Consider the following 57,671-nt stretch of genomic DNA (forward strand, 5'->3'; position numbering starts at 1 on the left):
AGGCGACGGCGTTCGGCTGCGACTGGCTGATCCGGCATTGGCGGCGGCTGGATAGTCAGATTCGCCTGGGCTCGCGCTGGGACGGGCGCGATCGGGCGTGGGCGATGGCGATGTTCGGGCTGCCCGGGGGGCCTCCGGGACCAGACGCGGCAGAGGACGCGAAGACGCTCTGGACCCTGGCCGTCTCGGTCGGTTCCGCGGAACCCAGCGCGTTCGGTGCCTCCGCCCTGCGAGTGGGCCCCTCGGAGGCGGAGAACGCTCCCGCCCAGACCGATCCGGACGCCATCCGAGCGGCCTTGCGCGCGGTCATCGCTCGGCAGATCGAGCGCTTGCGAGCGCTCCGAGACGCCTCGTGGCGCGAGGTGGAGGGGCCGGAGCGCGCCGCGGTCGCCCGCCGCGCCGCGGCGGCGGATACGTCGCAGGAGGGGCAGCTGCGGCATCGGTACGAGTCGGCGGCCGACCGGGCCTGCCTGGCGGCGATTCGGCTCTTCCTGAACCTGCGGGATCGCCGCCGTCGGGAGTTGCTGGCGATTGCCAGGGAAGCGGCGGAGATCGGGGAGACGCCCCGGGCCCCGGTTGGGGGAGGGTGGTGGCGGGAGGTTGATTCCGACCCCGCGCCGCCGGGGTTCGTCCGCGATCCGGCCCCGGCGACCCTCGCCGAGACCGTTCCGACAACGGAGCGAAGCCAACCAGACCATGCGGAGGAGAGCGATTCGTCGTCGGAAGCCACGACGAATCAGGAGGTTGAGTCGAAGGGTCGGGGGCCGGTCCCTCCGCTTCGGCGCGCGCACCGGTTCGATCCGAGACGGGGGATCACGGCCCGAGGAAACGGCGCGATCGGCGTTGAGCGCGGCGACGAAGCGTCCAGGAGCAGGACCGCCCCCGACCCAGGAGGCTCCGTTCCCCCCTGCCAACGTCTTCTCGAGTCCAGGTGATCCCGATTCCGAGCGACGCAACAGGTTGCGGCCCCAGAGAGTGGGGTCGTGTCGTCCCCGGTCCCGGCAGGGGTTTGATCGGGAGGCCGCCCCGAGCCCGGCCTGGCCAACCATCGAGCCGTCACCGATGGGAGAACCCGGGCAAGAACCCCTCGCTCGTCCCGGCTCGGGCCCTCCCGAGTTCGAGGACGATCGGCGCCCCGGGCCCGGAACGCGGGAAGGCTCGCGTCTTGAACCGTCCGAAGGGCCGAACCGATCGTCCGGCTCAACCGTCCCCGTCGGACTCCCGTTCGTCATCGATCTGTACAAAGAGTCACAGTGTATAATGGCGGGAGACGAACGGGAGAGGAGGGGTGTCGATGGGAGTGATCCGGGAACTGCCGACGTCGGTCGTCAACCAGATCGCCGCGGGCGAGGTGGTGGAGCGGCCGGCGAGCGTGGTCAAGGAGTTGCTGGAGAACGCCATCGACGCGGGAGCGACGCGGGTGGAGCTGGCCGTGGAGCGCGGGGGGAAGGATCTCATCCGGGTGGCCGACGATGGCTGCGGCATCGCCCGGGAGGATCTGCCGCTGGCCTTCCGCCCGCATGCGACGAGCAAGCTCCGAGAGGCCGAGCAGCTGCACCACGTCCGCACCCTGGGTTTTCGAGGGGAGGCGCTGGCCGCGATCGCCGAGGTGTCCCGAGTCCGGTGTCAGTCCCGCACCGCCGCCACCGAGGTCGGCGCCGAGCTGCTGATCGAGGGGGGCGTTCCGGCCGAGATCCGGGACTGCGGAGGCCCGGTCGGCACCGTGTTCGAGGTCCGCAACCTCTTCTTCAACACCCCCGTCCGCCGCTCCTTCCTCAAGAGCGACACGACCGAGGCCGGCCACGTCGCCGAGATGTTCACCCGGATCGCCCTGGCGCATCCCACCCTCCACCTGACCTTCCGGTCCGGCTCCAAGACGCTTTACGACCTGCCTCCCGTCACCGGCCTGAAGGACCGCGTCGCCGTCTTCTTCGGCCGGGAGCTGGCCGAGTCGCTGCTGTGGGTCGAGAGCGAGGTCGACGGCATCCACCTCTGGGGATACGTCGCCCACCCGTCGCAGAGCCGGTCCAGCGCCAAGGGCCAGTACCTCTTCGTCGGCGGCCGATACGTCCGAGACCGCTCGCTTGGCCACGCGCTCTCCGAGGCGTACCGCGGCCTGCTCATGGTCGGCCGGGTCCCGGTCGCCTTCCTCCACCTGGAGCTTCCCCCCGAGGAGGTGGACGTGAACGTCCACCCCACCAAGGTCGAGGTCCGGTTTCGGGACTCCCAGCGCATCTACGGTCAGCTCCTGCGGACGGTCCGCCAGACCTTCCTCACCAGCGACCTGCACGGCCGACTCCAGGCCCCCTCCTCCCGCCCCGATCCCTCTCCTCCCGGCCCCCTCGAGGGGAACGCTCTGGCTCGGGGAGGGTCGGAGGACTTCGCCCTCCGCCCCGGCCCGACCGACCGCCAGATGGTCGCCTCCTGGTTCCCCCCCCCCTCGACGACCGGATCGCCCCCCTCATCCTCCCCGATCGCCGACCTCCCCCGCCGGGAGGAGCCCGAGTGGGCCAAGGCTCTTCCCCCCCGCCCCGATCCCTCGACCGGCCCGTCTCTCCGGTTCGACGAGTTCGGCGACCCGGTCTCCGAGGCCGAGCCCTCCCCCGGCTCCCCGACGCCGACCGAGCCCTCGACCGCCGAGCAGACCGCACCCGGGACCATCGAGGCCACTGCCTCCCGGGGCATCGAGGAGGGGGACCTCTCCCGCCTCCCCCCGCGGGCGATCCAGGTCCACGACAGCTACCTGATCGCCGAGACCGAGGACGGCATGGTCGTGATCGACCAGCACGCCCTGCACGAGCGGATCCTCTTCGAGGAGTTCAAGGACCGCGTCCGGCTCGGCGGAGTCGAGTCCCAGCGCCTGCTGGTCCCCGAGCCGGTCGAGCTGGGGGCCGACGAGGCGGCGGAGGTCCTCGATCGGCGAGAGGTCCTGGCCCGGCTCGGGCTGGAGGTCGAGCCCTTCGGCGGCGGCACGGTACTGGTCGGCAGCGTGCCGGCCATGCTCGGGGCCGTCTCCCCGTCCCGGTTGCTCCGGGACCTGGCCGAACAGCTTGTCGGCCGCCCCGTCCCCCCCTCGGCCGACGCCGTGCTCAACGACGTCCTCAGCCTGATGGCCTGCAAGGCGGCCGTGAAGGCCGGCCAGCGCCTCTCCCCCGACGAGATCGCCGCCCTGCTCTCCCGACGCCACCTGGTCACCGACGCCCACCACTGCCCCCACGGCCGCCCCACCGCTCTGGTCTTCACCAAGCAGGAACTGGAGAAGCAATTCGGCCGCGTCTGATCCCCCGGACCCCGCGGGCCCGCAGCCGATCCGAGCGTTCCTCGCTCCGGGCATTGCCATCAGCCATCAGTTATCCGCCATGTTCATTCCCCTCCCCCCGCTTCCTCGCCCGCTCGCTCGCTCGTATCCTGGAGGAATCTTCATCACCGTCGGCATCCGGGCGCGACCATCCCCGCCGCCCAGGCCGATCCTCGTGTTGAGCGACCGATCGTCCCGATTGCCCTGGAGCCTCTCCCGATGATCTGCGTCACCCTCGGCCGAGGCCGACACCGCACGCTCCTGGAGGAGTGGAAGCAGGCCGCCGAGGCCGGCGCCGAGCTGGTCGAGCTGCGCGTCGATTGCCTCCGCAGCGAAATCAACCTCAAGCGCCTCCTGAGCGACCGCCCCACCCCACTGGTCTTCACCATCCGGCGCGGAGCCGACGGCGGCCTCTGGCGCGGCAACGAGGAGAAACGCCTGCTCCTGATTCGGGAGGCGATCGTCGCCGGTGTCGACTACGTCGACCTGGAGGTCGACATCGCCCGGTCGATCCCCCGCTTCGGCAAGACCAAGCGGATCGTCAGCTACCACAATTTTCGGGAAACTCCCGAGGATCTCGACGCGATCGTCGCGCAGGCCCGCGAGGCCAACGCCGACATTGTGAAGATCGCGACCATGGCCAAGACCGTTTCCGACGCCTCCCGGGTGCTGGAGACCGCCGCCCGGTCCTCCGAGTCAGTGCCGACGATCGGGCTGGCGATGGGCCCGCTCGGCGTCTTCACCCGGATCCTCGGCCGCAAGTACGGCGCCCCCTTCACCTACGCCGGCTTCAACCCCGAGCGCACCTTCGCCCCGGGGATGCTCAGCTTCGACGAGCTCCGCCGCGACTACGCCTACAACCGCATCACCAAAGATTCGCTCGTCTATGCCGTCATCGGCGACCCCATCGCCCACAGCCTCAGCCCGGCGGTCCACAACGCCGCCTTCCAGAAACTCGGCCTGCACGCGGTCTACGTCCCGCTGCTGATTCCTAGCGGCAAGCTCCGGCCGTCGCTGGAGACGCTCTCCTGGCTCGACCTCCGAGGCCTGAGCGTCACCATCCCGCACAAAGAGGCGATCCTTCCGATGCTCAAGCAGGTCGACGGCGCCGTCGAGCGGCTGAAGGCCTGCAACACCGTCGTCATCAAGGACGGGGTCTGGACCGGCCACAACACCGACTACCACGCCGCGCTGGGGGTGCTGGAAGAGGCCGTTGGCGGCTCCCCCGGTGATGAGAACAGCGTATTGGTGGACAAGCAAGTGCTCATTCTTGGAGCTGGCGGCGTCGCCCGAACGATCGCTTACGGCCTGGTTCGTCGGGGCGCCGGTGTCGCCCTGACCAACCGCGACGACGAGCGCGCCGCCCGAGTCGCGTCCGAGATCGGCTGCCGGCACGTCTCCTGGGCCGCCCGGGCGAGCACCCCCTGCGACATCCTGATCAACGGAACCCCCGTCGGCATGTACCCCAACCTGGACGAAACCCCCGTCCCCCCCGCCGCCTTCCGCGCCGGGATGGTCGCCTTCGACACGATCTACCACCCCGAGAACACGATGTTCCTGAAGCTCGCCCGCGAACGGGAGTGCAAGACAGTGTCTGGTGTGGATATGTTCGTGCGTCAGGCCGCGCTTCAGTTCACGCTGTTCACCGGGCGGGAGGCCCCGGTGGAGGTCATGCGCGAGGCGGTCGCGCGCAAGCTTGGCGTGACGAGGGACTGAGCCGTCTGGTCGGGGCCTTGCCGGCTCGGCTCGCTCATCGAGGGCCGGCGATCGGCTCCCGCTGCATCGCCTCCAGGCCCGCCCCCCAGGTGAAGCCGTGGAGGCCCTCCGACCACCTCGGATGCACCCCGACTCCCCCCGGCCCGACGGAGACCGCTGACCCCGCGACGATCCCCCCCGCCACCAGCAGCATCCCCCAGGGCCACCAGCCTGGCCATCCCAGGAGGCCGTGCCCCGGCCCCGGCGAGGCCACCCGACGGCGGGCGAGGAGCATCCCCAACGCCACGAGGGCGCCCACGATCGAGACCGCCAGCCCCAGCCGGAACCCGGCCGGGCGGTACTGAAACTCGACCACATGCTCCCCCTTCTCCAGAAAGACCGCTCGGAAGTTCACGAACGCCGGCCGGATCGCCGCCGGCTCCCCGTCCACGGTCGCCGACCAGCCCGGATCGAAGGTGTCGGCCACCACCAGGTAGGCGTCCCCGTCCGATCGGGTCCGGATCACCAGCCGCTCCGGCCGCTCCTCGACCAGCTCCGCGACTCCCGACGCCTCGGCGTCGGGGGCCAGCGGCCGATCGGGGTCCTCGACCACCACCCGATCCCGGATCTCCTCCCCGAGCCGGACCAGCGCCGCCACCGCCTCGTCCTCGTCCGAGGAGTACTCCGGCCGTCCCATCAGCCGGACCCTAGGCAGAGGCTCGGGATTGGTGAATACATATGCCGTCCCGATCATCTCCGCCGGGGGCCAGTCGGCGATCCGGCCGGGATAGCCGCTCAGGATGTGCGAGGCCCCCGCCACCGCCGCCTGCTGCGGATTGCCGTTGGTCGCATCCATGAACCGCTTCCAGCGGGTGGGGATCATCGGCGTCTCCCCCATCACCGACCTCATCCCGAACACCGGCGGCAGGCTCCAGGCCAGCGTGTCGCGCACGGCCATGAAGTCGATCTCCGTCGAGGCGTACCCGGGCTCCCCGGCCGAGAACCGGGCGAACCCGATCACCCGCTGGTGCTCCGGATCCGCCTGGATGGCCTCGGCACTGGCCGGCGGTTTGGTCCAGTAGGCCGGGTCGATTGTGGCGACATCGTGCCAGTGCGACCCCAGCAGGTCGGCGATCACCACCAGGGGCAAGCCCGCCGCGACAGCTGCCCGGAGCCGTCCGGAGGTCCTCGCCGCCGTCGCCGCCAGGGCCAGGCCAATCGCCGTCAGGGTTGCCGTCCGGAGCCCCGCCTCGATCAGCTCCTCGCCCAGCCACCGATAGCGGTCCTGGTGGTACGGCTTCGGCCAGGGATCGGGCACCTGGAACGCCGGGGCGTAGACGACCAGCATGATCGGGACCGAGGCGGCCACCAGCGCCGCCAGGGTCAGCACCGCCCACCGCAGCCGAACCGCCCCCGGCCTGGCCAGGCGATCGGTTCCGATGGCCGCCAGCGCCGCCACGGCCAGCGACACCCACAGGTGGAACCGCACCGGGATCCGGGAACTCCCCAGCACCGGGATCTCGTGGGCATGGTCGAGCAGGATCGTGAACCGGCCCAGCATCAGCAGGAATCCCACCGTCGCCAGAATCGGCCAGAAGGCCCCCCACCGGTCTCGGCGGCCCGCCAGCCCGAGGACCGCCAGGCCCAGGCCAAGGACGCTCATGTATGTGTTCATCTCATGGTACGGGTAGAACCCGTCCATCCAGTCCGTGTCCCGGGCTCTCGTGCCGTAAGCCTCCCTGAGGACGAGCGTCGGCAGCAGCTCCGGGCTCCACGAGCCGTAAGTCAGGCCCTCCCACGTCAGGCCCTCGGCCCGGGGGGAGCGATCGAGCAGCTCCTTGGACGGGATCCACTGCACGGCCGACAGGCCCGCCCCCAGCACGGGGATCGCCGCCGCCGCCCCCAGGGCGAACAGCCGGTTCCGGGCGCCCCGCTCGATCCCCGCCCGATACGCCCCATACGCTCCGATCAGCAGGCTTGTCAGAAGGAAGTCCTGCAAGTGCCCGGCGAAGATCTGGCAGGCCAGGGCCAGCGCCCCCAGCGCCACGCCTCGGAGCCGGCCGCCATCGCAGGCGCACTCCAGCCCCCAGACCGCCAGCGGGACGCTCACCATCGCGTTGACCATGCTCGTGTGGATCAGGTGCGCCCAGAGGAACCCGCTCAGGCCGAAGATCGCCGCCCCGGTCAGCGCGCCGGCCGGCCCGACATGCCTCCTCAGCCAGCCGAAGGCCCCCAGGCCCGTCAGCCAGACCGACAGCACCGTGTCCAGGCCGAAGGCCTGCCAGGTCTCCAGCCAGGGGTAGAGCAGGTACTTCAATGGATGCAGATATCCCGCCTGGCTTTCACTGTACAGCGGCATGCCGCAATACAGGCCTGGGTGCCATCGCGAGAACCGCCCCGCCTTCAGCTCGTCGGCGAAGAAGTCGCGGTACGGCAGGTTGATTTCCGTCACATCGAAATAAAAGAGCGCGGCCTGAAGGGATACGAGGTCCCAGAAGAAGGCGGCGATCACCGCCGTCCAGGCGAACAGGGCCAGCGCATCTTTTTTTCCCCAGGGCGGGGGGGCCGGGAACCAGTTCAGGAAGGGGTTCCGATCGGCTTCGGTTGGTGCGGTCGCCACGGTCGGGAGTGCTCGGCGTCAGGGGAAGAGAATCGAGAGCTGGTGCAACTCGCCGGGGTCGCGCCCCTCTCGGCGCCACGACTCGGCGAGCATCGCCCGCCAGTCCCCGGTCGGGTCGAGGACCAGCAGCGCCCCTCGGCCCGGGCCGAGGCCGCTCGACCAGCCCTCGAACCGGTTCGGGTAGGTGGGGAACGGCACGCCGACCACCCTCCCCCCGGAGAGGAAGGCGGCGCGGTAGACGTCCCAGTAGTCGCCATACAGGTGCGACGCGCCGGGGGGCAGCGGGATCTCAACCCGTCGAGCGGACGAGGAGCCGGGAACCTGGGCGATCGCGGTCACGGTCGCCGTTCCGTTGGGTTGATCTTCCGGGCCGACCCCCAGCCAGCCGAGCCCGTCGTACCAGGCGAGGACGCTGCCGGTCGACGCCACCGCCAGGCCGATCGCCAGCCCCGCCGCCAGGAGCCGCCCGGCGATCCCCCGCCGGGACAGCGACTCGGCCAGCAGCCCGAATCCCAGGGACCAGGGGACGAGGAGGTAGATCAGATAGCGATAATTGTCCGAATTGAAGATGTTCCGATTGATCAGGAATGCCGAGACGATCAGCCCCGCCGAGGCCAGGCTCGCGATCGCGGCCAGCCGCCCACCTCCCCCTCCCCGCCTCACCTCGACCTGGAGGCGAGCCAGCGACGCGGCGAACAGGCCGAGCGTCAGCGCCGAGACGATCCCGGCGAGGGGAGCCGGGAGCCCGGACCGCTCCAGGAGGCGGGCGGGCCGGCCGTTGGGCGTGAGGGCCTCCGGCGTCGCTCTCAGCTCGGGCAACTCGTACCCCGAAATCTGCCGGGGCAGGCACTCCAGGCCGAGGATGCGGGCGTGCTCGGCGATCACGTCGGGACGGAAGATCGGGGCGAACTGCTCGCCGTACGGGTCATACGGGTCGACCCGACGGCCGATCTCCCCCGGGGCCGCCCCGACCGCCAGCCCGACGGCGAACGCCATCGCCGTCGCGAGCCCGGCCTGCGACCACCCTCCCGATCGCCACGAGACGACCGCCGCCGGCGCCATCCCGAGCAACGTGAACAGGAACATCGCATCCAGATACAACCCGAGTCCGCACCAGAGGCCCAGCAGCATCGCCCGGACCGCCCCTCCCCGCGCCGCGATCGACACCAGGCCGAGCAGGGCGGCGGTGTGCCAGGCGAGCGTGAGCAGGTGGCCGCCGGTGATCCGGCCCGAGAGCCAGACGGTGCCGACGCTCGAGAAGACCAGGGGAGCGAGCGACCAGGCCGCCACTCCCGGACCGAACGCCCGACGGGCAAGGGCGAAGGTCGCCGCCACGACGAGCAGCCAGGCCACCGTTCCGCCGGCGACCAGCGCGATCGGTCCCGGTCCCCAGATCATCGCCTGGGGATACGAGAGCAGCACCGGGGGGATGCCGATGTGCGGCGTCCCCGGGTAGTGCCAGCGCCATCGGCCCTCGACCGCGTCGATGAGAGTAATCCCGTCAACGGCGAGGTCGCTGTCGATATGATCCCGGGCATGGAGGATCAGGGGAGCCCGCAGCGCCGCCGTCCAGGCCAGCCCGATCGCCAGCAGCAGCCAGGCCAGGCGGTCTCGTCTCGAGGAGGTCCGGGGCGGCGGGTCGGTCATGCGATCGGTGGTCGGGAACGAGGAGGCTGGGGGGAGAACGTCGGGATCGGGGCCCGGGCGGGCCGGGGAGATCGGACCGATCGCACCGGGATGGGGAGCAGGCGGCGGGAATCGAGCCCGAGGAGGGGATCCCGACCGCCGGGGTCAGGGGGGAGCGTGCCCGGGGCCGGTCCCTTCTCCGCGGTCGAGGCGGTGATCCAGGCGGTCGGGGCCGATCTCGGGCTCGGTGATCGTCTCGCCGAGGCGGAGGGTGGCCAGCACGGTTTCCCAGACCTCCCGGCATCGTCGGGCGTCGCTTTCCCAGTAGTCGAAGGTGATCAGCGGCTGGATCTCCCGGCATCGGGCGATGCAGGTGCGCGAGTAGGCCGGCCGGGCCTCGCTCGGGTCCATGAAGCGGATCTCGGACCAGGCGACCTCAAGCCGTCCTCGGCGGAAGGAGACGACCTCTCCCCGGTCGAGGACGAACCGGGCGTCGTCCTCCAGCAGCTTCTCGATGAGCGGCCTCAGGGGAAGGCTGCTCCAGTCCACCTCGGGGTTGAGGTGGAAGACGGTCATCTGGAGCGTGCAGTCGTCGTCGGGGGGCAGGCGGTCGTGGAGCCGGATCGACCCCGTCTCGGCCGGCACGATGACCCAGTCCTCGGGGTAGTCGAACCGGACGGCGCCGCGGTCAGCGACGAGGACGTTGTACCCTGGCCGGGCGAGCCCGCCGTGGCCCTCCTCGAGCTGGAGCGTCTTCTTCTCCCATTCGGCCATCGCGGGCGTGCTCCGAGGGGGGGAGGGGCGGTCGCCGCCCCGGGCGAAGGACTCGGCGGCGGGGGTGCGGGAGCCGGGCGGTTGGGGGGGGGCCTCGATGGCCTGGCCGCCGAGGGGGGCGGCCGGGGAGAGGGCCCCGGGCCGGTCGATCCCAGGCGATCGCTCCTCCGGGCCGAGGCCCCAGCCCCTCGGCGTCCCGGCGCCGGGGCGATCGGCGGCCGTTCTTCCCATCTTGCCGGGCCGGTCGCTCGGGGAATCGACCTCGACGTCGAGATCCCTCTCGATCGGCGGCGATGGCCCGCCGACCTGGTTTCCTTGCCGCCGGGCGTTTCGGAAACGGAACGCGGCGCCGCCTCGAACCGGACCGGGAGCCCGATCGGTCATGACGGCAGGGGAGCGGCTTCGGCCGGAGGAGGGGCCGGTCCCGGGCTCGATGGCGCCCGGGGAGCGCGTCCCGTTCCCGGGGACGAGGCCGATGACGGCGTCGGGAGGCGTCGACGCGAGGATCTCCCTCCGGCAGGGGCTGAGCCTCCCCTTGCCGGGGGCCTTCTCCGAGGACTCCTCGGGAGAGCGGGGCTCGGGCTCCGTCGGGGGCGTCGCCTCGGTGGCCATCGATCGTCTCCTGAGGAGCGGGGAGGAGGACGGGGGAGCTCAGACGGCTCCGGCCATGGCCTCAAGCTGGACGACGGAGCGCCCCTGTTCCTTGGCCAGGTAGTCTCGGCCCTTCTTGATGCGGATGAGGTCCCAGGGGAGCACCTCGTCGACTCCCCGGGTGCGGTGGACATAGAAGTCGAGGTCGACGCCGAGGTCCTCGAAGGTCTGCCACCAGAGCTGCGGGTTGAAGTGCTCTCGCCAGGCGTCGAGCCGGGCTCCCCGTCGCCAGGCTTCCTCCAGGGCGGGGGCCAGCCGGCGGTCTCCCCGGGTGAGGACGCCTTCGAGCAGGCTGGTCTCGATGTCGTGGCACTTGATGCGGACCGATCGCAGCGACACCTTCGCCTTGAGATAGCGGTGGGCCCACTCGAAGTACTCTCGGCGCCTCATGCCGTTCCACTGGTACGGCGTGGCCGACTTGGGCACGAAGTTGGAGACGCTGGCCGTCACGTCGGCGAAGCGGCCGGTCTCCTCCTTGCCGATCCGGGAGATGGTCTCGGCCATCTCGACGATGCCGTCGAGGTCGACCGGGCGCTCGCCGGGAAGGCCGCACATGAAGTAGAGCTTGACCTTGCGCCAGCCTCGGCGGAAGGCCTCTCGGCAGCCGTCGTAGAGGTCCTGGTTCTTGACGGGTTTGCGGATCTGCTCGCGCATGTCGTCCCGGGCGACCTCGGGGGCGAGGGTCAGGCCCGATCGCCGGCCTTCCTGAAGCAGGGCCGGGATTTTCTTGAGCATCTCGGTGATCCGAAGGCTGGGCAGGGAGATCTTCACGCCCAGCGGGGTGAAGACCTCGCTCATCCGGGTGACCAGCTCCTCGAACCGGGGGTAGTCGCTGGTCGAGAGGGAGAGCAGGCTGATCTCGTCGTAGCCGGTGTTCTTGTACGTTTCCAGGGCCGCCGAGACGATGGTTTCAACGGTGCGGTATCGCAGCGGCCGCTTGATGGTCGTGCTCTGGCAGAAGCGGCACTGCCAGGGACAGCCGCGCATGATCTCGATGGCGATGCGGTCGTGCGCCGTCTGGACGAAGGGGACGACCGGACGGGTCGGCAGCGGGGAGGCGTCGAGGTCGGTCTCGACGCACTGCCGGATCGACTCGGGGACGTCGTCCCGGGTGCGGACGGTGTCGATCTGGATTCCTTGATCGTTGTAGATCGGCTCGTAGAAGCGGGGGACGTAGGCCCAGTCGACCTGGGAGGCGATCGCCGCGAGCTTGTCCTCCCGGCTTTTCCCGGACCCTTGCATCGCCTTCCACTGCTCGCAGAGGAAGGGGAGGCTGGGCTCGCCGTCGCCGAGGACGAACAGATCGATGAACGGGGCGATGACCTCGGGGTTCTGGCCGCCGGGGCCGCCGGCGACGACCAGGGTGTCGTCGGGGCCTCGGTCCTCGGCGTGCAGGGGGATGCCGCCGAGGTCGAGCATGGTGAGGATGTTCGAGTAGCTGATCTCGTACTGGAGGGTGAAGCCGAGCACGTCGAAGCGGTGCAGCGGCGTGAAGGTCTCCAGGCCGTAGAGGGGGAGGCCGTGATTTCGGAGGGCGGCCTCGAAGTCGGGCAAGGGAGCGAAGACACGCTCGCAGGCCCAGCCGGAGGCGTTCATGATGCTGTACAGGACCTGGAGCCCGTGGTGGCTCATACCCATCGCGTAGGTGTCGGGGAAGGCGATGCAGACCGATCCCCGGGCCTCGCGGTGGTCCTTGCGAACGCTGTGCAGCTCGCCGCCGAGATACTGGGCGGGCATCTGCACGTTGGGCAGGATCCGGGCGGTGACGAGGTCTTTCAGGGCCGAGTTCAGCATGGTGGTCCGGCTTCGCAACGGTCCGGGCCTCGAGGTCTTGCCCTCGGGCGGGGGTCAAACCGGGAACGGAGGTGCGGCGCTCGGGATGGGGCGGGGCCCGGTCGGCCGTGGTGCTCCCGATCATCATACCCGAATGGGCCGGGAATGGGACAGCTCCGGAGCCCGGAGTCGTTCCGTCCGGGGTCGAGTTCACCCGGCTCGTCGGGAGGATCGGGGGCGTGGATCGACGGTTCGAGCGAAGAGCGCGGAGGCGATGCTCGGCGTTCCGTCTTTTCGGGAGACGAGAACGCCGGAGCCTCGGACGATGATCTCCGAGGCCGATCCCGAGCTTCCCGGCCTGGCCGGAGGCGGTCCCGAAGGGCCCGGGGCCCCTGCCCTGCCCCGGGAGAAGCCGTCGCCGGGGACGGGGAGGGCCTCTATGATGGGAGCGGGGGCCGATCGGGAGGATCGGCCGGGAGGGATCGAGGCGATTCGAGGGCACTGGGGGAGGGTCGGCATCATGATCCGACTGACCGTGATCGGGGTCGCGCTGCTGGTCGCGGCCGGCTGCGAGGACCAGGCCGATCGGACCCCGACGGCCGAGCCGGTCGAGTACGCCGACCCGGTCGAGGCGGCCGGGGACGAGGGGCCGATCCCGACCGGCCCCGAGCCTCGCCGGATCGAGACGCACTGAACACCCTGAGGGGAGCGGACGCCCGTGGCGGACGATCGGCCGACGGTGGCCCTGACGATGGGGGACGTGGCGGGGATTGGCCCGGCGGTGATCGCCAGGGCTTGGGCCGGCTCCAGGCTGCTGGAACTGGCCCGGCCCTTCGTCGTCGGCGATGCCGGGGTCCTGCGCCGGGAGGTGTCGAGGAGCGGGGCCAAACAGGAGGTCCGGCCGATCCGGGAGCCCGAGGAGGCGGCGCCGGGAGCAGGGATCATCCCCTGCCTGGAGGTGCCGGGGGTCGACGTGCTTGGGGTGCCGGAGGGGGAGGTCGATCCGAGGGCGGGCCGGGCGTCGTTCGCGTTCCTGGTCCGGGCGATCGACCTGGCGATGGCCGGTCGGGTGGATGCGATCACCACGCTGCCGATCAACAAGTTCTCGCTGCACGAGGCGGGTGTGCCCTTTCCGGGACACACGGAGATCCTGGCCGATCGCTGCGGGGCGACCAGGCACGCGATGATGCTCTACCTGCCCCCGGGGCCGGAGGCTCCCCTCGGGCTGGGGGTCGTCCACGCCACCCTGCACGTGGCGCTTCGGGAGGTCTTCCCCCTGCTGACGGTCGACTCGGTGTTGGAGAAGATCCTGCTGACGGACGAGGCGATGCGACCGCTCGTCGAGGGCGGTTCGCCCCGGATCGGCGTCGCCGGGCTGAACCCTCACGCCGGAGAAGGCGGGCTCTTCGGCGACGAGGAGCGGACGATCATCGGCCCGGCGATCGCCCGGGCGAGGGCCGAGGGGGTGCGGGTCGAGGGGCCGATCTCCGCCGATACCCTGTTCTCCCGGGCGCTGGAGGGGGCCTTCGAGGCGGTGGTGGTCATGTACCACGACCAGGGGCACGTGGCGCTGAAGACGATCGGCTTCTCCCGGGCGGTGAACGTGACGCTCGGGCTGCCGATCATCCGGACGAGCGTGGCGCACGGGACGGCCTTCGACCTGGTCGGCCGAGGGGAGCCGAGCACGTCGAGCCTGATCTCCGCGGTCTCGGTGGCGGCCCGGCTGGCGATCGGGAAGCGGGCCAGGCTGAGGGAAGGCCGGGGGGAGGGCTAGCGGCGAATCACCCGGATCTCCAGCCAGTCGGTGACGATCGGCCGGGGCCAGAGGGATCGGACGTCGGGATGCGCCCAGGCGGCTTCCGGGTCCGGCTCCAGGACGAATCGGGCCCGGTAGGAGCCGGCCCGATCCGGGCCTCGGGCCCCGTCGGGGGAGAGGACGCCGATCTCGTGCTGGTGGGGCTCCCCGGGAGAGGGCCCGGAGGAAGAGGCGAGGACGAGGGGAGCGGAGCCCTCCCAGCGGCCGGCGACCCCCTCGATCTCGAGGAAGACCCGGTGCGCCAGGTCGCAGGGGAGCGGGCCGTCGACCCAGATGCTCGGGGGCCGGTGGATCGCCAGGTCTGGGCCGAGGGGCAGAATGCCCCCGTCCGGGAGGCCCCGGGGAGGAGTGCCGTCGGGGGCGGTCGTCGGATCGGCGATCCGGGCTCGCACGAGGGAGGAGATCGCGGCGGCTCGATCCTCGTCGGGGGGCCCGAGGATCGAGTCGACGCGGAGGAGGGGGTCGAACTCGAAGCCGAACGGGACGTGGGGCAGGTCGACCTCCCAGGAGCTGGTCAGGCCGACGGTCCGGGCCCTCGCCTGGAAGACGAGCCGATGGGGGCCGTTCTCCGGAAAGTCGGCCGGCTCGATCGGCACTTGGGCGAGGATCGGGCCGGCCTTCCAGTCGCTGGGAACCTCCAGCGAGGCCCGACGAGAGCCGGCGACCCGGTACGACCATTCGATCTGCCCGGGGGAGATCCCCCCGATCGGGTGCTCCAGGAAGGGCAGCGCGCAGCGGACCTGAAGGGAGAACGGGCGAGCCAGGCCTCGGGGGTAGCGGCGGCGGCCCAGCCACCGGACCTCGACCCCTCGTGTCACGACAGCCTTCTCCTCCTCCGGGATCAGGTCGTCGGCCCCCCAGACGACGGCCAGCGCCCGGGCGGCGGCGGCCCGGATCTCGGGCGACTTGCCCTCTTCAAGCAGGCGGAAGAAGTCGATCAGCCCGGCCCTCCCGTGCTGGGAGGCGTCGATGATCTCCCCGGGGGAGACATCCGGGTCGGCCAGCCGATGCACCGCCCGGCGGGCCTTCAGGCCCAGCAACAGGCGGCGTCCTCCCCCGATGAGGACCGTGGCGCCGAGCACGACGAGGACCGCGGTGCTCGGATCCGACAGCCAGGCCCGTCGGCCCGCGTCGGGTTGCTTCCTGACTGTCGCCGCCGCCTGAGCGAGCAGTCCGAGGGCGTCCGTGAGGGCGTCGAGGAACCAGTCAGGCATGGGTTGCCATCTCCGACGGAGGGCCTCGGCGTTGCCGGGAAGGGGATCGAGTCGGGGAGAGCGTATTGTAGCGCGACCGGCAGGGGGCTCGTCAGGCCGCAGGGTGGCGGGAATCGCGGAGACTCGGCTGGGCAGGTCGGAGACGATCTGGTAGAACCCCGATTCGCACGTCCGCGCACCGGCCCACCTCGAGCGCCCTCCTCTCATCGAGCCGACGACCGAGGGAGCCCCGGAACAGCCCGGGAACCCTCGCCGCGCGACGATCGATGGCCGAACCCAGCGAACCCGTCAGGATGGGGGATCGCCGATGAAGACGGTGTTGTTCTCGACGAGCATGGCCCTGGCCCTGGCCGCGGTCGCCCCGGGGCCGGTGGTCGCCCAGGCCCCGGGGGGGACCCCCCGACGAGCCTCCCCAACCCCGGTGCCTGGCCCGCTGACCCGCCCGTTCGCCCCGGTGCCTTCGCAGCAGCCGACGCCGCCGGCCCCGGCACCGGCACCGATCACCTCGCAGGCCACCGGGGGCGGGGATGCGACCGAAGACGGCCAGGTGTTCCAGAATGGCGCGGTGCTGCCGGCCCCGGTCGACCCGGGCGAGGAGGGACCGCCGCCGAATCTGCCGAACGAGCCGCTGGAGCCGTACCTGCTGACCACCGACGCCGGCCCGTTCATGGTGGTCGTGCACACCTTCCGCGGGGACTTCGCCGTGCGGAAGGCCCAGGCGTTGGCGATCGAGCTGCGCCGGGAGTATCGCCTGCCGGCTTACGTCTGGTTCCTGAAGCTGAAGCCGGGCAACAGCAACATCCGGGGCATCCCGCCGACGGCCGAGCGAGGCGTGAACGCGGCGTACGTCGGCCCTCCGGAGTCGGATCGGGTGATCGACGAGGCGGTCGTGCTCGTGGGGAACTGCCCGACGATCGAGGACGCCGACGAGCTGAGGTCGGACGTCAAGAAGCTCAAGCCCCGGGCGACGGCCGACCATCACTCGATCTTCCCCTGGCGCAACGGCAAGGGGCTGGAGCGGGCCTTCATCACGACCAACCCGCTGCTGGCGGCGCAGGACCTGTATCCGGGCCGAGGCACCCACTCCGCCGCTCCGGCGCTGCCGGCGGGGGCGGTGGTCGACCCGGAGGTCCTGCGCTCGAAGTTCGTGCCGAAGGTCGACCCGCTGGTCGTCCGGCTGAACAAGGGGACGCCGCACAGCATCTACAAGTGCCCGGCGCCGTATTCGCTCGTGGTGGCCGAGTTCACCGGCCGCTCGGCGCTGGTGGGCGAGGACCCGTCGAAGATCGCCTTCCCCAAGCTGTTCGACGACAGCCCGCTGCGGACGGCCCACGAGGACGCCGAGAAGCTAGCGGCGACCCTGGCCAAGCACGAGGTGGTGCGCTCGCTCGGCGTGCAACCCTATGTGTATCATGACCGGACCTCCAGCCGGGTGCTGCTCGGCGGGTTCCAGTCGCCCAACGACCCGAGGCTGGAGCAGGTCCGGCAGGCCGCGATGACGATCGAGTACGAGACCAAGCGCGAGGGGGACACGGTCTTCCGCCAGCATCTCGCCCCGGCGGCGTCGGCCTTCCCTGTCCCCCGGCCGGAGTGATCGGGAGGCCTCGGGCCGAGATCGCCGGCCGGGCCGATCGGCCGAGCGATCTCGGGCCCAGCGGCCGGGCCGGGCCGGGCCGGGACCGGCATGGCCCCGGTCCCGACGACCGGGTTGGGAGCCTGGCGGAGGGGCCAGGCCCCCTCGGGCCGGGTCCGGGAACCCGGCCGAGACGTCGAGGATCAGAGACAGCGAGTCCTCCCCATGAGCGATGCCAGCCGCCGATCCGAGCCGTTCCCCGTCGTCCTGGCCACCCGGAACGTGAAGAAGGGCCGGGAGATGGTCGGGCTGATCGCCCCGCCTTGGGAGGAGAACCCGAGGCTGGCCCGGCTGGAGGTGCTGACGCTCGACGCCTTCCCCGACGCCCCCGAGGTGATCGAGGACGCGGAAACCTTCGCCGGCAACGCCCGGAAGAAGGCGTCGGAGACGGCTCGGGCCCTGGGGCGCTGGGTGCTGGCCGACGATTCCGGCCTGGCCGTCGACGCCCTGGGGGGGGCCCCCGGCGTCTACTCGGCCCGGTATGCCGGCCAGCACGGCGACGACGAGGCGAATAACCGCAAGCTGCTCGACGCCCTCCGCGACGTGCCGGACGACCGCCGGGGGGCCGCGTTCGTCTGCGCGCTGGCCCTGTCGGACCCGACGGGAGCGATCCGGCTCGAGGCGGACGGGGAGTGCCGGGGCCGGATCGCCCGGGAAGCCCGAGGAGGAGGCGGGTTCGGGTACGATCCGCTCTTTCTCATCCCGGAATATCACAAGACGTTCGGGGAGCTGAGCACGCTGGTGAAGCATCAACTGAGCCATCGCGCCCGGGCCTTCCAGCGGCTGAGGCCCGGGCTGGAGCGGATCCTGTCGGAGTCCTGAGAAGGGGCGCCGGCGAGCCGGAAGGGAGCGTGTTTCCGCCCGCCTCCCCTTGCGCACGGAGCCGCCCCGCCCGGGGAAGGTCCGGGAGGGGCGGCTTGGGAGCGGGCGATCGGCTCGGTGAGATCAGAGCCACTTGCAGCCGAAGACCCGGCTGAGCAGCTCGCACTTCGGCCGGCAGACCTCGGCGGCGGGGACGAGGTCGCAGGGGGAGGCGGGGGCCGCCACCACGCTCTTGCACGGAGACTGCGGGCAGGGGAGCACCGGCTCGCAGGGCACGGGCACCACCTCGCAGACCTCGACGGGAACCTGCTTGCAGACGGTGCGGGGGACGCAGATCGTCCGCACGTCGGTCACCTGGCGGACGACCGTCTCGGGGACGCAGATCGTCTTGCAGACGGGGACCTGCTTGCAGACGGTCACGGGCACCTTCTTCACGCAGGGGATCGTCTGGATGTCGCAGACCGTGACCGGCACGCAGCGGGTCCGGACCTCGGTGACCGTCTCGCAGATCGTCTTCGGCACGGTCTTGTACGCCGTCTCGCAGACCAGCCGGCAGGTGGTGACGGGCACCTGCTTGTAGGCCGTCTGGGAAACCATCCGGCAGACCGTGTAGGGGACCTGCTTGTAGCACGTCTGCTTCACCATCCGGACGTGGGTGACCGGGACGGTGCGGAACTGGGTCTCCTTGACCGTCCGGGTGACCGTGTAGGGCACCTGGCGGCAGGCCTTCTGCTTGACCATCTTGGTGACGGTCGTCGGGACGGTCTGGCACACCTTCTCCGGCACCATGACGGTGGTCGTGACCGGGACCCGCTTGCAGATGGTCTTGGGGACCATCGTCGTCACCGGCACGGGGACCTGCTTGACGCAGGTGCGGGGGACGTTCGTGCAGACGGTGTAGGGGACGGTCTTGGTCCGGGTCTCGGCGACCATCCGGCAGATGGTGACCGGAACCTGGCGGACGCGCTGCTGGTAGGTCGTCTCGCAGATCGTCTCGGGAACGAGCTTGACCTTCGTCTCCCGGACCGTCCGGCAGACGGTCACCGGGACCTGCTCCACCACCGTTTCCTTCACCAGCCGGCATCGGGTGACGGGGACCTGCTTGCAGACGGTCACGGGCACCTGTCGGCAGACGGTGTAGGGGACCGTCTTGCGCACCACCTGCGGGACGTAGATCGTCCGGGAGACGGTCTTCATCACGGTCTTCGGGCAGAAGACGCGCTCCGTGACGACCGTGCCGGGGCACTGCGGGGTGGCGCAGACGTCCTTGGTGGGGACGGCGATACCCGGGACGTACCGGGTCCGGGTGATCCACTCGCCGCACTCGACCGGGACCTGCTCGCAGACGGTCTGGGGGACGCAGATCGTCTCGCAGACCTCCCGGAAGGCCGTCTCGGTGACGGTCTCCCAGACGGTCTCTCGAACCGTCTTGAAGGACGTCTCCTGCACCGGGCGGCAGTAGGTGCGCGGGACCGACTTGAAGACGGTCTCCGTCACCGGCCGGCACACGGTGTAGGGGACCTGCTTCATCACGGTTCGGGTGACGGGGACGGCGACCGTGTCGGTGATCGTCCGGAAGGACGTCTCCTTGACCGGCCGGGTCACCGTGTAGGGGACGGTCTTGTAGGCCGTCTGCCGGACCGTCTCCATCACGGTGTAGGTGCGCGGCTGGAGCACCGTCGTCGTGTGGGGGACGCTGATGGTCTCGGAGACGGTCCGGTAGGTCGTGCGGGGGACCGGCTTCATGACCGTGGTGGTCACGACCCGGGGCACGACCTGGGTGACCGGGCGGCAGACGGTATACGTCTCGGTCCGGTACCGGGTCTCGGTCACGGGCCGGCAGACGGTGATGGGCACCGACTTGTAGCTGACCTGGGTGACCGGGCGGCAGACGGTGTACGGCACCGTCTTCGTGAGCGTCTCGGTGACCGGCCGGCAGACGGTGTAGGGCACGGTCTTCAGGTGCGTCTCGCGGACCGGGCGGGTGACGGTGTACGGCACGGTCTGCATGACCGTCCGCGTCACCGGACGACGCACCGTGTACTGTTCCTCGCGGAACTCGGTCCGATAGACCGGCTTCTGGATGGTGTAGGGCACCTCCTGGAGGTGCGTCTCAGTGACGTTCCGGACGGTCGTGACCGTCTGGGGACGCATCACCGTCTCGTAAACGTCCCGGACCGAGGCCACCTGGCGCGTCTCGAAGATCGTTTCGGTGACCGGCCGGAGCACCGTCCGGCGTCGGACCTCGTATCGCACCGGGCCCGCGACGACGTCGCCGCCCAGCGGCCCGACCGCCGGCAGCGTCTTGCCGGCGTGCCCCACGAACGCCTGCGCGGGCCGAGCGGCGAGCCACGCGGCGACCGGCATCGCGATGAGCGGGACCAGGAGGAGGATTCGCTTCGTCATGGTCGCTCCGTCAGTCTCTCCGACTCTCGGTTGTCTCGGACCCCGTCCCTGTTTCGCCGCGAGGCGAGCCCAGGGGGTCGATCTCAAGGCTCACCCCATGTTTCGGTTTCCCCAGGATTCCCCCTTGAACTGAACGGCCCAAATTCGCCAGACGACCAAATCGAGCGAACCGAACAACGTGTCGATCCGCCACAACCTCTTCCCAGGCGGCCCGAATTGCCGGAGCGTCGGGGACGACCGGCGGGCTCGCCCCCCGAGGCGCGATCCTCCCAGGCCGTCCGGGCGTCAGGATCGGAGGGGCTGGGGATGGCCCGCCCGCCCGGGGGGGATTAGGCTAGGGGGCCTTCGGGCCGGGAGGCCCTGGGAGTTCCGAGGGCAGTGACCCCGGGGGGCGACGCGATGGCGGCGATCGATCGGTTCCGGATCGAGGGGAGGGTGGCCCTGATCAGCGGAGGATGCCGGGGCCTGGGCCGGGTGATGGCCGAGGCGCTGGCCTCGGCCGGGGCCTCGGTGGCGGTGACGGCCCGAGATCGCGAGCGGGCCGAGGCGACCGCCCGGGAGATCTCCTCGGCCTCGGGCCGGGAGGCGATCGGCCTGGGGGTGGACGTGACCCGGGCCGATCAGGTCGAGGCGGCGGTGTCCGAGACCCTCGGACGCTTCGGCAAGCTCGACATCCTGGTCAACAATGCGGGCATCAACATCCGACGGCCGATCGAGCAGCTCCAGGAAGAGGAGTGGGACCTCGTCCTGGACACGAACCTGAAGGGGGCCTGGCTGTTCTGCCGGGCGGCCGTCCCGGCGATGAAGCGCAACGGCTGGGGGCGGATCCTGAACGTGTCGAGCATGCTGGGGGAGGTCGGGCTGGCGGAGCGGACGCCGTACTGCTCCAGCAAGGGGGGCCTGACGCTGATGTCCCGGACGCTGGCCCTGGAGCTGGCCCCCTTCGGGATCAACGTCAACGCCCTTTGCCCCGGACCGTTCGCGACGGAGATCAACCGGCCGCTGCTGAACGACCCGGAGACGAAGGCGGCGATGGAGGCGAAGCTCCCGATCGGCCGCTGGGGGGACCCGGAAGAGCTGGGCCCGGCGGCGGTCTTCCTCTGCTCGGACGGCTCCAGTTACATGACCGGCGCGACGCTGGTCATCGACGGCGGCTTCACGGCCCAGTGACGAGACGAGGGGAGCGGACTGGTGAGTGACGGACAAGCCCTTGAGATCCCGGCCGGGTTCCGGGCCGGCGGCGTGCGGGCGGGGATCAAGCCGAGCGGGGCGCCGGACGTGGCCGTGATCGTGGCCGACTCGACCTGCTCGGCCGCGGGCACTTTCACCACGAATCGGATCGCCGCGGCTCCGGTCCAGTGGGACCGGGCCCTCGTGCCGTCGGAGGCGATCCGGGCGATCGTCGTCAACTCCGGCAACGCCAACGCCGCGACCGGGGCGCAGGGGATCGCGAACGTCCGACGCACGGCCGAGATCGCCGCCGATCGGCTCGGCTGCCTCCCCGAGCAGATTCTGATCGCGTCGACCGGGGTGATCGGCCGCCAGCTCCCGATGGATCGGCTGGAGGTCGGGGTCCGGGCCGCTCTCGACGCCGCGACCGACACGCCCGAGGGCTTCCGCGCCGCTTCGGAGGCGATTCTGACGACGGACACCAGGCCGAAGGTCGTCTCCCTGCGCCGGAAGACGGAGACGGGCAAGACGATCCGGCTGCTGGGGATCGCCAAGGGAGCGGCCATGATCGGCCCCCGGATGGCGACGATGCTCGGCTTCCTCCTCACCGACGCCCGGGTGCAGATGGGGACCCTGACGGGCATCCTGTCCGAGGCGGTCGAGGAGACGTTCAACTGCATCTCGGTCGAGGGGCACACCAGCACCAACGACTCGGTGCTGATGCTCGCCGGCTCCCGGGGGGACCTTCCTCTCCGGGGAGCCGACCTTCAGTTGTTCTCCGGGATGGTCCGGGAGGCGTGCGAGGGGCTGGCCCGGATGATCCCCGACGACGGCGAGGGGGCCACCCACCTGATCACGGTCGAGGTCCGAGGCTGCCGGGACCGGGATCAGGCCCGGACGATCGCCCGGGCGGTGGCCGATAGCCCTCTGGTGAAGACCGCGATCCACGGCGCGGACCCGAACTGGGGCCGCATCGTCTCCGCCGCCGGGTATGCGGGGGTGATGTTCGACGAGGAGGAGCTGTCGCTCGACCTCGACGGCGTTCCCCTCTACCGCGACGGGGCCCCGGTCGACTTCGACGCGGCTCGGGTCTCCGATCGCATCAAGAACAACCGAGAGGTGACGATCACGCTGACGCTCAAGCGGGGGGACGCCTCGATCCGGTTCTGGACGTGCGACCTGACGGCCGAGTACGTCCGCCTGAACGCCGACTACACGACGTGAGCCGGGCGGACGCGCATCAACGCGATCTGCGTCGATCTGTTGCGGTGGTGCTGCTCGTCGCCCTGGCGACGATCGCCGGGCTCTCGGTCGGGAGCCTCCTGGTCCCCTTCACGTTCCGGAAGCCGTTCCAGCAACGCGCCATGGTGCGCAACCTGGCGATGCTGGGCCTGGTCCTCGGTGGCCTGGTTCATCTCAGGAGAGGTCGATCCGGCTGCTGATCAGTGATCGGCCAGGACGCAGATCGCCGCGTTCCGGCCGTTGACGGCGATGACGCTGCCGCCTGGGTGGGTGCCGGCGCCGCAGAGGTAGACGCCCGGCATGGGAGTCCGGCTCGGGAGGCGGCGGTCCCACATGAAGGGAGGCAGGCATTCCCCCTGGAAGATGTGACCACCCGAGAGGCCGACCCGGCGCTCGATGTCGGGGGGGCCGAGCACCTCGACGGCGATCACGGCGTCGGGGATGTTCGAGCAGAAGCGGGAGAGTGATTCGAGGATGAGGCGCTCGACCTCGGGACGCCGGGAATCCCAGTCCCCCTCGGCGAAGGTGTGGGGGACGTACTGGGCGAAGACGCTCATCGTCTGGACCCCGGGGGGGGCGAGGCTCGGGTCGGCGGTGGTCTGGAAGTAGAGCTCGGCCCAGAGTCGGGAGGGGAGGCGGCCGGCCCGGGAGTCGGCGAATCCGGTCGCCCACTGGTCCTCGGTGAGGGGGAGGTTCACCTGGCCGAGGTGCTGGGGCCCGTCGGTGCCGGGGAGGGCTCGGAAGTCGGGCAGCTCCCGGAGGGCGACGTTGGCCTTCACGGTGCAGCCGGTCATGGGGATGGCCGCGACGCGATCGCGCCAGGAGGGATCGGCGGCGTCGCCGAGCAGGCGGAGGGTCGTCTTCGGGTCGGCATTCGAGACGACCACGGGGGCGGACAGGAGGTCTCCTCCCGAGAGCTCGACCCCCACTCCGGGGAGGATCCGGGACACGGGCAGCCCGGCGGCGACGACGGCGCCGGCCTCGATGGCGGCGTCACAGAGCAGGAAGGAGACCATGCCCATGCCTCCCTCGACGTATCCCCAGGAGCCGGGGGTGCCTCCCAGGCGGCCGGACTGGTGGTGGAAGTGGATCGAGGCCGTGCCCGGGTCGTGGGGGCTGGCGTTGGTGCCGATGACCCCCTGGCCGAGGTAGGCCATCCGGAGGTGATCGGAGCGGAAGAAGCGGCGGACGTACTCGACCATCGACCAGTCGAAGAGCAGGGCTCGAGCCTCGTCGTCGGTGCCGAGGCGCTCTTCGATCTGATCTCGGGAGGGCTCGGGGACGAGCCAGAGGTCGTCGTCGCCGGGAGGCCGGAGGGCGTCCCGGAGGCGTTGCTTGACGTCGGAGAAGGCGCGGAAGCCGTCGAGATCCTGGGGGGCGAGGCGGCGGATCTCGGCCTCGCAGCGCTCGTCGTCATCCCAGAGCTGGATGCGGGCGCCGTCCTCGAAGGGAACGAACAGGCCGGCGGTGGCGGGGGTCCAGCGGAGGCCTCGTCGGATGAGGTCGAGGTCGTCGATGACCCTGGGATGCAGCAGGCCGAGCAGGTAGGCGCAGGGGGAGACGCGGTAGCCCGGCCAGGGCTCTTCGATCGTGCAGGCGCCGCCGACCCGCTCCCGGGCCTCGACGACGAGGACCTTCCGGCCGGCCCGGGCGAGGTAGGAGGCGCAGGAGAGGCCGTTGTGGCCGGCGCCGACGACGATGGCGTCCCATCGGGTCGCCCGCAACTCGGAGAGGGGGGCGGGCAGCCCGAGGCGGCCGAGGACCGAGGCGGTGGCGGGCATGGGAGAAGGAGGGCTGAGGGAGGACGGGGGGGGAAGGGACGGTCAGTCGGCGTCGAGGAGGCGGGCCTTGAAGGCGGCGGCGGCGTCTCGGGGGCGATCGGCTCGGACGACGGCGGAGGAGACGGCGATTCGGGAGGCGCCGGCGTCGAGGACCTGGTCGAGGTTGGCCTCGGTGATGCCTCCGATGGCGAACCAGGGGAGCCCGGTGGCCTCGACCGCGTGCCGGACGAAGGCCAGGCCGGCGAGCGCCTCGAAGTCCTTGGTTTGGCTGGGGAAGACGGGGCCGACGCCGAGGTAATTGGCCCCGTCTCGGATGGCGGCCTCGAGCTGGGAGGGCTCGTGGGTTGAGACGCCGATCAGGGCATTTGGGCCGAGGATGCGGCGGGCATCCCGGACGGAAACGTCGTCCTGGCCGAGGTGGACGCCGTCGGCCGAGGCGAGGCGGGCCAGGTCGGGCCGGTCGTTCATGATGAAGCGGACCCCGGCCCGGGCGGTGAGGATCCGGACTTCCCGGGCGCGCTGGAGGACGACGCGGTCGGGAAGCCCCTTCTCGCGGTACTGGATCACGTCGGCCCCGCCGGCGATCGCCTCCTCGACGATCCAGGTCAGGTCGCCGAGGGTGGGGAGCCCGCCGACGAGGACGTAGAGCCGGGCGTCTTGCAGCCCCTTCCGGGCGGCGACGGCGGCCATCAGGCGTTTCTCGATCGTGTAGACGTCGTAGCGGAGGACCTCGAACCGGCCGGAGAGCCACTGGTCGCTGATCTTGGTGTATTCCTCCAGGGTGCGGAGCGCCTCGGCGGTGCGCTTGAGGTTGGCGACGAGCACGGCTCGGGCGTTGGCCCGGGTGCCCTCGTCGGTGGCCATGATGTGGGTGCCGACGTCGCCGGGGGTGTCTCGGGAACAGACGAGCCAGTCGGGGTCGAAGGCCTGGATGGCCTGGCCGAAGCGGTGGCGGACGTCCTTCAGGCGACGGGTGAGGCCGGGGTCATCGAGCACGAAGCGGGCGTAATCCTCGAGCACGCGGAGGCCCTCTCGGGCTCGGTTGGCGGAGGCGTCGAGGATGCGGGCGAGGTCGTCGGCCTCGCCGGGGTCGGCCAGCTCGGGAGGGGGGATGTCCTCCGCCATCGGGATCGGGCCGGATTCGACGGCGTTGACCCGGGCGACGCGCTCGATCAGGGCGTCGATCGTCAGCCCGGCCCGGGAGAGGCGGTCGGCCGCCGGGCCTCCGGAGGAGAGCAGGGCCACGAGCAGGTGCTCGGTGCCGACCGCCTGCGAGCGGTCCAGCTCCCGGGCCTTTGCCAGCGCGTCGCCGAACACCAGGCGGAGTTCCTGGGAGTGTGGCGGGGACGGGGTCTCGTCATCGACCGGGGGGAGATCGGCCGAGGCCGGCCCCAACTCGTGCAGCGCGATGTCCAGTTCAAGCAGCAGCGCCGCCGCTCGGCTCTCGGTCTCCTCGACCAGGGCGGAGAGCAGGTCGATCGGCTCCACGTGATCCGATCCCCGGGACCGGGCGACTCGCCCGGCCCGCTCGACGACGCGCTGGGCGCCGGCCGTGAAGGATTCCCACATGCGTCCCCCTCGCGATCGGACCGGCGAATGGGCCGGCCGTCCTTCCAGTTTACGAGATTGGGGACGGCGAGGGGAGGGGATCAGGGCCGGTCCGATCCCGGCGGCGTGTTAGCGGTGATGCCGGAGCCAGGCGTCATACGAGTGGTTCCTCGACCCGACATATTCGTAGGAGTCGAAGATCCAGCCCATGCCGATCATGCGGGGGTCCCCTTCATCGCGGAGCATCGCTTCCATCTCATCGCGGAGGCGTTCCTTGAGGGCGCGGTGGTCGGGGTCGGCGGCGAGGTTCTGGACGCAGTCGGGATCGTCGGAGACGCGGTAGAGCTCCTCCCTCGGCCTCTTGCCGAAGCTGAGGCGGTAGAAGTCGTCGAATCGGGAGGTGAGGAGGGTCTTGGTGGGGCTGTTGTCGACGTTCGGGTAGTTGGTCTCGGGGTTGCCGGCGGGCCAGCGGTCGGGCTCGTAGTTGTGGATGTAGAGGTATTCGGGAGTACGGAGGGCTCGGACCGGGTAGCCGGCGTCGAGGGGGCGGCCGAGGTCGTGGCGCTCCTTGCCCACGAGCATCCGGTCCCGAGGCGGGTCGATCGGAGAAGGACCGGTGCCGGTCAGCAGGTCGAGGAACCCCCGGCCGGTGACGGACTCGGGCACGGGCACCCCGGCGGCCTGGAGGAAGGTGGGGGCGAAGTCACGAACATTGATGAAATCGTCCACAACACGCCCCGGTGGCGCTTTGGCTCCCCAGCGCACGGCCAGGGGCAGGTGGAAGCCGTGCTCGTAGATCTGGCCCTTCACGCGGGGGAAGGGCATGCCGTGATCGGAGGTGACGAGGATGATCGTGTTGTCCAGCTCGCCGATCGCGTCGAGGTGGTCGATCATGCGGCCGAGATGCTCGTCGAACCACTCGACCTCTAGGGCGTAGTCGAGCAGGTCGCTGCGGATCGCGGGGGAGTCGGGGTAGTAGGAGGGGACCTGGACGGCCTTCGGGTCGCGGCCGGCACGGAGGCCGGAGCCCTCCTCGTAGGAGCGGTGCGGCTCCGTGGCGCCATACCAGAAGCAGAACGGCTGGCCGTCGTCTCGGTCGTCGAGGAAGGCCTCGAAGTTCCGGGCGTAGTCGATGTTCGAGATGCCGGAGAATGGCGGCCTGGCCCGGTGCCGGCTGTAGTTCGGGCCGGCGGGGTTTCGGGAAAAGCCGCCGGCCTGGAAGTCGCCGGGGCCCCAGCCCTTGCCGGTGGAGCCAACGTGGTAGCCGGCCGATTCGAGCAGGTCGGGGTAGACCGGCCACTTGGCGGGGAAGAGGCCGAAGTGGTTGGCGGCCTCCTCCAGTTGCCAGGAGTTCCGGCCGGTCAGGATGCTGGCTCGGCAGGGAGAGCACTTGGGGTTGGACGTGAAGGCGTTGGTGAAGCGCACCCCTTCTCGGCAGACGCGGTCGAATGCCGGGGTCTTCACCCAGGAGCAGCCGGCGATGCTGGCGTGGTCGGCGGACCAGTCATCCGCGATGGCGAACAGGATGTTCGGCCGGTCGTCCTCCCCCGCCTCGGCGGCTGTCGGGAGGACGGCCTCGGCCAAGGCGACGAGGGCGAGCAGGATCGCCCGGAGCGGGGGGAAGACGGCGGGTCGTCGGGTCGTCATGGCGGGCCCCCTGGGGTGCTTCGGCCCGGATCGATGAGAGGCGGGTTGACTCGAGCAGGCCGGGCCTCCGATTGGCGTAGGATGCCGGCCGGGAGGGGCCGCCGCAAGGGACCTCCCTCGGGAAGGGGGAGGCGTTCCAGCCGGCTGGTGCGGTCTTGGGCAGATGTCGGCGGGCCGGCCAGCGGCTGATTGGTCGAGGAGCGCGGTCGCCGCGCTTCGGCGAAGGAAGGTGCGGCGGTTCCTGGCGAACGTCCTCGGTGAGGGAGCGGGCGATGATGGCGGACGGAGGCCGGCGATGGGTCCTGGAGGAGCGGATCGAGGGCGCCCCGGCTTCCGGGATCGAGGCGCCATCGCGGCCCCCTGGCGATCGGGACCGGCTCAGGAGGAATCGGCAGCGGAGCGAGCCTCGGCGACGAGCCGGCGGACGGCGTCCGGGTGGGTCCGGCCGACGAGGCAGGCGGCCGAACCGATGTGGATCTCCGAGAGCCCGGCCCGGGAGAGCGGGGCGATATCCTCCCGAGTGACGCGACCGCCGGCGAGGACGATGAGGCGCCCGGAGGCGCGATCGGCCAGGAGGCGAAGCAGCCCGATCCCGTCCCGGGCCGTCGGCGAGTGGCCGGAGCTGAGCACGCGGTCGACGCCGAGGTCGATCAGGGTGTCGAGGGCGGTGATCGGGTCGGCGGTGGCGTCGAAGGCTCGGTGGAAGGTGACGCTCAGGGGGCGGGCGGCCGAGATGAGCGCGGCCATCCGGTCGGCGTCGATCGTCCCGTCGGCCCGGAGCACGCCGAGGACGACTCCCGAGGCGCCGAGGTCCCGGGCGGCGGCGATGTCAAGGCGCATGGCGTCGAACTCGGCCTCGGAGTAGACGAAGTCGCCGCCTCGGGGGCGAATGAGCACGTGGACCGGGATCGCCAGCCGCTGGCAAGCGACGGCGATGGCCCCGGCCGAGGGCGTGACCCCGCCGACGGCCAGGTGCTCGCAGAGCTCGACGCGGTCGGCCCCCCCTGCCCCGGCGGCCAGGGCGTCGGTCAGCCCTTCGACGCAAATCTCGACGAGCGGCGGAGGCATCGGCGATCCTCGATCGTTCATTCATTCAAACCGGAGGTGCTTGACGGACTCGCCCGAGTCGCGCAGCTCGATCAGCGCGTCGATCCCGATTTCCAGGTGCGGCAAGACGTACTTCTCCGACACCGAGCGGTCGCTGCGCGAGGACTTCACCCCCTCGGGCGTCATCGGGTTGTCGGAGACCAGCAGCAGGGCCCCCTTCGGGATGTGGTTGACGAAGCCGACGATGAAGATGGTGGCCGTCTCCATGTCGATCCCCAGGGCCCGGGTCTTGCGGAGGTAGGCCTTGAACTCGGCGTCGTGCTCCCAGATGCGGCGGTTGGTGGTGTAGACGGTGCCGGTCCAGTAGTCCCGGTTGTGCTTGACGATCGTCGACGAGACGGCGCGCTGGAGGCGGAACGAGGGCAATGCCGGGATCTCGGGGGGCATGTAGTCGTTGCTCGTCCCCTCGCCCCGGATGGCGGCGATGGGCAGGACGAAGTCCCCCACTCGGGTCTTCTTCAGGCCGCCGCACTTGCCGAGAAAGAGGACGGCCTTCGGCTCGACGGCCGAGAGCAGGTCCATGACCGTGGCGGCCATGGCGCTGCCCATGCCGAAGTTCAGGATCGTTAGGTTCTCGGCCGAGGCCGACTGCATCGGGCGGTCTCGCCCGACCACCTCGACCCCGAACCGATCGGCGAACAGCTCGACGTACTGCAGGAAGTTCGTCAGCAGGATGTACGTCCCGAAGCCGTCGAGGGGCCGGCCGGTGTATCGGGGGAGCCAGTCCCGGACGATTTCGACCTTGCTCTTCACGGCGACACCCCAAGGCCTCGGATGGACGCCGCCCGCGCCGGCGGCGCGGCTCCCACCATACCAGGAGGGCATTCCGGGAGGAGCCCGAACCGCTCGCCAGATCGCGAAAATCGGCAAAATCGCCTCAAGCGGCCGGGGGCCCGGTGACGATCGGGAGGGAAGGGGCTCGATCCGTCGGGGAGACGCCTCCGGTCGAGCCGGTGCCGGGGACCGACCGGGGAGGGTGGGAGGGCGACGGTGCCGGATCGCTCGAAGGTCCTGCTGCTGACGCTGCCGGCGCTGCTCGCCGCGACGATCGCGACCGCCCCGACCTCCGCCCAGGAGCCGGCGGAAGCGCCGGGATCGGAGGGCTCGGCCGTCGCAGGGGCCCCGGGGGCCGACCTGGAGCAGCGCGTCCGTCGCCTGGAGGAGCTCAATCGCCGGCTCCTGGAGCAGTACGAGTCGGTCTTGCAACGCGAGCGGGAGCGGGATCGGCGCTACCGGGAGCTCGAGGAGAAGTACCTCGGACTGCTCGATCGGGTCGAAGACGCGGAGGTGATCCCCGCGGCGGCCTCGGTGCTGCCCTCCGCCGAGAAGCCGGGGCCGGACCGAGAGCGCGGTCGAGGACCGATGTTCGCCGAGACGTTCGAGCTGATCGGCCCGGGCCGGGCGTACCCGAGCTTCGCCGAGGGGAGGGAACCGCCGCTACTCGGCAGGATGGGCGAGGGGTTCGAGCTGGTCACGCCCGACCGGGAGTTCAGCCTGGGCGTCCGGGTGCTCAACCAGGTCGACTTCAAGGACTTCATCCCGAACGATCTCGACCCGGCGATCAGCGGATTGTACCTGCCCCGGACCCGGTTCTACTTCTCGGGCCGCCTGACCCGGCCGGTCGAGTACGAGGTGTCATTCCAGCGCAGCGTGGAAGGAGTGCTCGACCTGCTCGACGGCTTCGTGAACTTCGCGATCGACGAGGGGTTCCAGATCAAGTTCGGAAGATCGATCGTCCCCTACAGCTTCGACTGGTACGACCACCTCGAGCCGTACTTCATCACGCCGGAGCGTTCCCTGTTCCCGCTGAACCTGGGGCTCTCCCGGCAGGCGGGGCTGATGGCCTGGGGCTACCTCGGCGAGGGCCGGCTCGAATACGCCGTGGGAGGCTTCTCCGGAGGGTCGATCGGCATCGCGGACGACAACACGACCCGAGACGCCGTCGGGTATCTCAACTGGCGGCCCTTCCTGCACACCGATCGCTTCCCCGCGCTGCGCTTCCTGAACCTGGGGGGATCGATGGCGGGAGGACGCTCCGTCCGCCCGGAGAGCGAGCGGCCGATCCCGTTCCGGACCTCGATCCAATCAACGGAGAACAGCCGGGAGGCCGCGGCGGCCTCGATCACCTTCTTCGACTTCGAGGAAGACGTCCGGCAACTGGGCAGCCGGTTCCAGGGGGCGTTGCACCTGGCCTACTACGGGGGAGGCTGGTCGATCGAGTCGGAGGTGCAGGCCGGCCGCTTCCAGTATGCCCGGCTCGGAACCCCGATTCGGCCGGAGGTCCCGGTGGTGGGCTACCACGTGACGGCGGCCTATTTCCTCACCGGCGAAGAGATCCCCGACCGCACCACGATCATCCCGCTCCGCCCCTTCGACCCCGCCCACGGCCTGTTCGGCCCGGGGGCAGTCGAGGCGTTCGCGAGGATCAGCCAGCTCCACCTGGGTGAGGAGGTCTTCGCCTTCGAGCTGGCGAATCCCGCGGACTGGACGAGGAATACTTATTTGACCGACATTGGCTTCAACTGGTATTTGAATCGGTTTGTAAAATTCTACGTCGACTGGCAGCACGCCAACTTCGGCTCCCCGGTGCTTGTGAACGAGGCGGACGGCACGAGGAGCCGGCACAACGACCTCTTCTGGGTGCGCTGTCAGATCTGGTTCTGAGCCGGGTGATCACGGCGGTCGGAGGCGTTGGGGGAGCGGAGCGGAGGAGGGTGGACGCTGTCGGAACGGGAGGGGAGAATTCTGGGATGGGAGCGCAGCGAGCAGACACGGGACCGCTTCCCGGGAGGGCGCCGAGATGGCCCGGATCGATCGACAGGGAGCCTCAGGTCCGTCTCGGCGGACGTTTCTCGTGGCCTCGGGCCTCGGGCTCTCGGGGCTCTCTCCCGGCCGGCTCGCGACGGCCGGAGCGGTTGGGGAGCCGAGCCCGACGGGGGGGGGATCGGCGAAGTCGACGATCCTGTTCTTCCTGTGCGGCGGTGCCTCGCACCTTGACTCCTGGGATCTCAAGCCCGACGCCCCGGCCGAGTTCCGGGGGCCGTTCCTGCCGATCGCGACCTCGGCGCCGGGGGTTCGGCTGAGCGAGCATCTGCCGCTGCTGGCTTCTCAGGCCCATCATCTGGCGGTGGTCAACTCCGTCGGCGCCTCGGTGGCGACGAACGATCACCACGCCGGTTACTACTACAACCTGACGGGGCATCGGCCGGATTCCACGTTCCTGACGCTGGGGAACGACCGCACGCCGAGGCCGGATGATTGGCCGTTCATGGGGACGGTGGTCGGCTCCCGGAGGCCGCCGCACCCGACGCTGGTCAACGCGATCACCCTGCCGCACAAGCCGAGCCGGGCCCCCTACACCCGCCCCGGCCAGTTCGCCGCCCGGCTCGGGGTCGAGCACGATCCGCTCTACCTGATGGGGGATCGGGCCCGGCCGCTGAACTTCCAGGTCCCGGCGCTGACCCTCCAGGCGGAGGTCGGCCCGGAGCGGTTGCGCGACCGTCGCGCGTTGCTCTCGGCGGTGGACGGCGCCCGTCGGGAGTTCGATCGGGCCGAGAGAGTCCGGACGTACTCCACGCTCGAACAGAAGGCGCTGGCCCTGCTCTGCTCCGGCGAGACGGCCCGAGCCTTCGATCTGGCCGACGAGCCGGAGGCCGTCCGCGCCCGGTACGGGGAGACGGTCAACGGCATGAGCCTGCTCATGGCCCGCCGGCTCGTCGAGGCCGGGGTGCCGTTCATCACCGTCTTCTGGATGGAGGACCGCGAGATCGCCGACCGCTGCAAGAGCGCCGGCGGCTGGGACACGCACGGGAACAACTTCAACTGCCTGAAGGAGTACCTGCTGCCCGAGTTCGACCGGGCCTTCGCCGGGCTGATCGCCGACCTGGACGATCGCGGGATGCTGGATCAGACGCTGCTGCTGGTCACCAGCGAGATGGGCCGGAAGCCGAGGATTGGCGACCCCCGATCCGGCGGCCAGTCCGGCGCCGGGAGGGACCACTGGACCCACTGCCAGAGCGTCCTCTTCGCCGGGGGGGGGATCCGCGGCGGGCAGGTGTACGGCAGCAGCGACCGAGTCGGCGCCTATCCGGCCGACCGGCCGGTGACGCCGGCCCACGTGGCCCACACGGTCTATCACGCGATGGGTCTTCAAGACCTCCAGGCCACCGACGTGGAAGGGAGGCCCTTCCCGCTGCTCTCCGAGGGGGCGCCGATCCGGGACCTGTTCTGATCGCCGGGGCGGACCGGTTCGGCCCGCCCTGCCCCGCCCTGTTCGGCTCGGCGGCCGGCTCAGAACGGCCAGTCTGGGCCCAGGGCGTCGCGCTGGCAGGCGGTGAGGAGGTCGAGGCCGCGCTCGGCGAGGTCCAGGAGCGTTGTCAGTTGGGATCGGCTGAAGGTGCCGCCCTCGCCGGTCCCCTGGACCTCGACGAGGCCTCCTCGGCCGAGCCGGACGACGTTCAGGTCGACCTCCGCCCCGGAGTCCTCGACGTAGTCGAGGTCCAGCAACGGCTGTCCGGCGACGATTCCGACGCTCACGGCGGCGACGCTGTCCTTGAGGACCAGCCGGAGGGCGTCGGGGCCGAGCTTCTCCCGGATCGCGTCGACGACGGCGACGAAGGCGGCGGTGATGGCCGCGGTGCGCGTGCCGCCGTCGGCGTCGATGACCTCGGCATCGACATGGAGGGTCCGGGGGCCGAGGGCCTTCGTGTCGACGCTGGCGCGGAGGGAGCGGCCGATCAGGCGCTGGATCTCGGTGGATCGGGAATCGGTCCGGCGCTCCTTCCTCGGCGAGGTGCTGCCGGGGAGCATCATGTATTCGGCCGTCAGCCATCCCACTTCTCGGCCCTCCAGCCAGGAGGGGACGGCCTCGGTCAGGTTGGCGGTGACGAGCACGGCGGTCCCGCCGCATCGGTAGAGGGCGCTGCCGTCGCTTCGGCGGGCGAAGCCGCGGGAGATCGAGACGGCTCGGAGCTGGTCGGGGGTCCGGCCGTCGTGTCGGACCGGGCCGGGGCCGGGGGTACTCATCGGGTCCTCGGTGCGAGTCGGGTGATCAGCGGATGGCCGTCTTCTCGTCCAGGCCGGGGGGGCGGAGCACGACCTTCGGCAGCGGGACGGGGGGTTCATTCTCCCGCTTCAGCCGGTAGATGGCCAGGCTGGCGTGAGGGGGCACCAGGACGTGCCAGTGTTTCAGCGCCTCGGGGGGGAAGAGGCCCTCCACGCGGAGCATCACGTCCTGGCCCGGGGTGCCGACGATGTAACCGCCGGATTCCAGGTGGCGTCGGATGAGGGCGTCTCGGCCGGGCCCGTCGAACGGCTCGAGCGATCCGGTGACGATGTCGTCGCGATCCCCCAGGAGGAACTGGAGCGGACGGTGGGTCCACCAGTCCTCGCCGAGCACGACCAGGCGGTCGGGCACCGAAAGCCCCCGCTCCCGGGCGGCTCGGATGTCCCGAGCGACGATCTTCGCGGCCCATTGCTTCGGGTCGATCGCCTCGGTGCGGAGAGTCCAGTACGACTCCTGACCGGCGTGAGCCTCGTTCAGGAGGCCGATGTAATTCCCCATGAAGCTGGCGAGCAAGGTCCAGGCCAGGCCGATCATCCCGGCGACCTGGAGGCGGCGGGCCCGGGTCGCCCAGCCCCCTTCGGGAGGGACGAGCATGGCTCGGAGGCAGCAGGACACGGCGAGGACCGTCGGCGTCACGAGGTACAAGCCGTATCGGACGAAGTAGGGCCGAAGGATGTCGGGCCCGGTGACCGCATGCATCCCGACGAGCGAGAGGATCAGGCCTCCGATCAGGGCCAGCCGGTCCCATCGCCGCTGGCGGTGGAGGCACCAGGAGCCGAACAGGAGGATCGAGCCGAAGGCGGCCCAGAAGGTGCGGTCGAAGGCGGCGGATGTCTCGGTGGGGCCGACCTCGCAGAATCCCATGAGCAACCGCTCGAACAGGAGGAGGAACCGGGGCCAGTTGCCGGGGCCGAAGTCGTAGGTGTCGTAGGTCCACTGGATCGCCGACCGGCCGCTGGTCAGCAGGACCAGCGGGGAGATGACGGCCAACGCGCCCCAGGTCGTGATCGCCAGCGATCGCCAGCGGGCGGTCGGGTCGCCGGCGGTGCGCTCGAACAGCTTGACGAGCAGGACGAGGCCGAGCGTCGGCAGGAGGAACAGGTACGTCGAGTGGACATAATAGCAGAGCAAGAAGGCCAGCGCGAGCCCCAGCCGGTGTCCCCGGAACGCGGCCGCCAGCGCGATGACCCCGACCAGGGGGTTCCACGCCGGCTCGGCCCCGATGCGGCTCTCGGCGATGAGCACGGGCAGGACGGCCATCAGCCCGGCGCCGATGGCGGCGGTGGTCCGGTCCAGCGCCCGGCTCCAGAGCACGTACGAGGCGAGCACCGCCAGGATGCCGGCGACGGCGGCCGGGATCTTGATGACGTAGTTCGATGGTCCGAGGGCGAGGTAGAGCGGGATCTCGGCCCCGATGACCAGGACGTTGATCGGGTTGCCCGAGGCGGTCGTCGAGGCGATGGGCTCTCCCCGGAGAAGCTTGGCGGTCTGCACGCCGTAGAACGACTCGTCGCCGTTGGGGCTGGGGGCGTTCAGACTGGTGATCCGGAACCAGAACGCCAGCCCGAGCAGCGGCACGATCGCCGCGATGGCCAAGTACGCCGGGAGCTTGGACCGGGCCATGGGCCTCTCCTCCGTGATGGGCCGGCACCGGCGCGGAGGCCCTCCCGGACCGCGATCCCAGTCCCCCGTCCTGAAGAACCAAGGGATCGGGAGGGGAACTCGGCGGTCGAGCCCGGGATGCTCCGCCGGGTCGGCGCGGACTGCCTCCGCGCCCGGCCGGATCGGGACCTCGGGATTCTAGCCCGGGGGCGAAGGCGGTCAACGTCAGGTCAGCCGATGTCGCCGCCGAGCAGATGGAGGAGCAACGCCTTCTGGAAGTGCAGGCGGTTGGCGGCCTGAGGGACGATGAGGCTTTGGGGGCCGTCGATGACCTCGACGGTGACCTCCTCGCCGCGGTGGGCCGGCAAGCAGTGGAGGAAGATGGCGTTGGGGCGGGCGCGGGCCATCAGGGGGAGATCGACGCGGAAGGGCTCGAACCGGGAGCGGCGTTCCTCGGCCTGGTCTTCTTGCCCCATGCTGCACCAGACGTCGGTGTAGACGACGTCGGCCTTGGCGACGGCCGAGGCCGGGTCGTGCGACTCGACCAGCGACACGCCGGGGAATCGGGAGGAGAACCGGCGGCGGAAGTCGTCGGGGAAGGCGTAGCCGTCGGGGCAGGCGAGCACGAAGTTCATGCCGCTGAGGGCGCAGGCGACGGCGAGCGAGCGGGCCACGTTATTCCCGTCGCCGACGAAGGCGAGGGTCACTCCCTCCAGGCGGCCGATCGATTCCCGGATGGTGAGCAGGTCGCTCATCGCCTGACACGGGTGATCGGAGTCGGTCAGCGCGTTGATGACTGGGACCTCGGCGTGGCGGGCCAGCTCGGAGACAAGCCCCTGCGAGAAGGTGCGGATGGCGATGGCATCGACGTACTGGCTGGCGACCCGGGCGAAGTCGACCAGCGGCTCTCGGACGCCGAGGCCGACGTCCTTGCCGGTCATGTAGACGGCCGAGCCGCCGAGGTGGGCGATCGCCGCCTCGAAGCTGATCCGGGTGCGCATCGACGGCTTGTCGAAGACCAGCGCCAGGATTCGCCCGGCGAGGCGGGGGGCTCGGAGACCGCCGCGATCGCCCCGGCGCTTCAGGTCGAGGGCAAGGTCCAGCAGCGATCGGACCTCTCCGGGCTCCAGGTCGAACAGCTCGATGAAGTGGCGGGGCATCTCGCGGGCCTCCGGTCGGCCGCCGTCGGTTCGGTTGCGGGCTCGGGCGGGCCGGGTCGGGTGGGACGGCGGGGAAGCGGTTCAGGAGGGGAGGCCCCGGAGCACCTCGTCGATCACCCCGAACCCCTCGTCGATTTGCTCATCGGTCAGCGTCAGGCTCGGGAGCAGCCGGATGACCGTGCCGTGCGTGGCGTTGACCAGGACCCGGCGGTCCAGGCACCCGGAGACGACCGGCGAGGCGTCGACGGAGAGCTCCACGCCGATCATCACGCCCCGGGCGCGGATGTCCCGGATCAGTTCCGGCCGATCGGATCGCAGGCTCTCGAAGTGGGCCCGGAAGCGGTCGGCGATCTGGGGGCCGCGATCGAGCAGGCCCTCCCCCTCGATGGTTTCGATCGTGGCCAGGCCGGCCCGGCAGGCGATCGGGTTGCCGCCGAAGGTGCTGGCGTGCATGCCAGGGCGGAGCGACGGGGCCACCTCCGGCCGGGCGATCATCACGCCGCAGGCGATGCCGCCGGCCAGCGCCTTGGCGCAGGTCAGCACGTCAGGGGTGATTCCGGAGTGCTGGTAGGCGAACCAGGACCCGGTGCGGCCGAGGCCGGTCTGGACCTCGTCGAGCATCAGCAGCGCGCCGCGCTCGTCGCAGAGCTTGCGGAGGCCGGGCAGGAATCCGGGGGAGGGGATGTTCACGCCTCCTTCCCCCTGGATCGGCTCGACCAGCACGGCGGCGGTCTGCTCGTCGATCGCCTCGGCGGCGGCGGCCAGGTCGTCGTAGGGGATGTAGCGGAAGCCGGGGAGCATCGGCCCGCAGCCGTCGTGGTACTTCGGCTGGGCGGTGGCGGAGAGGGCGGCGTAGGTCCGGCCGTGGAAGCCGTGGGTCATGGTGACGATCGTCGACCGGCCGGACCTCGACCCGTGCAGCCGGGCGAGCTTGATCGCCGCCTCGTTGGCCTCCGCTCCGCTGTTGCAGAAGAAGCACTGGCCGCCGAAGGAGCGCTCGGAGAGGGCCTGGGCGAAGGCGCCCTGCGGCTCCATGTACCAGGTGTTCGGGACGTGGATCAGCGTGGCGACCTGGTCCTTCACCGCCTCGACCACGCGGGGGGGGCAGTGGCCGAGGATGTTGCAGCCCCAGCCGGGGAAGAGGTCGAGGTAGCGGTTCCCCTCCGCGTCCCAGATGAAGGAGCCCTCGCCGCGGACCAGGCAGACCGGGAAGCGCCGGTAGTTGCCGATGACGAAGCGGTCGAACTGGGCGATCGTCTCAGCCGAGCTGGGGTGGGTGAGGTTGGCCACGGCTCCGAACTCCGGGGGGTCGAACCGGCGGCAGGGAGGCGCCGGGGCGAGGGTGGGGCGAGGTCCAGGAGGTCCCGATCGATCTCGATGCGGAGAGGACAGAGGAGGGGCGATCGAGGTTCGCCCCGGCGGGCGGAGGAGCGGTCCGAGCCGCGGCTCGGGGCGGCGGCTATCCCGCGCGACGGTCCCTCCTGGCCGGGCCGGTCGCGGCGATCTCGGTGCCGATGCCGCGATCGGTGAAGATCTCCAGCAGCAGGGCGTGGGGCAGCCGGCCGTCGATGATGTGGACCTTCCGGACGCCGGCCTCCAGGCTCGCCAGGCAGGCCTCGACCTTGGGGATCATTCCGCGGTCGATGACCCCCTCGTCGATCAGGGCCCGGCAGCCCTCGGGAGTGAGCCCCTCGATGAGGCTTCCCGGGTCGCTGCGGTCCCGGAGGATGCCGGGGGTGTCGGTCAGGAAGACCAGCTTCTCGGCCCGAAGGTGCCGGGCGACGGCGGCGGCGGCCGTGTCGGCGTTGACGTTGAGCATGCCGTCGTCGTCCCGGCTGAGGGCGAGCGAGGGAAGCACCGGGACGATGCCGGCCAGGCAGAGGTTCTCGATCGTCATCGTGTCGACGTGATCGACCTCGCCGACCCTCCCCAGGTCGATCCGGGAGCCTCCCTCTCCGGGAAGCGTCAGCGGGGAGCCGAAGAGGCAACTGGTCGTCCGGGGGTGGAGGGCGGCGGCTCGGCCCCCGTACTTGTTGATGTGCCGGACGATGTCGGCGTTCACGCCGTCGATGAGCACATCGGCCACGATCTCGAGGGTCGTCGCGTCGGTGTAGCGGCGGCCGAGCACGAACCGGGGCTCCAGCCCGGCTCGCTGCATCGCCGAGGAGATCGCCTTGCCGCCGCCGTGGACCACGACCGGCCTCAGTCCGACGGTCTGCATGAAGACGACGTCGACCAGCAAGGCCCGCAAGGTTTCGGGATCCTCCATCACCGAGCCGCCCAGCTTGATGACGGTGAACCGATTGTGGAACTTGCGGATATAGCCGAGCGCCTCGATCAGGACGTCGGCCTTGCGGATCGCTTCCTCATGCACCGCTCTGATCCCCTCCGTCGACGGATGTACCGGTCGGCCCGGCGGTCGCGAAGTCCCGATTGTCGTCCAGCGCCGCCCGCTTGTAAAGACCGCGGCGCCTCGGCTCGGGCGGGGACGACGGGGGCGGTTGGGGCGGATCGGCCCGTCGGGGAGCGCCGGGCGGAGCGGGTTGGCGGCGGTCGATCCTCCTTCCGATCCCCTCCCCGTGTACGATTCCGGTAGGGAGGGCTGTCGGAGCGGCCCGGAGCGAGCGGGGGGGGACCAGGTTCACTGGGGGATGATGATGGTCGAACCGCCGGTGCCCCTGGAGGCCGACCCCGAGTTCCGAGCGGTGGCCTCGGCCCGAGGGCTGCCAAGCGTGGTCGACCCGGGGGCGTATCGCCGGGTGCTGGTGAACCCGTTCCTGGGACTGCTCGGCGCGGGGGCGTGGGTCGCGGCGGCTCGAGCGGTGCTGGTCGTCGGCGTCGAGGGGATGGCCAGGCCCCTGCTGCTGGTCTGGCTGCTGGTCGGGGCGATCCTCCTCCCCCGGCTGTTCCAGTTCCACTGCCTGGATTGCGGTCGGACCGGCCGCCTCGCTCGGTGGCGAAGGCATGTCTGCCCAAAAATCGCCAGGAGGATCGTCGAGGGCCGACCGCTCCGGATCCGGTGGCCGGGCCCGATCGCCCAGCTTGTGGTCTGGGGCTATGTCCTGGCCGTCGTGCTGGTTCTCGTGCGGATCGGCGTTCCGACCTCGCGTTGACAGCCCGGAGAGGGGCACCAGATACTATGGTTTCCCCTGAGAACGATCTCCCCGGTCGTGCGAGCGCCGACGAGTCGCGTCGCCCGGGGACCGGCCCCGATCCGGCGGGGGCCGTCGGTGATCGCGGCCGACCCTCCCGGCGTTGTGTGCCCTTCCCCCTCGACCACGCCCCTCGGGCCCGATCCCCCAGACCCGGAGGATGGACCGCACGATGTCCCAGGCCGATCGCGTCGACACCCGAGCCCTGCTGGAAGACCTGCTGGCCCGCCGCGTCCTGGTGCTGGATGGCGCCATGGGGACGATGGTCCAGACCTTCGGGCTGGGCGAGGACGACTTCCGCGGCGAACGCTTCCGAGACCATCCGAAGGATCTCAAGGGCTGTAACGACCTGCTCTCGATCACCCGCCCCGACGTGATCGCCTCGATCCACCGCGCCTACCTCGACGCCGGCGCCGACATCATCGAGACGAACACCTTCGTCGCCAACCGGCTGACGATGGAGAACTACGGGCTGGAGGAGCACTGCGTCGAGCTCAACCGCGCCTCGGCCGAGCTGGCCCGCCGCGTGGCCGACGAGGTGACGGCGATGAACCCGGACAAGCCCCGGTTCGTCGCCGGCTCGATCGGCCCGACGGACAAAACGGCGTCGATCTCGCCGAAGGTCGACGACCCCGGCTACCGGAGCGTCACCTTCGACGACCTGGTCGTCGCCTACACCGAACAGGTCGAGGGGCTCGTCGCCGGAGGGGTGGACATCCTCTTCCCCGAGACGAGCTTCGATACGCTGAACATGAAGGCGTGCCTGTACGCCATCGACCAGTTCTTCGAGCGGACCGGCATCCGCCTGCCGGTGATGGTCTCGGGCACGATCACGGACAAGAGCGGCCGGACGTTGTCGGGCCAGACGATCGAGGCGTTCTGGTACTCCGTCTCGCACATGGATCTGCTTTCGGTCGGCATCAATTGCGCCCTGGGGGCCGACGAGCTTCGGCCGCATCTGGAGGCCCTGGCCAACGTCGCCACCTGCCACATCAGCGCGCACCCGAACGCCGGCATGCCCGACGGCTTCGGCAATTTCGACGACCCTCCTGAGCACATGGCGGAGGTGATCGGAGAGTTCGCCCGCAACGGCTGGCTGAACATCATCGGCGGCTGCTGCGGGACCACGCCGGAGTACATTCGCCAGATCGCCCTCGCGGTCGAGGGGGCGGCGCCGAGGGTCCGCCCCAAGTCGAGGCACTGGACGAGCCTCTCCGGGCAGGAGCCGCTGACGATCCGGCCGGACAGCGGCTTCATCATGATCGGGGAGCGGACGAACATCACCGGATCGCGCAAATTCGCCCGCCTGATCCGGGAGGAGAACTACGAGGAAGCCCTCGCCGTCGCCCGGGAGCAGGTCGAGGGGGGGGCCAACGTCCTCGACGTGAACATGGACGAGGGGCTCATCGACGGCCCCAAGGCCATGACCCGGTTCCTCAACCTGCTGGCCGCCGAGCCGGACATCGCCCGCATCCCGGTGATGATCGATAGCTCCGACTTCCGGGTCATCGAGGCCGGCTTGCGCTGCGTGCAGGGGAAGGCGATCGTCAATTCGATCAGCCTGAAGGAGGGGGAGGAGAAGTTCCTCGAACAGGCCCGGACCTGCCGTCGCTTCGGCGCCGCCGTGGTCGTCATGGCCTTCGACGAGACCGGCCAGGCGGTCGACAAGGACCGGAAGGTCGCCATTTGCGAGCGGGCCTACCGGCTCCTGACCGAGCGGATCGGCTTCCCCCCCGAAGACATCATCTTCGACACGAATATCCTGACCGTCGGGACCGGCATCGAGGAGCACAACAACTACGCCGTCGAGTTCATCGAGGCCGTCCGAGAGCTGAAGCGGCGCTTCCCCCTGGCGAAGACCTCGGGAGGCGTGAGCAACGTTTCCTTCTCGTATCGGGGGAACAACACCGTCCGAGAGGCGATGAACGCCGCGTTCCTCTACCACGCGATCGCCGCCGGGCTGGACATGGGGATCGTCAACCCCGGCCAGTTGGAGGTCTACGAGGAGATTCCGCCCGACCTGCGCGAGAAGGTCGAGGACGTGCTCCTCAACCGACGCCCCGACGCCGCGGACCGGCTCACCGAGTTCGCCGAGACGGTCAAGGACGCCGGCAAGAAGGCCGCCGCCCAGGACCTCTCCTGGCGGGACGCCCCGGTCGCCCAGCGGATCGAGCACGCGCTGATCAAGGGGATCGTCGACTTCATCGAGCAGGATGCCGAGGAGGCCCGCCAGCAGCTTGGCTCCCCCCTGAAGGTGATCGAGGGGCCGCTGATGGACGGCATGAACGTCGTCGGCGACCTCTTCGGGGCCGGCAAAATGTTCCTGCCCCAGGTCGTGAAGTCGGCTCGGGTCATGAAGAAGGCCGTCGCCTATCTGACCCCCTTCATGGAGGCGGAGAAGGCCGCCGCTGGCGGGGCCCAGGTGCGTGGCAAGATCCTGATGGCGACGGTGAAGGGAGACGTGCACGACATCGGCAAGAACATCGTCGGCGTCGTGCTCGGCTGCAACGACTACGAGGTGATCGACCTCGGCGTGATGTGCCCAAGTGAGCGGATCCTGGCCGAGGCCAAGGAGCGGGGCGTGGACGTGATCGGCCTGTCGGGGCTGATCACCCCGTCCCTGGACGAGATGGTGCACGTCGCCAAGGAGATGCAGCGCGAGGGGTTCACCATTCCGTTGCTGATCGGAGGGGCCACGACCAGTCCCAAGCATACGGCCGTGAAGATCGCTCCGGCCTATCACGGCCCGGTCGTGCATGTGAAGGACGCGTCGAGATCGGTGGGGGTGGTCGAGCGCCTGAGCCGCACCGATCAGACGAGGCAGGAGTACGTCTCCCAGATCCGGGCTGTCCAGGAGCAGGAGCGGCAGGCGTTCTCGAAGCGACGAGAGCGAACGCTCGTCCCCTATGCCGAGGCCCTTCGGCGGCGGTTCCCGACCGACTGGGCGGCCGTCGAGATCCCTCGTCCCGAGTTCCTCGGGCCAAGGGTGATCCCGGACCAGCCGATCTCGGACCTGGTCCCCTTCATTGACTGGTCCCCCTTCTTCTCCACCTGGGAGCTGAAGGGGAAGTATCCGAGAATCTTCGACGACCCGGTCTTCGGCGGCGAGGCCCGCGACCTGTTCGACAAGGCCCAGGCGATCCTGGCCGACCTGCTCGACCGAGGAGAGTTGCGGGCCAGCGGCATCTATGGCTTCTTCCCGGCCAACTCTGACCGGGACGATATCATCATCTACTCGGATGAGCGCCGCTCGTCCGAGCTGGGCCGCATTCATTGCCTTCGCCAGCAGTGGCAGCGGAAGGGGCAGGAGCACTTCCGGTCGCTGGCCGACTACATCGCCCCGCTCGATTCCGGCCGGCTCGACTACATCGGCGCCTTCGCCGTGACCGCCGGGCTGGGGATCGACCCGATCGTCTCCCGGTTCGAGGCCGACCACGACGACTACAACGCGATCATGGTCAAGGCCCTGGCCGACCGGCTCGCCGAGGCGTTCGCCGAGTCGCTGCACGCCCGGGCGCGGAAGGATTGGGGCTTCGGCGCGTTCGAGAACCTCAGCAACGACGACCTGATCGACGAGAAGTACCGCGGGATCCGCCCCGCCCCCGGCTACCCGGCCTGCCCGGACCACTCGGAAAAGCGGACCCTCTGGCGGCTGCTCGATGTGGAGGCCGCGACCGGGATCGCTCTTACCGAGAGCTGCGCGATGTGGCCCGCCGCCTCCGTCTCCGGACTGTACTTCGCCCACCCCGAGGCGAGATACTTCGCCGTCGATCTGATCACCCGGGACCAGGTCGAGGATTACGCCCGGCGCAAGGGGATCTCGCTTGCCGAGGCCGAGCGCTGGCTCGCTCCGAACCTGGCGTACGACCCGTCCTGACGCCCGACGAGCCGGCGGCGTCGCGTCGGTCCGCCGCGGGCCTTGCTGGGAGGGAGGATGGCCGGGCGATCGGAGATCGCCCGGCCGAGGACGCTCCGACGGGGGGCGGATCACTCCTCCTCGACGCCCGCTCGGCTCTTCTGGTACTTCTCGACGATCTGCTGCTGGATGTGGGCCGGCACGGGCTGGTACGAGTGGAACTCCAGGGTGTAGGAGCCCTGGCCGGCGGTCATGCTCTTGAGGGTCGAGGAGTAGGAGAGCACCTCGGCGAGCGGGACGTGGGCCTTGAGCACCTGGAGGCCGCCGGGAAGGGTGTCCATGCCGGTGATGTGCCCGCGACGGGTGGAGAGGTCGGCGCTGATGTCGCCGAACTTCTCGCCGGGGACGGTGATCTCCATGGCCACCACCGGCTCGAGCAGCGCCGGTCGGGCCTTCTCGAACGCCTTGCGGAAGGCGGCGGCGGAGGCGGTCTTGAAGGCGGCCTCGGAGCTATCCACGTCGTGATACTTGCCGAAGTGGACCTCGACCTCGACGTCGACCACGCGGTTGCCGGAGATCACCCCTTTTTGCATCTGCTCCAGGCAGCCCTTCTCGACGGCGGGGATGAAGTTGTTGGGAATGACGCCCCCTTTGACCGCGTCGACGAACTTGAATCCCTCGCCGCGCGGCAAGGGACGGATGCGGAGGTGGACCTCGGCGAACTGGCCCCGGCCGCCGGTCTGCTTTTTGTGCCGGTGTTCGGCCTCGGCGGGAGCCTGGATCGTCTCCAGGTAGGGGACGTGGGGGATGTGAGTTTCGACGTCGAGCTTGTAGCGGTTCTTCAGGCGCTGGAGGATGACGTCGAGGTGCAGGTCGCTCATGCCGTTGATGATCAGCTCGTGAGTCTGCTCATCGCGGCGGTAGGTGAAGGTGGGGTCTTCCTCGGCGATCTTGGCCAGGGAGGCGGCGATCTTGGCCTCGTCCTCTCGGGCCTTGGGCTCGACGGCCCGGGGGACCATCGGCGTGGGGAAGTTGATCGGCTTGAGGACGACATGGGGGGCGGAGTGGTTGCCGCCGTTGGTGACGGTGTCGGAGATGTGCAGGTCGTCGAACTTGGCCACGGCGACGATGTCGCCGGCGATCGCCTCGGGGACCTCCTCGTTCTGCTTCCCCTGGACGACGTAGAGGTGGCCGGGCTTGTTGGTCTTGCCGGTGCGAAGGTTGATCAGCGGCGTGTCGGGGGTCAACCGGCCGGAGATGATCCTCATGAAGCTGAGCTTACCCATGAAGGGGTCGATCGATGTCTTGAACACCTGGGCGACGAGGTCGCCGTCCTCAGTCGGGTCGATCTCGACTTCCTGGGCCTCGACGCCGTCGCTTCCCCCGGCGGGGGGGTCGGAGGCGAGCCCGGGAGCGGAGGCGACGCCGAAGCGGTGGATGTCGGCCGGGCTCAGGCCGCAGCAGGAGAGCAGGTCGAGCAGCTCCTTGATGCCGATGTCGAGCCGGGAGCAGAGGCAGACGACCGGGACGATGTGGCCGCGGAGGATCCCGTCGTGGGCGGCCTTGCGCAGCTCGTCGAGGGCGATCGTCTCCCCTTCGAGGTAGCGGTTGGTCAGCTCCTCGTCCTCCTCGACGATCTGCTCGATGACCATGCGGGCGGCGGCGTCGGGGGAGAGGGGGCAGCCCTCGGGGACGTCGGCCGGCGGGTTGAGCACGTCGATGACCCCCTTGAAGTCGGGGCCGACGCCGACCGGGACGTTGAACGGCACGCACTCGGGGCCAAAGGTCTCCCGGATGGATTCGAGATCCCGGAGGTAGTCGACGTTGTCGGCGTCCATCTTCGTCAGGGCGACGAAGCGGCCTCGGCCGAGGCGGCCGGCCTCCTGGAAGAGACGACGGGTGTTGACCTCGATGCCGACGGGGGCCGAGACCGTGATCAGCACGTTCTCGACGGCCGAGAGCGCCCCCAGGGCGCTGCCGATGAAGTCGGGGTAGCCGGGGGAGTCGATCAGGTGGATTTGCTTGCCGTCCCACTCCAGGTGTATCAGGTGGCTGTCGATGGAGAAGTGGCGCCGCTTCTCCTCCTCGTCCACGTCGAGCAGGCTCGTGCCGTCGTCCACGGACCCGCGCCTCGGCGCCAGTCCAGCCGCGAAAAGCAGGGCGTCGGCGAGGCTGGTTTTGGCCGACGCCCCGTGTCCGGCCAGGGCGATGTTCCGGATGTCGCTGATGTGGTAATTGACCGTCGCCATGGCAGTCCCCCCGAAGAGGTGGGGTGGGTCGGCCCGGGATCGAGGGGAACTGACCCTGGGTCGGCCCGCCGGATTGGGAAAGGAGAGATCCGGCGGTCGCCTTCGGCCCGATGTCGGGAGATCGAGCGGGGCTCGAGGTCTCGTTAGGGGGTCTTCGGCTCCTCGCCGGCACACGTCCGGGCCTCCGAGAGCCGGAAGCGTCCGTCGTACAGGGCTCGCCCGACGATGACGCCCGCCACGGGCAGGGTCGCCAGGCGTTGGATGTCCTCCAGGGAGCCCACCCCCCCGGAGGCGATCACCGGCGTCTTGAGCCGGGAGGCGAGGGCCTCGGTGGCCTCTAGGTTGGGCCCCTCGAGCATGCCGTCCCGGGCGATGTCGGTGTAGATGACGGCGGCCAGCGGCAGGCCGTCGAACCGACCGGCCAGCTCGGTCGCCTCGACCGTCGAGACGTCGAGCCAACCCTCGGTGGCGACCCGCCCGTCCCGGGCGTCGAGCCCCAGCACCAGGCGGCCTGGGTGGCGTTCGGCCATCTGGGCGAACCAGTCCGGATCCTTCAGCGCCTGGGTCCCGACGATGACCCGGTCGAGCCCGGCGTCGAGCCAGGCCTCCAGGGTCTCCCGGGTCCGGACGCCGCCGCCGAGCTGGCAGGGAATGCCGACCCGGTCGAGGATCGCCCGGACGACCTCGACGTTCGCCGGCCGGCCGGTCTTGGCACCGTCGAGGTCGACCAGGTGGAGTCGGGTCGCCCCCTCCTGCTGCCAGTGCCCGGCCATCGCCGCGGGGTCCTCACCAAAGACCGTCTCCCGGTCGTAGTCCCCTTGTCGGAGGCGGACGCACCGCCCTCCCCTGAGATCGATCGCCGGGATCACCTGCATCGGCTTCATCAACCCTTCGGCCCGCCTTCATCCACCTTGAATCTATAGCCCGGTCGGACCCGCGTCGCAAGGACCCAGGCCGGCCCCGGGATCGTCCGATCGCCGGGCTCCGGGAGTCAGAGCGCCGCGAAGTTCCGGTACATCGCCAGGCCGACCCGCTGGCTCTTCTCCGGGTGGAACTGGCAGGCCATCAGGTTCTCCCGCCAGATCATCGCCGCGAACGGGAAGGGATAGTCCGCCTCGGCGGCGACCACCCTGGGATCGTCCGGGACGACGTGGTACGAGTGGACGAAGTAGACCGAGGGGGACGATTCCAGCCCCTCGAGCAGCGGAGCCGGCCGGACGACCCTCAGGTCGTTCCAGCCCATGTGGGGGACCTTGCGGCCGGGACCGGGCTCGAACCGGACGACCTTGCCGGGGACCAGGCCGAGCCCGCGATGGTGCCCGTCCTCGAAGCTCTCGTCGAAGAGCAGTTGCAGGCCGAGGCAAATGCCCAGGGCCGGCGACCCGGCGGCGACCGCCTCGGCGAACGCCTCGCCGAGACCGGTCCGCCGCAGCTCGGCCATGGCGTCCTCGAAGGCTCCCACGCCGGGCAGGATGACCTTGTCCGCTCTCCGGACCTCCTCCGGGTCGCTCGTCACCACCGCCGAGGCACCGACGGCCTCCAACGCCTTCTGGACGCTGCGGAGGTTCCCCATCCCGTAATCGATGATCGCGATCATCACGGCGGCCCTGCGCGGTGCGGCCGACGGTCGGCCTTCGGATCCGAGTCGGCCGAGTATACCAGGAGCCGGGGCGGTTCGTCCCCGCGCAACGCCCCGATCGGTCCCGAGCCGGGGCTCCCGGCTCGGTTCGACGGCGCCGCGCCGGTCGAGGAGCCCCGGCCGCTGATCCCACCGGCCCTCGATGGTCGGTCCCCCTGCTCGAGTGCCCCTCGGGAGGAGGAGGGGAGCTCGGAGTCGGGAGGAGGGGCAGGAGCCTCGATCGCGATCGCGCCTTGGGCGCAGCGCAGGGCTGCGGCGAGCCCGAGGGCCGAGCCCCTCGGTTCACCAGGATTGCCGGGAAGAGCCGCGAGCGATCGGCGACCACGGCGAATTGCCGGCTCCCTCGGATCGATCCGTCGTGTTGCTCGACAGCGGGCTGAGGTCGAAGTACCGGATCGGGGGGGGATCGATGTGAGGCCGGGGTGCGTTCTGGTAGGAGGACCCGCGCCGCGTTCCCGAGGGCTGGGAATCCTCGAAGGAGGGGCCGGGGGGAGGGCTCACGTCGATCAGGCCGCGATTGGGGATCTGGGTGAAGGGAGCAGGGCGGTTGGGGTCCTGCGCGGCGGGCCGGGTGGATCGGAACTCGGGGGTGGACTCGCCGGGCCCGGGACGGGCCAGGTCGTAGGAGTTGGCCGGTACCGAGCGGCCAAGCTGCGTCTGGTAGCTCTCGATCTGACGCTTCAGGTCGCTCTTGTCGATCTCGGCGAGCTGGAGGTCGTTGGCCAGGCGTCGAGACTCCTGACGAGCGACCTCCAGCTCGTCCTTGAGCTGCTGATTCTGGAACTCCAGGCGGCTGAGCTGCTCTCGCATCGAGCTCCGCCTCGGGTTGAGCGCCAGGAAGGAGCCGGTCTTGGCGCAGCCGAGGGCCGAGAGCAGCAGCAGGGCGGTCAGCGACGCCGCCAGCGGCCTCCGGCATCGAGCAAGGGGAGTCATGATCCGGCGCCCTGGGGTCGGTGGTCCGTTCGGTAGCCCAGCCCATGCGGAGGGTCCAGCCCCCTTCCCCACCGATCGAGCCCAAGGGGATCGGATCGGGAGGGCCGATCAGACGCCGCGGGCCCAGGGGGCGTCGTCGAGGCCTTCCGGCGCCTTGGCGGCGTAGTCCGTCGGGGGGAGGTCGTCGTCGAGAACGCCGGCCCCCTTCTCATCGTCGGACGGCGAGGGGCCCGCCTTGAGCCGCCGAAGGGCGAAGAACACGCCCATCGCCAGCATCGTCAGTAAGGACCCTGCGACCGCGCTGAGCAGGATGATGACCCCGGTGCTGCTGGTGAGCGTCCCCAGGCCGAACGGGAAGGCGACCTGGACCGAGGCGCTATTGATCACCACGAACCAGAGCAGCACCCCCAGCACGAAGGCCGAGGCGATCAGGTGCCGGTAGAGCCACAGGTTGCGGATCAGAGACGGTTTGCGTCGCCGGTAGGGAGAGGACATGCCCGCTCGCTCCTTTCCTGCGGGAATCGAAGGGACGTTTGCCGGGCTTCGGAGGCGCTTCGCCACGGTCCCGGTTCCCCGGCAGGGGATCGCGGCTCCCGCCGATCAGCCCGGCCCCCCGACCACCTGGCCGAGCGCCGAGCCGAGGAGGAACCGCATGACCTCGCTGTAGGTCCGGAACAGCTCGCCGAGCGGTCCCGGCCAGAGCCATCGCCATCCGAACATGAGGATCAGGGCCGCCAGGCTCAGGTACGGGCCGAAGGGGATCGCCGACGACCGGGAAGCCCGGCCGGCGAGGCGGTCCCCCAGGATCGCGGCCAGCCGGATCGCGCCGTGAACCAGCCCAATGATCGCCCCGAGGAACAGGGTCAGCGGCGCGACCTGCCAGCCGAGGAAACCGCCGATCATCGCCACCAGGGTCACGTCTCCCAGGCCCATTCCCTCCTTCCGGAAGAGGACCCAGCCGAGCAGTCGAACGGCGTAGATCACCCCCCCGCCGACCACCAGGCCGAGCACGCCGACCCCGAGCCCTCCGGCGATCGTCCGGGCCGAGGCCGGCTCCAGGCGGATCTCCGGCACCAGGGCCCCGACGATCAGGGCGATGGCCATGCCGGTCACGGTGACCGAATCCGGGATGATCTGGTAGTCGTAGTCGATGAACGTGGCCACCACGAGCAGGGTGACCAGGGTGGCGTGGTAGGCGGCCCGGGAGAGGGCCAGGAGAAACTCGGAGCCGTACATTAGGTTCGGCTCGGCCATCACGTCGACGGCGTACACCGCCACGAACAGCAGGCCGACGAGCAGCTCGATCGCCGCGTATCGCCCCGAGAAGCCCAGGCCGCACGACCGGCATCGCCCCCGAAGGGCGAGGTAGCCGAGAATCGGGACGTTGTCCGAAGGTCGGATGAAGGCCAGGCAGTTCGGGCAGCAGGACGGGGGCCAGACGACGCTCTTCTCCCAGGGCAGGCGATAGATGCAGACGTTCGCGAAGCTGCCGACCAGCGCGCCGAAGACGAACGTCAGGGGCAGCAGGATCGCGTGGAGGGTCCAGATCACGGCATTCGTCCCCGGGAATCGGGGGCAGGGAAGCGGTCCCCGCCCCGCATCGCTCGATCGAGCCGGTCGAGCAGGTCCTCGGCCACCTGCTCGGGAGATCGGCCGTCGGTCTCGACGACCGCCGAGGCGACCCGGCGGTAGAGGGGCTCCCGCCGTTCCAGGACCGAGGCGACCTCGTCGAGCAGGCCGGCTGAGGTCAGGGCCGGGCGCCCATCGGGATCGGCCCGGAGGCGGTCGGCGATCGTCTCCGGGCGGGCGGCGAGCCAGGCGACGAATCCGAATCGGCCGAGGGCATCCCGGTTCTCCTGCCGGAGCACGACGCCTCCCCCCGTGGCCAGGACCATCGGCGACCGGCCGTCGGCCAGCTCGGCGAGGATCCGCTGCTCCAGGTCTCGGAAGGCGTTCTCTCCCTGCTCGGCGAAGATGGCGGCGATCGGCTTGCCGGCCCGGCGCTCGAGCGCGCGATCCGCGTCCTCGAAGGGCCAGCCCAGCCGGTCGGCCACGATCCGGCCGACGGTCGACTTGCCCGTCGCTCGGTAGCCCACTAGGGCGATCCCCCGGGACCCGCCCCCTGGGCCGCTCTCCCGCGCCATGGTCCTCCCCCTCCTGCCTCGGAAACTCGGTCGCAGCGTCCAGTCTACCTCGCCGGCCGATCCGACGCGATCGAGGTCGCGAGGAGATCGGTCCGAGAGCGGCGCGGGCGGCTCCCCTCCCGGGCGCCCGGATCGCTCCCGGACGGTGGCGAGAATTCCCGACGAGGGCCTTCACCCTTTCGACCCCGGGAAGATGAGCTAAGGAATCAGTAGGAGGAGGCATGGTCACACGGGAGTTGAGTCGACTCGTTGCGTCTGAGGCCCCCCTCGGGGCTTCCCCGAACCGGCCTCCCGCCGCTTCGCGGGGCGGTCTCGGGAGTTCTGGAGCGCGGCATGGGAGAAAACGACCCGGGCCCTGGGGAGCGTCACGCTGATTCCTCGAGATCACCGGCCGCGGTGGAGGGGAATGCCCCCGCCTCCCGATCGCGATCAGGCCACCGGTTCGATCACCTGGGGGTTCCGGGGCGGTGCATGTTGCGAATCCTCGAGCGACCCCCGATCGTCCAGGGGGTGATCGCGGGGGGGCTCCTGCTGGTCGCTTCCCTCTGCGGGTCATGGACTTGCTACACGACCGCCTACCGGGCCTTCCGGGTTACCGTCGACGAGGATCTCCTGACGATCGCCCGCATCGCCTCGCTTCGGATCGACCCGGAGGAGCACGCCCGGCTCACCCGACCGGAGCAGCAGAACGGGCCGGAGTATCTGAGGGTTGTCGCGCCGCTTCGGGAGATTGCCGCGATCCGGGACGACCTGCAGTACATTTACACGCTGCGTCCCTCACCAGAGGGGCTCCGATTCGTCGTTGACACCGGTTTCCCGGAGGACGCCGACGGGGACCGCCGGATCGACCAGGCCGGGCTTGGCCAGCTCTACGACAATCCTCCGGCGGGACTAATCGCCACGGTGCGGGATGGGCTGACGCACATCTCGGATGACCTGTACACCGACTCCTGGGGCACGTTCTTCTCCGCCTGGGTTCCCATCCGCCACCTCGACGGTCGGCTCGAATGCGTGCTCGCGGTCGACCTGAGCGGCCGCTCCTACATCGAACGCCTGAACCAGATCCGCAAGTCGCTGTTGCTCGGCTGTGTTGCTTCCCTGGCGGTCAGCCTCATCGCGGGAACCTGTGTGACGATTTACCAGCGGACCAAGCGGGACTATATCACCCGGCTTGCCCAAAGCGAACAACGCTATGCCCTGGCGGTCGAGGGATCGAGAGACGGGCTCTGGGACTGGGACATGCGGACGCATGCCTTTTACGGCTCGGAACATCTCCGGAGGATGCTCGGGATCCGACCGCCGGAGCTTGAGCGGATCGGCTGGATCGAGGAGTTCTCCCGGCGCCTGCACCCGGAGGACCGGACCCGCGTCCGCCGAGCGATCTCCGAACACCTGAGGTCGCGCGCTCCGTTCGACGTCGAGTGCCGCCTCCGGGCGGCCGACGGGCAGTACCACTGGTACCAGGCCCGGGGCCAGGCGGTCTGGGACGAGAGGGGCAGGCCGATCCGATTCGTCGGCTCGATTGGAGACGTGACCGAGCGGGTCCGTTTGCGCCGGCAGCTGCGCCGGGCCGCTCGGCTCGACCGGCTCACCCGGCTGCCGAATCGCTCGGCGCTGCTGAACCGCCTGCGCCGGCTGATCCGGGATCGCCGGGAGCGGCCCGGCCCGCTGTTCGCCTTGCTGTTCCTGGATTTCGACCGCTTCAAGATCGTCAACGACAGCCTCGGTCACGAGGCAGGCGACGCGATGCTCGTGGAGGTCGCCTCTCGGCTTCGGAAGAACCTCAGGAGGGGGGACCAGATCATCCCCTTCGCTCGGGGGACCGCCGCCCGGATCGGCGGCGACGAGTTCGTCGTGCTCCTCGACGGTCTGAGGACCCCTCAAGACGCCGTCACGCTTGCCCGCCGCCTGCTCGAAGATCTCTCCGAGCCGTACGAGCTGAATCCCTATCACGTCAGCTCCTCGGCGAGCATCGGCATCGCCATCGGCCACGACTCCTACGAGCGGGCGGAGGACCTGTTGCGCGACGCCGACACCGCGATGTACGAGGCGAAGACCTTCAGCCGGGGGAGCCTGGTCGTCTTCGACGAGTCGATGAGGCGCCGGATCCGCCGGCGGATGCAGGTCGAGCAGGGGCTCCGCGACGCGATCCGGGATGATAACCTCTTCCTCCTCTTTCAGCCGATCGTCTGCCTCCGGACGGGGAGGGTCGTCAGCGTCGAGGCCTTGGTCCGGTGGGAGCATCCGGAGCTTGGCCGGATGATGCCGGAGGAGTTCATCCCGATCGCGGAGGAGTGCGGCCTGATCGTCCCGCTGGGAGAGCGGGTTCTGGAACAGGGTTTCCAGTGCCTGGCGCGCTGGTCGGCGGGGGACGATTCGCCGACCTCGGGAATCAGCCTCAACCTGGCCCGGAATCACTTGATGATGCCCGACCTTCCCCGCCTCCTGGAGGCCGAGGCCCATCGGGCGGGCATCTCCCCGTCCGACGTGCACCTGGAGATCACCGAAGGGGCGGTGATGCCGGACGTCGCCGCCGCCCGGGAGCGGCTCGGGCAGCTCCGCAAGGTCGGCTTCCGGCTGGCGATCGACGATTTCGGCACCGGCTACTCGTCGCTGGCCTGCCTGCACCAGTTCCCCTTCGATCTCCTGAAGATCGACCGCTTGTTCCTGGAGGGCTTAGGCTTCTCTCCCGATCGCGTCGCCATCGTTCGGGCGATCACCACCCTGGCCGACATCCTGGGGTTCCGGGTGGTGGCCGAGGGGATCGAAACCCCCGACCAGCTCGCTCTGCTCCGGGAGCTGGGCTGTGACTACGGTCAGGGGTATTACTTCTCCCGACCGGTCCCGATCGACGAGATCCCCGCCTTCCTCCCCCTCCCTTCCCCCTCGGACGTGGGCGTCGATCTCCGGTGCTGAGCCCGGGGGGAGGGTGGTCCTCCGGCCCGGCTCAGGGGATCTCCCCGGCCCGAAGCGCCTCCTCGACCTCGGCTTTTGCCGGGAAGCCGAATCGATCCCGATCGAGGACCAGGGCCGCCGCGGCCGAGGCCCGCCGGCAGGAGGCTCGGATCACCTCGGCGTCCACCGGGCCCGGCGTCCAACCCGCATCCAGCAGCGCGGTGATCAGGGCGCTGGCGAAGCACTCGCCGGCCCGGTTGGTGTCCCGAGGAGGGCGCCGCCGGGGAAAGGCGGGCTCGGATAGTTCCCGGGAGACCCCGCCCGGGTCCCGGAAGCGGACGACCCCTCCGGCCGGCCCGTCGGTGATCGAGACGATGGGGATGCGATCGGCGACGGCCTCGCGGTCGGGGAGCGCCTCCCACTCGCGACGGTTGCAGCAGAGCAGGTCGATCCGGGGGGCGAGCCGGAGGACCGGGCACGCGGGATCGGTCATGTTCCGCAGGGTCGGGGCGAACATGCGGACCCGGGAGCGGACGCCGTCGAAGGCCGAGGCGGCGTGCCGATTCGTCAGCGACGCCGCGACCAGGAGGTCGACCGGCTCGGCCTCCGGCAACGCCTCCCCCGGCCTGGGCAGCCCGGACCGGAAACCGACCGGAAGCTTGTCTCCGTGGGGGCCGCTGGTGAGCAGCAGGGTCCAGTCCGTCCGCTCCCGGGGCCGATCGAGGCAGCGGCACGGGATCCCCTGCGCTCGGAGCAACTCGGCGATCCTCCTCGACATCGGGTCATCCGGCGGGCCCAGGGGGGTGACGAGGGCCCCTCCCAGCGCCGAGGCGAAGCCCGCCCCCATGCCGCCGAGGTCGTCCAGCCAGGTTTCCCCGAGAACTCGGTGCCGCCAGGGGCCGGCGCCGGGGGAGAGCGGCCGGTCGAGGTGGATGGTCGTCCCCGGAGCCATCGGCCAATCGTCGGGGGGCTCGACCTCGATCGTGCCCCCCTCGGGGTCGATCAGCCGGAGGGCCGACTCCCCCGGTGCGACCTCCTCGCCGGTGACGCCGACGCTCAGGTCGAGCGGGCCTCCCAGACCGTCGGGGAGCAGGGGGCGATCGACCCGGAGGACTCGGTCGAGGTAGGCCGGGCCGAAGACAAGAACGCGGCGGGACATCGGGGAAGCACCCGGGCGGCGGGGAGCTCCCCCGGGGGCGAACCGATCGCCAGCCCGGGGCCTCCCTTGCTACAGTGGTTCGATGCGCAACCAAGGTACCCACGAACGACCCCGACCGAAACGGAAGGACGCCGACGTGTTCGCAGGCGAGCTGCCGGAGGAGCTGGAATACCCCGTCGACAATGCGCCGGTGCGCTCCTTCTCGCACAAGGGGATGACCATCGAGGGCTATTCTCGGGCCGCCGTGCAGACCTACTGGCGGGTGCCGGAGCTGAAGCTGGGGTTCGACCTCGGGTTGCAGCCCTGGAGCTTCATGAGCACACCGAACTGGTTCGTCTCCCACGCCCACCTGGACCACATCGCCGCGCTGCCCGTCTACGTCGCCCGAAGACGCCTGATGCGGATGGAGCCGCCGACGATCTACCTGCCGGCCGAGGCCGTCGACCCGGTCCACGCCCTGATGCGCGCCTATCAGCGGCTCGACCGGGGCAAGCAGGCCGCCAACCTCGTCGGCCTGGAGCCGGGGCAGGAGGTCGAGCTCTCCCGAGAGCTGATCGTCTCGGTCCTGGAGACGAGGCACACCATCCCCTCGCTCGGCTTCCTCGTCTGGGAGCGGCGCAAGAAGCTCCTGCCGCAGTACCACGACCTCTCCGGCCCCGAGATCCGGGACCTTCGGCTCTCCGGCGTCGAGGTCACCAAGGAGATCCGGCTCGGTCGCCTCGCCTACCTCGGAGACACCAACCCCGCCGGCCTGGACGGCAACCCGGAGGCCTATAACGCCGAGATCCTCATCCTGGAGATGACCTTCGTCGCCCGGAACGAGCGGCCCGACCAGATCCACAAATTCGGCCACATGCACCTGGACGACTTCGTCTCCCGGGCCGACCGCTTCAAGAACGACTGGATCATCGCCTCTCACTTCAGCACCCGGCTCCACCCGGAGACGATCCAGAAGATCGTCTCCCGGGCGCTTCCCGAGGGGTTGCGGGATCGGGTGAAGGTCTGGCTCTAATTCGAGAATTCGAGGGGGGCCGGCCGGCCGGTCACTTGGCCCGCGGGCCCCGCCCCCCTGGCGGCTCCTCGACCCAGACCCAGACCCAGCCCCCCCGCTCCTCGCTCGAGAAGGCGGGGATGTCCTCCCCTCCCTGGGACTCGCACCGGCCGTCCTCCAGCCGAAACCGCCACCGGTGGAGCGGGCAGACGACAGCCCCCTCCTCGACCCAGCCTCGGGCCAGCGAGGCCCCCGCGTGCGGGCAGCGGTCGAGCACGGCGAAGAACCTCCCGCCGTCGTTGAAGACGGCGACCTCCCGGCCCGAGACACGGACCAGCCTCCCGGTCCCCTCGGGGATCGCGTCGGATCGGCAGACGGGCTGGGGATTCCTCGGCAAGCTACCCACGAGTTCGTCCGAAAAACGGGTACGACGAATGACTTCGGAATTGCCGGGCGGGAATCCGCTTCGGTATTCTAACGAATCGGATGGTTGTCGGAGCCGTCGGTGGGGTGAGGGCGCCATGCCGTCGAGACGCCGATTCCTGGGGGGCCTGCTGGCCTCGGCGCTGGCGGCCGGGTGCGGATCGGGGTTCGGCTCCCGGCCGGAGCTGGTCTGGGGGATCCACGGCACCAAGCCCGGCTGGCTGCACAAGCCCCGGGTGGCCGCCTTCGACGCCGAGGATCAGCTCTACATCGCGGATCTGACCGACCGCATCCAGGTCTTCGACCGGGACGGCCACTTCCTCCGCCACTGGCGGACGCCCGACCTGAACGTCGACGGGCCGAGCGGGCTGACGGTCGACCGGTTCGGCCGGGTGCTGGTGGCCGACACGCATTTCTACCGACTGTTGATCTACGACCGCTTCGGGGACCTGCTCTTCCAGGTCGGCGACGGGATCCAGGGCTCGACCCCCGGGCGGTTCGACTACCCGACCGACGTGCTGATCGACAGCCAGGGATGCTTCTACGTCAGCGAGTACGGCGAGAACGACCGCATCCAGGTCTTCTCTCCCGAGGGGGAGTGGCTCCGCCAGTGGGGGGGCCACGGCCACGCTCCCGGGCAGTTCCTCCGGCCGGCCTCGCTGGAGATCGACGACCAGGACCGCATCTACGTGGCCGACGCCTGCAACCACCGGATCCAGATCTTCGACACCCAGGGGGAGCTAATCGACCTTTGGGGCTCTCGGGGCACCGAGCCGGGGAAGATCGGCTACGCCTACGACGTGTCGATGGGCCCGGACGGACATCTCTACGTTTGCGAATATGCGAACTGCCGCGTCCAGAAGTTCACCGTCGACGGCGAATCTCTCGGCACCTGGGGTCGGGCTGGCCGGGGACCGGGGGAGCTGAACAACCCCTGGGCCCTGGCGGTCGACAGCACCGGGGCCGTTTCGGTGATCGACTCGAACAACCACCGGGTCCAGCGGTTCCGGATGTGATCCGTGCCCCCCTCGGGGACGGAGGCGGCCCGAGGCCCGACGTCGGGCCGGGGCCCGATCCTGGAGCGATCATCCCATGCTCGAGAGCCTCGGGAACCTCCGGCTGACCTTCCTGCAGCCCTGGTGGCTGCTGCTGATCCCGGTCCTGCTGCCTCCGCTGGTTTTGCTGAGCCTCCGCAGCCTCTCGGGGCTGGGGAATGTGCGGCGGGCGCTGGCGATCCTGCTGCGATCGGCCGTGGTGTCTCTGATCGCGCTGGCGCTGGCCGATCCGCAGTTGGTCCGCCGGAACGAGTCGCTCACGACGATCTTCCTCCTGGACGCCTCGCGGTCGATCCCCGGCGACCTCCAGGCGCCGATGCTCGGGTTCATCAACCGCGCGATCCTCCAGCACCAGCGGCCCGGCGACCGCGCCGGGGTGATCGTCTTCGGCAAGGAGGCGAAGGTCGAGAGCCCGCCGGCCCCCTACACCGAGACGCTCACCGGCGTCGAGAGCACCATCGACGCCGAGTACACCGACCTCTCCTCGGCGATCAAGCTCGCCCTGGCCAGCTTCCCCGACGACAC

At 70.3% G+C, this 57,671-nt stretch carries 43 protein-coding genes (1 of these 43 running past the window's edge); 18 read left to right on the top strand and 25 right to left on the bottom strand.

All coding sequences use genetic code 11. The features are described 5' to 3' along the window. The 3 genes from TsocGM_RS26160 to aroE all read left to right on the top strand — a co-directional run. On the top strand, nucleotides 1–935 hold a 935-nt coding region (locus tag TsocGM_RS26160; RefSeq protein ID WP_158633631.1), incomplete at its 5' end, for a hypothetical protein. 359 nt (nucleotides 936–1,294) lie between these two features. Beyond that, nucleotides 1,295–3,280 carry a DNA mismatch repair endonuclease MutL gene (gene mutL / locus TsocGM_RS19000; protein WP_126727045.1) on the top strand — a complete coding sequence of 662 codons (1,986 nt, stop codon included), beginning with the start codon at nucleotides 1,295–1,297 and terminating at the stop codon, nucleotides 3,278–3,280. 237 nt (nucleotides 3,281–3,517) lie between these two features. Beyond that, nucleotides 3,518–5,014 (top strand): shikimate dehydrogenase, encoded by a 1,497-nt coding sequence (aroE, locus tag TsocGM_RS19005; RefSeq protein WP_126727046.1) that lies wholly within the window; start codon nucleotides 3,518–3,520, stop codon nucleotides 5,012–5,014. A 34-nt stretch (nucleotides 5,015–5,048) separates the two neighbouring features. Here aroE and TsocGM_RS19010 read toward each other — a convergent pair whose 3' ends face one another. The 4 genes from TsocGM_RS19010 to TsocGM_RS19025 form a co-directional block, all read right to left on the bottom strand. After that, the gene (locus tag TsocGM_RS19010) at nucleotides 5,049–7,613 is read right to left on the bottom strand and encodes a YfhO family protein (RefSeq protein WP_233579028.1); all 2,565 of its coding nucleotides are present in this window, start codon (nucleotides 7,611–7,613) and stop codon (nucleotides 5,049–5,051) included. 18 nt (nucleotides 7,614–7,631) lie between these two features. Next, nucleotides 7,632–9,260 (bottom strand): hypothetical protein, encoded by a 1,629-nt coding sequence (locus TsocGM_RS19015; protein ID WP_126727047.1) that lies wholly within the window; start codon nucleotides 9,258–9,260, stop codon nucleotides 7,632–7,634. 144 nt (nucleotides 9,261–9,404) lie between these two features. Next, nucleotides 9,405–10,625, bottom strand: coding sequence for a hypothetical protein (locus TsocGM_RS19020; protein ID WP_126727048.1), 1,221 nt, complete (start codon nucleotides 10,623–10,625; stop codon nucleotides 9,405–9,407). A gap of 39 nt (nucleotides 10,626–10,664) precedes the next feature. Then, nucleotides 10,665–12,458 (bottom strand): TIGR03960 family B12-binding radical SAM protein, encoded by a 1,794-nt coding sequence (locus TsocGM_RS19025; RefSeq protein ID WP_126727083.1) that lies wholly within the window; start codon nucleotides 12,456–12,458, stop codon nucleotides 10,665–10,667. Between the two features lie 499 nt (nucleotides 12,459–12,957). Between TsocGM_RS19025 and TsocGM_RS26165 the strand changes: the two genes are divergently transcribed. Next, nucleotides 12,958–13,131, top strand: a complete 174-nt coding sequence (locus TsocGM_RS26165; protein ID WP_158633632.1) for a hypothetical protein — start codon at nucleotides 12,958–12,960, stop codon at nucleotides 13,129–13,131. 24 nt (nucleotides 13,132–13,155) lie between these two features. Further along, entirely contained in the window at nucleotides 13,156–14,211 is a 1,056-nt protein-coding gene (gene pdxA / locus TsocGM_RS19030; protein WP_233579031.1) for a 4-hydroxythreonine-4-phosphate dehydrogenase PdxA, read from the top strand. Here the strand turns inward: pdxA and TsocGM_RS19035 are convergent. After that, on the bottom strand, nucleotides 14,208–15,467 hold the full coding sequence (locus TsocGM_RS19035) for a hypothetical protein (protein WP_126727049.1): 1,260 nt from the start codon (nucleotides 15,465–15,467) through the stop codon (nucleotides 14,208–14,210). The two genes, pdxA and TsocGM_RS19035, sit on opposite strands and share 4 nt — an antisense overlap. Nucleotides 15,468–15,774: 307 nt before the next feature. On the opposite strand from TsocGM_RS19035, the gene TsocGM_RS19040 reads away from it, so the two are divergent. Together TsocGM_RS19040 and rdgB are read left to right on the top strand one after the other, a co-directional pair. After that, entirely contained in the window at nucleotides 15,775–17,061 is a 1,287-nt protein-coding gene (locus TsocGM_RS19040) for a hypothetical protein (RefSeq protein WP_126727050.1), read from the top strand. A gap of 204 nt (nucleotides 17,062–17,265) precedes the next feature. Continuing rightward, complete coding sequence (gene rdgB, locus TsocGM_RS19045; RefSeq protein WP_126727051.1) at nucleotides 17,266–17,922, top strand: RdgB/HAM1 family non-canonical purine NTP pyrophosphatase; 657 nt, start codon at nucleotides 17,266–17,268, stop codon at nucleotides 17,920–17,922. Nucleotides 17,923–18,045: 123 nt separating this feature from the next. On the opposite strand, the gene TsocGM_RS19050 is transcribed toward rdgB, so the two are convergent. Further along, nucleotides 18,046–20,328: a hypothetical protein gene (locus TsocGM_RS19050; RefSeq protein ID WP_126727052.1), complete on the bottom strand. Its 2,283-nt coding sequence runs from the start codon at nucleotides 20,326–20,328 to the stop codon at nucleotides 18,046–18,048. Nucleotides 20,329–20,727: 399 nt separating this feature from the next. On the opposite strand from TsocGM_RS19050, the gene TsocGM_RS19055 reads away from it, so the two are divergent. Genes TsocGM_RS19055 through TsocGM_RS26170 form a run of 3 tightly spaced genes read left to right on the top strand, consistent with a single transcriptional unit; the run spans nucleotide 20,728 to nucleotide 22,940 of the window. Continuing rightward, the gene (locus tag TsocGM_RS19055) at nucleotides 20,728–21,498 is read left to right on the top strand and encodes an SDR family NAD(P)-dependent oxidoreductase (protein ID WP_126727053.1); all 771 of its coding nucleotides are present in this window, start codon (nucleotides 20,728–20,730) and stop codon (nucleotides 21,496–21,498) included. A gap of 21 nt (nucleotides 21,499–21,519) precedes the next feature. Next, entirely contained in the window at nucleotides 21,520–22,722 is a 1,203-nt protein-coding gene (gene argJ / locus TsocGM_RS19060) for a bifunctional glutamate N-acetyltransferase/amino-acid acetyltransferase ArgJ (protein WP_233579032.1), read from the top strand. Nucleotides 22,723–22,766: 44 nt separating this feature from the next. Then, nucleotides 22,767–22,940 carry a hypothetical protein gene (locus TsocGM_RS26170; RefSeq protein ID WP_158633633.1) on the top strand — a complete coding sequence of 58 codons (174 nt, stop codon included), beginning with the start codon at nucleotides 22,767–22,769 and terminating at the stop codon, nucleotides 22,938–22,940. On the opposite strand, the gene TsocGM_RS19065 is transcribed toward TsocGM_RS26170, so the two are convergent. The 5 genes from TsocGM_RS19065 to TsocGM_RS19085 form a co-directional block, all read right to left on the bottom strand. After that, nucleotides 22,941–24,521, bottom strand: a complete 1,581-nt coding sequence (locus tag TsocGM_RS19065) for a phytoene desaturase family protein (protein ID WP_126727055.1) — start codon at nucleotides 24,519–24,521, stop codon at nucleotides 22,941–22,943. 42 nt (nucleotides 24,522–24,563) lie between these two features. Then, the gene (locus tag TsocGM_RS19070; RefSeq protein WP_126727056.1) at nucleotides 24,564–26,090 is read right to left on the bottom strand and encodes a thiamine phosphate synthase; all 1,527 of its coding nucleotides are present in this window, start codon (nucleotides 26,088–26,090) and stop codon (nucleotides 24,564–24,566) included. Between the two features lie 108 nt (nucleotides 26,091–26,198). Further along, nucleotides 26,199–27,716, bottom strand: a complete 1,518-nt coding sequence (locus TsocGM_RS19075) for a sulfatase family protein (RefSeq protein WP_126727057.1) — start codon at nucleotides 27,714–27,716, stop codon at nucleotides 26,199–26,201. 378 nt (nucleotides 27,717–28,094) lie between these two features. After that, nucleotides 28,095–28,784 carry a copper homeostasis protein CutC gene (locus TsocGM_RS19080; RefSeq protein WP_126727058.1) on the bottom strand — a complete coding sequence of 230 codons (690 nt, stop codon included), beginning with the start codon at nucleotides 28,782–28,784 and terminating at the stop codon, nucleotides 28,095–28,097. A gap of 21 nt (nucleotides 28,785–28,805) precedes the next feature. Then, the gene (locus TsocGM_RS19085; protein WP_126727059.1) at nucleotides 28,806–29,576 is read right to left on the bottom strand and encodes an AMP nucleosidase; all 771 of its coding nucleotides are present in this window, start codon (nucleotides 29,574–29,576) and stop codon (nucleotides 28,806–28,808) included. Nucleotides 29,577–29,813: 237 nt separating this feature from the next. Between TsocGM_RS19085 and TsocGM_RS19090 the strand changes: the two genes are divergently transcribed. Both TsocGM_RS19090 and TsocGM_RS19095 read left to right on the top strand, forming a co-directional pair. Continuing rightward, a complete protein-coding gene (locus TsocGM_RS19090; RefSeq protein ID WP_126727060.1) occupies nucleotides 29,814–31,487 on the top strand; it encodes an OprO/OprP family phosphate-selective porin in 1,674 nt (557 codons plus the stop codon). A gap of 136 nt (nucleotides 31,488–31,623) precedes the next feature. Continuing rightward, nucleotides 31,624–33,054, top strand: coding sequence for a DUF1501 domain-containing protein (locus TsocGM_RS19095; protein ID WP_126727061.1), 1,431 nt, complete (start codon nucleotides 31,624–31,626; stop codon nucleotides 33,052–33,054). 59 nt (nucleotides 33,055–33,113) lie between these two features. On the opposite strand, the gene rph is transcribed toward TsocGM_RS19095, so the two are convergent. The 5 genes from rph to argB form a co-directional block, all read right to left on the bottom strand. Next, nucleotides 33,114–33,848, bottom strand: a complete 735-nt coding sequence (gene rph, locus TsocGM_RS19100; protein ID WP_126727062.1) for a ribonuclease PH — start codon at nucleotides 33,846–33,848, stop codon at nucleotides 33,114–33,116. A 25-nt stretch (nucleotides 33,849–33,873) separates the two neighbouring features. Next, entirely contained in the window at nucleotides 33,874–35,511 is a 1,638-nt protein-coding gene (locus TsocGM_RS19105; protein ID WP_126727063.1) for a hypothetical protein, read from the bottom strand. A 209-nt stretch (nucleotides 35,512–35,720) separates the two neighbouring features. Beyond that, nucleotides 35,721–36,650: an ornithine carbamoyltransferase gene (gene argF, locus TsocGM_RS19110; protein WP_126727064.1), complete on the bottom strand. Its 930-nt coding sequence runs from the start codon at nucleotides 36,648–36,650 to the stop codon at nucleotides 35,721–35,723. An 81-nt stretch (nucleotides 36,651–36,731) separates the two neighbouring features. Then, nucleotides 36,732–37,940: an aspartate aminotransferase family protein gene (locus tag TsocGM_RS19115; protein WP_126727065.1), complete on the bottom strand. Its 1,209-nt coding sequence runs from the start codon at nucleotides 37,938–37,940 to the stop codon at nucleotides 36,732–36,734. A gap of 169 nt (nucleotides 37,941–38,109) precedes the next feature. Beyond that, nucleotides 38,110–39,024: an acetylglutamate kinase gene (gene argB / locus TsocGM_RS19120; protein ID WP_126727066.1), complete on the bottom strand. Its 915-nt coding sequence runs from the start codon at nucleotides 39,022–39,024 to the stop codon at nucleotides 38,110–38,112. 277 nt (nucleotides 39,025–39,301) lie between these two features. On the opposite strand from argB, the gene TsocGM_RS19125 reads away from it, so the two are divergent. Beyond that, on the top strand, nucleotides 39,302–39,763 hold the full coding sequence (locus tag TsocGM_RS19125) for a hypothetical protein (protein ID WP_126727067.1): 462 nt from the start codon (nucleotides 39,302–39,304) through the stop codon (nucleotides 39,761–39,763). 199 nt (nucleotides 39,764–39,962) lie between these two features. Then, nucleotides 39,963–43,679: a methionine synthase gene (metH, locus tag TsocGM_RS19130; protein ID WP_199756838.1), complete on the top strand. Its 3,717-nt coding sequence runs from the start codon at nucleotides 39,963–39,965 to the stop codon at nucleotides 43,677–43,679. Nucleotides 43,680–43,789: 110 nt separating this feature from the next. Here the strand turns inward: metH and fusA are convergent, their stop codons facing one another. The 7 genes from fusA to TsocGM_RS19165 all read right to left on the bottom strand — a co-directional run bounded on the left by fusA (nucleotide 43,790) and on the right by TsocGM_RS19165 (nucleotide 50,623). Next, nucleotides 43,790–45,907: an elongation factor G gene (fusA, locus tag TsocGM_RS19135; RefSeq protein ID WP_126727069.1), complete on the bottom strand. Its 2,118-nt coding sequence runs from the start codon at nucleotides 45,905–45,907 to the stop codon at nucleotides 43,790–43,792. 143 nt (nucleotides 45,908–46,050) lie between these two features. Then, a complete protein-coding gene (gene hisA, locus TsocGM_RS19140) occupies nucleotides 46,051–46,782 on the bottom strand; it encodes a 1-(5-phosphoribosyl)-5-[(5-phosphoribosylamino)methylideneamino]imidazole-4-carboxamide isomerase (protein WP_391732820.1) in 732 nt (243 codons plus the stop codon). Between the two features lie 116 nt (nucleotides 46,783–46,898). Then, nucleotides 46,899–47,504 carry an imidazole glycerol phosphate synthase subunit HisH gene (gene hisH, locus TsocGM_RS19145; protein ID WP_126727071.1) on the bottom strand — a complete coding sequence of 202 codons (606 nt, stop codon included), beginning with the start codon at nucleotides 47,502–47,504 and terminating at the stop codon, nucleotides 46,899–46,901. 324 nt (nucleotides 47,505–47,828) lie between these two features. Next, complete coding sequence (locus tag TsocGM_RS19150; RefSeq protein ID WP_126727072.1) at nucleotides 47,829–48,479, bottom strand: coiled-coil domain-containing protein; 651 nt, start codon at nucleotides 48,477–48,479, stop codon at nucleotides 47,829–47,831. Between the two features lie 108 nt (nucleotides 48,480–48,587). After that, nucleotides 48,588–48,974, bottom strand: a complete 387-nt coding sequence (locus tag TsocGM_RS19155; protein WP_126727073.1) for a LapA family protein — start codon at nucleotides 48,972–48,974, stop codon at nucleotides 48,588–48,590. A gap of 105 nt (nucleotides 48,975–49,079) precedes the next feature. Then, nucleotides 49,080–50,030: a prepilin peptidase gene (locus TsocGM_RS19160; protein ID WP_126727074.1), complete on the bottom strand. Its 951-nt coding sequence runs from the start codon at nucleotides 50,028–50,030 to the stop codon at nucleotides 49,080–49,082. Then, nucleotides 50,027–50,623 carry a shikimate kinase gene (locus TsocGM_RS19165; RefSeq protein ID WP_126727075.1) on the bottom strand — a complete coding sequence of 199 codons (597 nt, stop codon included), beginning with the start codon at nucleotides 50,621–50,623 and terminating at the stop codon, nucleotides 50,027–50,029. Before TsocGM_RS19165 ends, TsocGM_RS19160 begins: the two co-directional genes overlap by 4 nt. A gap of 471 nt (nucleotides 50,624–51,094) precedes the next feature. Between TsocGM_RS19165 and TsocGM_RS19170 the strand changes: the two genes are divergently transcribed. Continuing rightward, nucleotides 51,095–53,539: a putative bifunctional diguanylate cyclase/phosphodiesterase gene (locus TsocGM_RS19170; protein ID WP_158633635.1), complete on the top strand. Its 2,445-nt coding sequence runs from the start codon at nucleotides 51,095–51,097 to the stop codon at nucleotides 53,537–53,539. A 31-nt stretch (nucleotides 53,540–53,570) separates the two neighbouring features. On the opposite strand, the gene TsocGM_RS19175 is transcribed toward TsocGM_RS19170, so the two are convergent. Beyond that, nucleotides 53,571–54,677 (bottom strand): PfkB family carbohydrate kinase, encoded by a 1,107-nt coding sequence (locus tag TsocGM_RS19175; protein WP_126727077.1) that lies wholly within the window; start codon nucleotides 54,675–54,677, stop codon nucleotides 53,571–53,573. Between the two features lie 214 nt (nucleotides 54,678–54,891). Between TsocGM_RS19175 and TsocGM_RS19180 the strand changes: the two genes are divergently transcribed. Beyond that, a complete protein-coding gene (locus TsocGM_RS19180) occupies nucleotides 54,892–55,689 on the top strand; it encodes an MBL fold metallo-hydrolase (protein ID WP_391732822.1) in 798 nt (265 codons plus the stop codon). Nucleotides 55,690–55,720: 31 nt separating this feature from the next. On the opposite strand, the gene TsocGM_RS19185 is transcribed toward TsocGM_RS19180, so the two are convergent. After that, a complete protein-coding gene (locus tag TsocGM_RS19185; RefSeq protein ID WP_233579034.1) occupies nucleotides 55,721–56,065 on the bottom strand; it encodes a Rieske (2Fe-2S) protein in 345 nt (114 codons plus the stop codon). A 124-nt stretch (nucleotides 56,066–56,189) separates the two neighbouring features. Between TsocGM_RS19185 and TsocGM_RS19190 the strand changes: the two genes are divergently transcribed. After that, nucleotides 56,190–57,107: a 6-bladed beta-propeller gene (locus tag TsocGM_RS19190; protein WP_126727080.1), complete on the top strand. Its 918-nt coding sequence runs from the start codon at nucleotides 56,190–56,192 to the stop codon at nucleotides 57,105–57,107. Between the two features lie 76 nt (nucleotides 57,108–57,183). After that, nucleotides 57,184–57,671, top strand: the beginning of a protein-coding gene (locus TsocGM_RS27690) for a VWA domain-containing protein (protein WP_126727081.1). 2,650 nt of this gene lie beyond the right edge of the window; 488 of the gene's 3,138 nt are visible here — the first part of the coding sequence; it begins with the start codon at nucleotides 57,184–57,186; its stop codon lies beyond the right edge, outside the window.

Origin of the sequence: Tautonia sociabilis (assembly GCF_003977685.1) — a bacterium.
Classification (GTDB): Bacteria; Planctomycetota; Planctomycetia; order Isosphaerales; family Isosphaeraceae; genus Tautonia; species Tautonia sociabilis.

Bases quoted from the DNA above. Each gene is read 5' to 3' on its own strand.
- mutL (WP_126727045.1), top strand. From the start codon at position 1,295: ATGGGAGTGATCCGGGAACTGCCGACGTCGGTCGTCAACCAGATCGCC.
- aroE (WP_126727046.1), top strand. From the start codon at position 3,518: ATGATCTGCGTCACCCTCGGCCGAGGCCGACACCGCACGCTCCTGGAG.
- TsocGM_RS19015 (WP_126727047.1), bottom strand. From the start codon at position 9,260: ATGACCGACCCGCCGCCCCGGACCTCCTCGAGACGAGACCGCCTGGCC.
- TsocGM_RS19020 (WP_126727048.1), bottom strand. From the start codon at position 10,625: ATGGCCACCGAGGCGACGCCCCCGACGGAGCCCGAGCCCCGCTCTCCC.
- TsocGM_RS19025 (WP_126727083.1), bottom strand. From the start codon at position 12,458: ATGCTGAACTCGGCCCTGAAAGACCTCGTCACCGCCCGGATCCTGCCC.
- TsocGM_RS26165 (WP_158633632.1), top strand. From the start codon at position 12,958: ATGATCCGACTGACCGTGATCGGGGTCGCGCTGCTGGTCGCGGCCGGC.
- TsocGM_RS19035 (WP_126727049.1), bottom strand. From the start codon at position 15,467: ATGCCTGACTGGTTCCTCGACGCCCTCACGGACGCCCTCGGACTGCTC.
- TsocGM_RS19040 (WP_126727050.1), top strand. From the start codon at position 15,775: ATGAAGACGGTGTTGTTCTCGACGAGCATGGCCCTGGCCCTGGCCGCG.
- rdgB (WP_126727051.1), top strand. From the start codon at position 17,266: ATGAGCGATGCCAGCCGCCGATCCGAGCCGTTCCCCGTCGTCCTGGCC.
- TsocGM_RS19050 (WP_126727052.1), bottom strand. From the start codon at position 20,328: ATGACGAAGCGAATCCTCCTCCTGGTCCCGCTCATCGCGATGCCGGTC.
- TsocGM_RS19055 (WP_126727053.1), top strand. From the start codon at position 20,728: ATGGCGGCGATCGATCGGTTCCGGATCGAGGGGAGGGTGGCCCTGATC.
- TsocGM_RS19065 (WP_126727055.1), bottom strand. From the start codon at position 24,521: ATGCCCGCCACCGCCTCGGTCCTCGGCCGCCTCGGGCTGCCCGCCCCC.
- TsocGM_RS19070 (WP_126727056.1), bottom strand. From the start codon at position 26,090: ATGTGGGAATCCTTCACGGCCGGCGCCCAGCGCGTCGTCGAGCGGGCC.
- TsocGM_RS19075 (WP_126727057.1), bottom strand. From the start codon at position 27,716: ATGACGACCCGACGACCCGCCGTCTTCCCCCCGCTCCGGGCGATCCTG.
- TsocGM_RS19080 (WP_126727058.1), bottom strand. From the start codon at position 28,784: ATGCCTCCGCCGCTCGTCGAGATTTGCGTCGAAGGGCTGACCGACGCC.
- TsocGM_RS19095 (WP_126727061.1), top strand. From the start codon at position 31,624: ATGGCCCGGATCGATCGACAGGGAGCCTCAGGTCCGTCTCGGCGGACG.
- rph (WP_126727062.1), bottom strand. From the start codon at position 33,848: ATGAGTACCCCCGGCCCCGGCCCGGTCCGACACGACGGCCGGACCCCC.
- TsocGM_RS19105 (WP_126727063.1), bottom strand. From the start codon at position 35,511: ATGGCCCGGTCCAAGCTCCCGGCGTACTTGGCCATCGCGGCGATCGTG.
- argF (WP_126727064.1), bottom strand. From the start codon at position 36,650: ATGCCCCGCCACTTCATCGAGCTGTTCGACCTGGAGCCCGGAGAGGTC.
- TsocGM_RS19125 (WP_126727067.1), top strand. From the start codon at position 39,302: ATGATGATGGTCGAACCGCCGGTGCCCCTGGAGGCCGACCCCGAGTTC.
- metH (WP_199756838.1), top strand. From the start codon at position 39,963: ATGGACCGCACGATGTCCCAGGCCGATCGCGTCGACACCCGAGCCCTG.
- fusA (WP_126727069.1), bottom strand. From the start codon at position 45,907: ATGGCGACGGTCAATTACCACATCAGCGACATCCGGAACATCGCCCTG.
- hisA (WP_391732820.1), bottom strand. From the start codon at position 46,782: ATGCAGGTGATCCCGGCGATCGATCTCAGGGGAGGGCGGTGCGTCCGC.
- hisH (WP_126727071.1), bottom strand. From the start codon at position 47,504: ATGATCGCGATCATCGATTACGGGATGGGGAACCTCCGCAGCGTCCAG.
- TsocGM_RS19150 (WP_126727072.1), bottom strand. From the start codon at position 48,479: ATGACTCCCCTTGCTCGATGCCGGAGGCCGCTGGCGGCGTCGCTGACC.
- TsocGM_RS19155 (WP_126727073.1), bottom strand. From the start codon at position 48,974: ATGTCCTCTCCCTACCGGCGACGCAAACCGTCTCTGATCCGCAACCTG.
- TsocGM_RS19165 (WP_126727075.1), bottom strand. From the start codon at position 50,623: ATGGCGCGGGAGAGCGGCCCAGGGGGCGGGTCCCGGGGGATCGCCCTA.
- TsocGM_RS19170 (WP_158633635.1), top strand. From the start codon at position 51,095: ATGTTGCGAATCCTCGAGCGACCCCCGATCGTCCAGGGGGTGATCGCG.
- TsocGM_RS19175 (WP_126727077.1), bottom strand. From the start codon at position 54,677: ATGTCCCGCCGCGTTCTTGTCTTCGGCCCGGCCTACCTCGACCGAGTC.
- TsocGM_RS19180 (WP_391732822.1), top strand. From the start codon at position 54,892: ATGACCATCGAGGGCTATTCTCGGGCCGCCGTGCAGACCTACTGGCGG.
- TsocGM_RS19190 (WP_126727080.1), top strand. From the start codon at position 56,190: ATGCCGTCGAGACGCCGATTCCTGGGGGGCCTGCTGGCCTCGGCGCTG.